48 protein-coding genes, 1 tRNA gene and 1 pseudogene (2 of these 50 only partly in view) are annotated in these 57,429 nt (G+C 63.6%); 23 read left to right on the top strand and 27 right to left on the bottom strand.

Annotation, left to right across the window (positions count from 1 at the left end; all coding sequences use genetic code 11):
- The 3 genes from C7I85_RS11025 to C7I85_RS11035 all read left to right on the top strand — a co-directional run.
- Positions 1-212: the end of a 16S rRNA (uracil(1498)-N(3))-methyltransferase gene (locus C7I85_RS11025; protein ID WP_106724003.1), read on the top strand. The gene continues 523 nt to the left of window position 1, outside the view; the window shows 212 of its 735 coding nt (coding positions 524-735); the start codon falls outside the window, past its left edge; the stop codon is at positions 210-212.
- A gap of 113 nt (positions 213-325) precedes the next feature.
- Positions 326-1,699: a glutamate--cysteine ligase gene (locus tag C7I85_RS11030; protein WP_106724004.1), complete on the top strand. Its 1,374-nt coding sequence runs from the start codon at positions 326-328 to the stop codon at positions 1,697-1,699.
- A gap of 104 nt (positions 1,700-1,803) precedes the next feature.
- On the top strand, positions 1,804-2,712 hold the full coding sequence (locus C7I85_RS11035; protein ID WP_106724005.1) for a DUF937 domain-containing protein: 909 nt from the start codon (positions 1,804-1,806) through the stop codon (positions 2,710-2,712).
- 89 nt (positions 2,713-2,801) lie between these two features.
- Here C7I85_RS11035 and C7I85_RS11040 read toward each other — a convergent pair whose 3' ends face one another.
- A complete protein-coding gene (locus C7I85_RS11040; protein WP_106724006.1) occupies positions 2,802-3,092 on the bottom strand; it encodes a DUF1127 domain-containing protein in 291 nt (96 codons plus the stop codon).
- 187 nt (positions 3,093-3,279) lie between these two features.
- Here C7I85_RS11040 and C7I85_RS11045 point away from each other — a divergent pair, with 187 nt between their 5' ends.
- Positions 3,280-4,236: a LysR substrate-binding domain-containing protein gene (locus C7I85_RS11045; protein WP_106724111.1), complete on the top strand. Its 957-nt coding sequence runs from the start codon at positions 3,280-3,282 to the stop codon at positions 4,234-4,236.
- A 54-nt stretch (positions 4,237-4,290) separates the two neighbouring features.
- Here the strand turns inward: C7I85_RS11045 and C7I85_RS11050 are convergent, their stop codons facing one another.
- Complete coding sequence (locus tag C7I85_RS11050; RefSeq protein WP_106724007.1) at positions 4,291-5,328, bottom strand: zinc-dependent alcohol dehydrogenase family protein; 1,038 nt, start codon at positions 5,326-5,328, stop codon at positions 4,291-4,293.
- Positions 5,329-5,368: 40 nt separating this feature from the next.
- Positions 5,369-6,313, bottom strand: a complete 945-nt coding sequence (locus C7I85_RS11055; RefSeq protein WP_106724112.1) for a DMT family transporter — start codon at positions 6,311-6,313, stop codon at positions 5,369-5,371.
- Positions 6,314-6,437: 124 nt separating this feature from the next.
- Between C7I85_RS11055 and xseA the strand changes: the two genes are divergently transcribed.
- The 3 genes from xseA (at position 6,438) to C7I85_RS11070 (ending at position 10,195) form a co-directional block, all read left to right on the top strand.
- Positions 6,438-8,015 carry an exodeoxyribonuclease VII large subunit gene (xseA, locus tag C7I85_RS11060; protein WP_106724113.1) on the top strand — a complete coding sequence of 526 codons (1,578 nt, stop codon included), beginning with the start codon at positions 6,438-6,440 and terminating at the stop codon, positions 8,013-8,015.
- Positions 8,016-8,157: 142 nt separating this feature from the next.
- Positions 8,158-9,672 carry an L-piperidine-6-carboxylate dehydrogenase gene (gene amaB / locus C7I85_RS11065; RefSeq protein WP_106724008.1) on the top strand — a complete coding sequence of 505 codons (1,515 nt, stop codon included), beginning with the start codon at positions 8,158-8,160 and terminating at the stop codon, positions 9,670-9,672.
- A 229-nt stretch (positions 9,673-9,901) separates the two neighbouring features.
- A complete protein-coding gene (locus C7I85_RS11070) occupies positions 9,902-10,195 on the top strand; it encodes a hypothetical protein (protein ID WP_106724009.1) in 294 nt (97 codons plus the stop codon).
- A gap of 57 nt (positions 10,196-10,252) precedes the next feature.
- Here C7I85_RS11070 and C7I85_RS11075 read toward each other — a convergent pair whose 3' ends face one another.
- On the bottom strand, positions 10,253-10,963 hold the full coding sequence (locus tag C7I85_RS11075) for an outer membrane protein (RefSeq protein ID WP_106724010.1): 711 nt from the start codon (positions 10,961-10,963) through the stop codon (positions 10,253-10,255).
- A 377-nt stretch (positions 10,964-11,340) separates the two neighbouring features.
- Between C7I85_RS11075 and C7I85_RS11080 the strand changes: the two genes are divergently transcribed.
- Positions 11,341-11,562: a hypothetical protein gene (locus C7I85_RS11080; protein WP_106724011.1), complete on the top strand. Its 222-nt coding sequence runs from the start codon at positions 11,341-11,343 to the stop codon at positions 11,560-11,562.
- Between the two features lie 88 nt (positions 11,563-11,650).
- On the opposite strand, the gene C7I85_RS30535 is transcribed toward C7I85_RS11080, so the two are convergent.
- The 3 genes from C7I85_RS30535 to C7I85_RS11090 form a co-directional block, all read right to left on the bottom strand.
- Entirely contained in the window at positions 11,651-11,974 is a 324-nt protein-coding gene (locus C7I85_RS30535) for a hypothetical protein (protein ID WP_146148855.1), read from the bottom strand.
- A 296-nt stretch (positions 11,975-12,270) separates the two neighbouring features.
- Positions 12,271-12,347, bottom strand: a tRNA-His gene (locus tag C7I85_RS11085).
- 254 nt (positions 12,348-12,601) lie between these two features.
- Entirely contained in the window at positions 12,602-13,066 is a 465-nt protein-coding gene (locus C7I85_RS11090) for a phasin (RefSeq protein ID WP_106724012.1), read from the bottom strand.
- A 250-nt stretch (positions 13,067-13,316) separates the two neighbouring features.
- Between C7I85_RS11090 and C7I85_RS11095 the strand changes: the two genes are divergently transcribed.
- From C7I85_RS11095 to C7I85_RS11105, 3 genes are all read left to right on the top strand, one after another.
- The gene (locus tag C7I85_RS11095) at positions 13,317-16,943 is read left to right on the top strand and encodes a histidine kinase dimerization/phospho-acceptor domain-containing protein (RefSeq protein ID WP_106724013.1); all 3,627 of its coding nucleotides are present in this window, start codon (positions 13,317-13,319) and stop codon (positions 16,941-16,943) included.
- A gap of 342 nt (positions 16,944-17,285) precedes the next feature.
- Entirely contained in the window at positions 17,286-18,335 is a 1,050-nt protein-coding gene (locus C7I85_RS11100) for a Fe(3+) ABC transporter substrate-binding protein (protein WP_106724014.1), read from the top strand.
- Between the two features lie 370 nt (positions 18,336-18,705).
- Positions 18,706-20,178 (top strand): ABC transporter permease, encoded by a 1,473-nt coding sequence (locus tag C7I85_RS11105; RefSeq protein WP_245444897.1) that lies wholly within the window; start codon positions 18,706-18,708, stop codon positions 20,176-20,178.
- A 261-nt stretch (positions 20,179-20,439) separates the two neighbouring features.
- Here the strand turns inward: C7I85_RS11105 and C7I85_RS11110 are convergent, their stop codons facing one another.
- Positions 20,440-22,398: an acetoacetate--CoA ligase gene (locus tag C7I85_RS11110; protein WP_106724016.1), complete on the bottom strand. Its 1,959-nt coding sequence runs from the start codon at positions 22,396-22,398 to the stop codon at positions 20,440-20,442.
- A gap of 226 nt (positions 22,399-22,624) precedes the next feature.
- Here C7I85_RS11110 and C7I85_RS11115 point away from each other — a divergent pair, with 226 nt between their 5' ends.
- On the top strand, positions 22,625-24,454 hold the full coding sequence (locus C7I85_RS11115; RefSeq protein WP_106724114.1) for an AsmA family protein: 1,830 nt from the start codon (positions 22,625-22,627) through the stop codon (positions 24,452-24,454).
- Between the two features lie 240 nt (positions 24,455-24,694).
- On the opposite strand, the gene C7I85_RS11120 is transcribed toward C7I85_RS11115, so the two are convergent.
- The 9 genes from C7I85_RS11120 to C7I85_RS11160 form a co-directional block, all read right to left on the bottom strand.
- On the bottom strand, positions 24,695-25,513 hold the full coding sequence (locus C7I85_RS11120) for an ABC transporter permease (RefSeq protein ID WP_106724017.1): 819 nt from the start codon (positions 25,511-25,513) through the stop codon (positions 24,695-24,697).
- Between the two features lie 6 nt (positions 25,514-25,519).
- The gene (locus C7I85_RS11125; protein WP_106724018.1) at positions 25,520-26,488 is read right to left on the bottom strand and encodes an ABC transporter permease subunit; all 969 of its coding nucleotides are present in this window, start codon (positions 26,486-26,488) and stop codon (positions 25,520-25,522) included.
- 9 nt (positions 26,489-26,497) lie between these two features.
- Positions 26,498-27,640 (bottom strand): ABC transporter ATP-binding protein, encoded by a 1,143-nt coding sequence (locus C7I85_RS11130; RefSeq protein ID WP_106724019.1) that lies wholly within the window; start codon positions 27,638-27,640, stop codon positions 26,498-26,500.
- Between the two features lie 219 nt (positions 27,641-27,859).
- Complete coding sequence (locus C7I85_RS11135; protein WP_106724020.1) at positions 27,860-28,957, bottom strand: polyamine ABC transporter substrate-binding protein; 1,098 nt, start codon at positions 28,955-28,957, stop codon at positions 27,860-27,862.
- Positions 28,958-29,163: 206 nt separating this feature from the next.
- Positions 29,164-30,549, bottom strand: a complete 1,386-nt coding sequence (locus C7I85_RS11140) for a glutamine synthetase family protein (RefSeq protein WP_106724115.1) — start codon at positions 30,547-30,549, stop codon at positions 29,164-29,166.
- A gap of 159 nt (positions 30,550-30,708) precedes the next feature.
- Positions 30,709-31,656, bottom strand: coding sequence for a DMT family transporter (locus tag C7I85_RS11145; protein ID WP_106724021.1), 948 nt, complete (start codon positions 31,654-31,656; stop codon positions 30,709-30,711).
- A 179-nt stretch (positions 31,657-31,835) separates the two neighbouring features.
- Complete coding sequence (locus C7I85_RS11150) at positions 31,836-32,135, bottom strand: type II toxin-antitoxin system RelE/ParE family toxin (protein WP_106724022.1); 300 nt, start codon at positions 32,133-32,135, stop codon at positions 31,836-31,838.
- The gene (locus tag C7I85_RS11155) at positions 32,132-32,392 is read right to left on the bottom strand and encodes a type II toxin-antitoxin system ParD family antitoxin (RefSeq protein WP_106724023.1); all 261 of its coding nucleotides are present in this window, start codon (positions 32,390-32,392) and stop codon (positions 32,132-32,134) included. Before C7I85_RS11155 ends, C7I85_RS11150 begins: the two co-directional genes overlap by 4 nt.
- A 54-nt stretch (positions 32,393-32,446) precedes the next feature.
- Complete coding sequence (locus C7I85_RS11160) at positions 32,447-33,886, bottom strand: helix-turn-helix domain-containing protein (RefSeq protein WP_106724024.1); 1,440 nt, start codon at positions 33,884-33,886, stop codon at positions 32,447-32,449.
- A gap of 246 nt (positions 33,887-34,132) precedes the next feature.
- Here C7I85_RS11160 and aceA point away from each other — a divergent pair, with 246 nt between their 5' ends.
- The 5 genes from aceA to C7I85_RS11185 all read left to right on the top strand — a co-directional run bounded on the left by aceA (position 34,133) and on the right by C7I85_RS11185 (position 39,268).
- The gene (gene aceA, locus C7I85_RS11165; RefSeq protein WP_106724025.1) at positions 34,133-35,422 is read left to right on the top strand and encodes an isocitrate lyase; all 1,290 of its coding nucleotides are present in this window, start codon (positions 34,133-34,135) and stop codon (positions 35,420-35,422) included.
- Positions 35,423-35,484: 62 nt separating this feature from the next.
- Positions 35,485-35,727 (top strand): hypothetical protein, encoded by a 243-nt coding sequence (locus tag C7I85_RS11170; protein WP_106724026.1) that lies wholly within the window; start codon positions 35,485-35,487, stop codon positions 35,725-35,727.
- A 237-nt stretch (positions 35,728-35,964) separates the two neighbouring features.
- Positions 35,965-36,411, top strand: coding sequence for a response regulator (locus C7I85_RS11175; protein ID WP_106724027.1), 447 nt, complete (start codon positions 35,965-35,967; stop codon positions 36,409-36,411).
- Positions 36,412-36,535: 124 nt separating this feature from the next.
- On the top strand, positions 36,536-37,969 hold the full coding sequence (locus C7I85_RS11180; RefSeq protein ID WP_106724028.1) for a glutamine synthetase family protein: 1,434 nt from the start codon (positions 36,536-36,538) through the stop codon (positions 37,967-37,969).
- Between the two features lie 12 nt (positions 37,970-37,981).
- Positions 37,982-39,268: an NAD(P)/FAD-dependent oxidoreductase gene (locus tag C7I85_RS11185; protein ID WP_106724029.1), complete on the top strand. Its 1,287-nt coding sequence runs from the start codon at positions 37,982-37,984 to the stop codon at positions 39,266-39,268.
- Between the two features lie 106 nt (positions 39,269-39,374).
- Here C7I85_RS11185 and C7I85_RS11190 read toward each other — a convergent pair whose 3' ends face one another.
- The 3 genes and pseudogenes from C7I85_RS11190 to C7I85_RS11200 all read right to left on the bottom strand — a co-directional run bounded on the left by C7I85_RS11190 (position 39,375) and on the right by C7I85_RS11200 (position 42,875).
- Entirely contained in the window at positions 39,375-40,217 is an 843-nt protein-coding gene (locus C7I85_RS11190) for a cell wall hydrolase (RefSeq protein WP_245444888.1), read from the bottom strand.
- 381 nt (positions 40,218-40,598) lie between these two features.
- Positions 40,599-41,348, bottom strand: a complete 750-nt coding sequence (locus C7I85_RS11195; protein ID WP_106724030.1) for an SDR family oxidoreductase — start codon at positions 41,346-41,348, stop codon at positions 40,599-40,601.
- A 50-nt stretch (positions 41,349-41,398) separates the two neighbouring features.
- Positions 41,399-42,875: pseudogene (locus C7I85_RS11200) on the bottom strand (aldehyde dehydrogenase family protein).
- A 203-nt stretch (positions 42,876-43,078) separates the two neighbouring features.
- On the opposite strand from C7I85_RS11200, the gene zwf reads away from it, so the two are divergent.
- The 4 genes from zwf to C7I85_RS11220 all read left to right on the top strand — a co-directional run bounded on the left by zwf (position 43,079) and on the right by C7I85_RS11220 (position 49,198).
- A complete protein-coding gene (gene zwf / locus C7I85_RS11205) occupies positions 43,079-44,548 on the top strand; it encodes a glucose-6-phosphate dehydrogenase (protein WP_106724031.1) in 1,470 nt (489 codons plus the stop codon).
- Between the two features lie 5 nt (positions 44,549-44,553).
- Complete coding sequence (gene pgl, locus C7I85_RS11210; protein ID WP_106724032.1) at positions 44,554-45,255, top strand: 6-phosphogluconolactonase; 702 nt, start codon at positions 44,554-44,556, stop codon at positions 45,253-45,255.
- Between the two features lie 65 nt (positions 45,256-45,320).
- Positions 45,321-47,147: a phosphogluconate dehydratase gene (gene edd / locus C7I85_RS11215; protein ID WP_106724033.1), complete on the top strand. Its 1,827-nt coding sequence runs from the start codon at positions 45,321-45,323 to the stop codon at positions 47,145-47,147.
- Between the two features lie 995 nt (positions 47,148-48,142).
- A complete protein-coding gene (locus C7I85_RS11220; RefSeq protein ID WP_106724034.1) occupies positions 48,143-49,198 on the top strand; it encodes a sensor domain-containing diguanylate cyclase in 1,056 nt (351 codons plus the stop codon).
- Between the two features lie 36 nt (positions 49,199-49,234).
- On the opposite strand, the gene C7I85_RS11225 is transcribed toward C7I85_RS11220, so the two are convergent.
- The 4 genes from C7I85_RS11225 to C7I85_RS11240 all read right to left on the bottom strand — a co-directional run bounded on the left by C7I85_RS11225 (position 49,235) and on the right by C7I85_RS11240 (position 53,554).
- Positions 49,235-50,197: a GlxA family transcriptional regulator gene (locus tag C7I85_RS11225; RefSeq protein ID WP_106724117.1), complete on the bottom strand. Its 963-nt coding sequence runs from the start codon at positions 50,195-50,197 to the stop codon at positions 49,235-49,237.
- A 58-nt stretch (positions 50,198-50,255) separates the two neighbouring features.
- Positions 50,256-51,155 (bottom strand): bifunctional methylenetetrahydrofolate dehydrogenase/methenyltetrahydrofolate cyclohydrolase FolD, encoded by a 900-nt coding sequence (gene folD / locus C7I85_RS11230; RefSeq protein ID WP_106724035.1) that lies wholly within the window; start codon positions 51,153-51,155, stop codon positions 50,256-50,258.
- Between the two features lie 116 nt (positions 51,156-51,271).
- Positions 51,272-52,249 (bottom strand): hypothetical protein, encoded by a 978-nt coding sequence (locus C7I85_RS11235; protein WP_106724036.1) that lies wholly within the window; start codon positions 52,247-52,249, stop codon positions 51,272-51,274.
- A gap of 132 nt (positions 52,250-52,381) precedes the next feature.
- Positions 52,382-53,554, bottom strand: a complete 1,173-nt coding sequence (locus C7I85_RS11240) for a glycosyltransferase (protein WP_106724037.1) — start codon at positions 53,552-53,554, stop codon at positions 52,382-52,384.
- Positions 53,555-53,744: 190 nt separating this feature from the next.
- Here C7I85_RS11240 and C7I85_RS11245 point away from each other — a divergent pair, with 190 nt between their 5' ends.
- Both C7I85_RS11245 and proC read left to right on the top strand, forming a co-directional pair.
- Positions 53,745-54,872, top strand: coding sequence for a metallophosphoesterase (locus C7I85_RS11245; protein ID WP_106724038.1), 1,128 nt, complete (start codon positions 53,745-53,747; stop codon positions 54,870-54,872).
- Between the two features lie 58 nt (positions 54,873-54,930).
- Positions 54,931-55,743, top strand: a complete 813-nt coding sequence (gene proC / locus C7I85_RS11250) for a pyrroline-5-carboxylate reductase (protein WP_106724039.1) — start codon at positions 54,931-54,933, stop codon at positions 55,741-55,743.
- A gap of 7 nt (positions 55,744-55,750) precedes the next feature.
- Here proC and C7I85_RS11255 read toward each other — a convergent pair whose 3' ends face one another.
- From C7I85_RS11255 to C7I85_RS11265, 3 genes are all read right to left on the bottom strand, one after another.
- Entirely contained in the window at positions 55,751-56,143 is a 393-nt protein-coding gene (locus tag C7I85_RS11255; RefSeq protein WP_106724040.1) for a type II toxin-antitoxin system VapC family toxin, read from the bottom strand.
- Positions 56,143-56,385 carry a type II toxin-antitoxin system VapB family antitoxin gene (locus C7I85_RS11260; RefSeq protein WP_106724041.1) on the bottom strand — a complete coding sequence of 81 codons (243 nt, stop codon included), beginning with the start codon at positions 56,383-56,385 and terminating at the stop codon, positions 56,143-56,145. The genes C7I85_RS11255 and C7I85_RS11260 overlap by 1 nt, the downstream gene beginning before the upstream one ends.
- Before the next feature lie 80 nt (positions 56,386-56,465).
- Positions 56,466-57,429, bottom strand: the 3' portion of a protein-coding gene (locus C7I85_RS11265) for an NAD(P)H-dependent oxidoreductase (RefSeq protein ID WP_106724042.1). 371 nt of this gene lie beyond the right edge of the window; only the last 964 of its 1,335 coding nucleotides appear in the window; its start codon lies off the right edge, out of view; its stop codon occupies positions 56,466-56,468.

Consider the following 57,429-nt stretch of genomic DNA (forward strand, 5'->3'; position numbering starts at 1 on the left):
CCAACAATCCGCTGCCCGCCTTGCAGGCTATTGCCGAGCGCAAGCTTGGCCTGATCATCGGCCCTGAAGGCGGTTTTTCCGAAGACGAGCGCAAGCAGCTCTACGCCCTGCCCTTCGTCACCGCCATTCCGCTCGGGCCCCGCATCCTGCGCGCCGACACGGCGGCCGTCGCCGCACTCGCGCTTGTGCAGGCCACAATCGGCGATTGGTAGAAGAACGTCATTCCGCTGATGCAAATTGTCTTGAACATGGTGTCAGGATTTTTTGCTTGATCGCGCGATACAATTCCGTCCATCAAGCGCCAACGTTGGCGAGAGGGTAGATAATGGCGCGCGACACCACCGACTTCCGACCCATCGAGAGCATGGACGAACTCGTCGCGTATCTCGCCGAGGGTAACAAGCCGCGCGAAAAATGGCGCATCGGCACCGAGCACGAAAAGTTCCCGTTCTATGTCGACGGCAATGCGCCCGTCCCCTACGGCGGCGATCGCGGGATTCGCGCATTGCTGGAAGGCATGCAGCGTACGCTCGGCTGGGAACCCATCCTCGATGAGGGCCGCATCATCGGCCTGGTCGAGCCGACCGGCCAGGGCGCGATCTCGCTGGAGCCGGGCGGGCAGTTCGAGCTTTCCGGCGCGCCGGTCGAAACCATCCACCAGACCTGCCGCGAGGGCAACGCGCATCTGGCGCAGTTGCGCGAGATCGCCGAACCGCTCGGCATCCGATTCCTCGGCCTCGGCGGCAGCCCCAAGTGGAAGCTTTCCGAAACGCCGCGCATGCCCAAGTCGCGCTACGACATCATGACCGCCTACATGCCGAAGGTCGGCACCCAGGGCCTCGACATGATGTACCGCACCTGCACGATCCAGGTTAATCTCGACTTCTCGTCCGAGACCGACATGCGTCGCAAGATGCAGGTGTCGCTCAAGCTGCAGCCGCTGGCCACCGCGCTTTTCGCCAACTCGCCCTTCACAGACGGCAAGCCCAATGGGCTGCAGAGCTGGCGCGGCGAGATCTGGAAGGACACCGACAACCAGCGCTCCGGCCTGCTGCCCTTCTGCTTCTCGCCCGATTTCGGCTTTGCCGACTATGTCGAATGGGCGCTGGACGTGCCGATGTATTTCGTCATCCGCGACGGCCGCTACCACGACATGACGCACATGACCTTCCGCCAGTTCATGGCTGGTGCTGCGCGCGACGAGGTCACGGACGGCATGCCCACCATCGGCGACTGGGCCAACCACCTGTCGACGCTGTTTCCCGACGTGCGCCTGAAGCGCTTCCTTGAAATGCGCGGCGCCGATGGCGGTCCGTGGCGGCGCATCTGCGCCCTGCCCGCCTTCTGGGTCGGCCTGCTCTATGACGAGGAGGCGCTCGACGCCGCCGAGGCGCTGACCGCCGACTGGAGCTATGAGGAAGTGCTGGCCATGCGCAATGCGGTGCCGGCCGAGGCCATCGCCACCCTGTTCCGCAACACGACGCTGCGCGACGTTGCGCGCGACGTTCTGGCGATCTCGCGCATGGGCCTGAAGAACCGCAAGCGGCTGAACCGCGACGGCTTCGACGAAACCAATTTCCTGTCCACGCTCGACGAAGTCGTAGCCCGCGGTACCACCAGCGCGCAGGAAATGGTCACGGCCTATCACACGCGCTGGGGCGATTCGATCGAGCCGGTCTTCCTTGAATACGCGTACTGAGGACTTGCGGCTGGACAGACAGCCGCGCCTCTAACAATCCGGTAGGCGGCCATCTGGCTTTGGGCTAGGCTCCCTCGCAGCAATTGCTTCGAGGAGGATCGGCCATGGCTTCACTGTTCGACTTGCTGAACAATTCCCAGAACGGCAGCGGCATGGAGGCGCTGGCGCGGCAGTTCAACCTTTCGATGCAGCAGACGCAGGCAGCCGTCGAAGCGCTGCTGCCGGCCTTCTCGCAAGGCTTGAAGCAGAACACCTCCGATCCCTATGGGATAGGCGCCTTCCTGCAGGCCATGACGAGCGGCCAGCACGCCAAGTATTTCGACGATCCGGCGAACGCCTTCACGGCCGCCGGCATGGCGGAGGGCAACGGCATTTTGGGCCATCTGTTCGGCTCGAAAGACCTCTCGAAAGCCGTCGCCGCCAATGCGGCGGCCGCCAGCGGCGTCAGCCAGGAAATCCTGAAGCAGATGCTGCCGGTCATGGCCTCGATGATCATGGGCGGGCTGTTCCGGCAATCGACCGGCACGACGCAGGGCTCGGCGGCCGAAAATCCCTTTGCCCAGATGTTCGAGCAGATGATGCGCCAGAGCGGCATGATGCCCGGCACCGCGCCTCAGCAGGCGCAGACGACGAGCCATGCCGACAATCCGTTCGGGCAGATTCTGGACAGTTTTTTCGGCGGCGGCGCCGGCCGGCAGGAGCATTCATCTGCGGGTGAGAACCCGTTTGGACAACTCCTCGAAGGCATGTTCGGCGGCGCGGCGAAGCAATCCGGCCCGGCCCAGGCTGCGCCCAGCGACAACCCGTTCGGCAAGATGCTGGAGCAGATGTTCGGCGGCGGCCACACCGCCCAGCCGGAACCCGAACCGCAAGTCAATCCGAGCGGCCGCCCGCGCAATCCTTATGACGATATGTTCGGCAAGATCTTCGAAGCCGGCGCAAAGCAGCGCGACGAATACCAGAAAAGCGTCGAATCGATCTTCGAGCAGTTCACCAAGGGCATGAGCAAGTAGGCGAAAAGAAAAAGCCCGGTCCGCAAGGACCGGGCAGCGTGCAGGCAAGCCGGGGGGATGACCGGCGGGAGTGGGAAGCCTGCAGAAACTCAAGCGACCCGACGGGCCAGTTCCTCGATCGTCTCGGCGCGGGCGCGCGCGATCGATCCAAGGCGCCTGGTGGGGTCGGAGCCGAACGACAGATCCGTTACGCCATATAGATCAGACCGGGTCAGGCCGATATCGGCCAGTTCGGTATCAGTCATTTCTCCAAGGCGATAGAAATCGCGTCGATTTTTCCAGATGCGGTAAGTGTTGGCCACGAGGTTCAGCACGCGTGCGGCGAAAGCCGGCCGCGCGGCAAGCTCAATCGACTGGGGGGCGTGTTCGAACGTGATCATGACACTTCTCCGCGAAAATCAGCGCGCAGAAAAACCGCCCGACGCGACGGCGCATGGTGCGCGTCGCGGCGTCTCGCCGGCGTTCTTCTTTGCTACCTGTAGACGTTTGAGAGTGTGCCTGGGTTGTATTGATTAATCCAACGAATGTTTTTAATCTTTACCATCAAACTCGATGATGGATGTCGCCATGTCCGCGCCGCTCGACCTCGACCAGTTGCAAACCTTCATCATGATAGCCGACACCGGCAGCTTCACCCGGGCCGCCGAGGAGGTACACCGCACGCAATCGGCCGTATCCATGCAGATGCGGCGGCTTGAGGAACGCATCGGCAAGCCGCTGTTCGAAAAGGACGGGCGCAACAACAAGCTGACCGAGGAAGGCGAACGCCTGCTTTCCTATGCGCGGCGGCTGATCCACCTCAACCGCGAGACGCTTGCCGCCTTCGACGACCGGCGGCTCGAAGGCACCATCCGCATCGGCACGCCCGACGACTATGCCGATCGCTTCCTGCCCGAAATCATGGCCCGCTTCGCCCGCTCCAATCCGCGCGTCGAGCTGACGGTGATCTGCGAGCCGACTTTCAACCTCGTCGAGCACATCAAGCGCGGGCATCTCGACCTTGCGCTGGTCACGCATGACGACATGAAAGGCCAGTCGGAAGTGGTGCGGCGCGAGCCGCTGCTGTGGGTCACATCGGCCAACCATGCCGCCCATGAGCAGGAAATCCTGCCCGTGGCTTTCGGCCGCCCGACCTGCATCTGGCGGCGCGCGGCCACCGATGTCCTGGACCGCATGCAGCGCGACTACCGCATTCTCTTTTCAAGCTGGTCGGCGACCGTCATCACCGCTGCGGTCCTGTCCGGGCTGGCGATCTCGGTGCTGCCCGAATGCGCGCTCAGGCCCGGCATGCGCGTGCTTGGCGAGGCCGACGGTTTTGGTGCCCTGCCCGACTGCAAGATCGGTATCATGCGCGGCCACACCGCCAGCGCCGACATCGTCGAAGCGCTGGCGCGTCACATCGCAGAAAGCCTCGACAACATTTCGCGCCCGCCGGTCGAGGAAACGGGCACCTTCGATTTCGCCGGTTTCGCAGCCTCGCGCGGCAAGCGGCTGAAGCCGGGCCACATTCTGCCCGGCTGGTAAGGGCGCGTTCGCCTGAGGGAGGCCGTATAGCCGGCCTCCTCGAGACAAGAACTTTTAGAACCTGTCGATCACGCTGATGCCGGTGCCGTCAAAACGGTCCATCAGCATCAGTGCCGCCGGCGCGTCCTCCAGGCTGAGGCGCTTGCGGATCAGCTTCTGCGGCGCCAGCTTGCCGGTTTCCAGCATGTCCATCAGCGCCTTGTATCGGAAGGCCTGCATGCCGTGGCTGCCCAGGATCACCAGCTCATGGGCGATCACCTTGTCCATCGGGATCTTCGGCGTGGCGTGGTCGCCCAGCATCAGGCCAACCTGCACATGGCGCCCGCGCCGGCGCAGGTTTGCGATGGAGTTGAAGCAGGTCGAAGGATGGCCGAGCGCATCGATCGACACATGCACGCCGCCCTTGGTGAGTTCGCGGACCGCCTGGACGACGTCTTCCCTGGCGCCATTGACCGTGTGAACCGCACCGAGCTCGCGGGCGAAGTCGAGCTTGTCGTTGGTAATGTCGACGGCGATGACATTGGCGCCCATGGCCGTGGCGATCATGATTGCCGACAGGCCGACGCCGCCGCAGCCATGCACGGCAACCCACTCGCCCGGCAGCACCCTGGCCTGGTCGACGATGGCGCGGAACGAGGTGACGAAGCGGCAGCCGAGGCTCGCGGCAGTTGCGAAATCCAGCTCATCGGGCAGGCGCACCAGATTGGTATCGGCATAGTCGATCCCGACATATTCGGCGAACGAGCCCCAGGCGGTGAAGCCCGGCTGGAACTGCTCCTCGCAGACCTGGTGATTGCCGGAATTGCACTCGTGGCAATGGCCGCAGCCGCCGACGAAAGGCACCGTCACGCGGTCGCCCACGCGCCATTGCGTGACCTGGCGGCCCACGGCCTGGATCGTACCGGCCAGTTCATGACCGGGCACATGCGGCAGCACGATATCGGAATCGTGTCCCATCCAGCCGTGCCAGTCGCTGCGGCAAAGGCCGGTCGCCTCGACCTTGATGACCACGCCATCGGTCGATGGCGTCGGGTCGGGAACGTTGCGGATGCTCGGCGGTTCGCGGAAATGTTCGAACAGGACGGCTTTCATCAACGGTACTCCCGGGGGCTAGGAAATTATTTTTCCAGCGCTACCGCTTTCCGCCGCGAATGACCAGCACGTTCCCCAGCGCGACCAGCAAAAGCCCGAGGATGGCATAAAGGGTCCAGACGTAGCCTTCGAACACCGTCGAGACCAGAAGCGCGAAGATCGGGAACATGACCGTGGCATAGCCCGCACGCGCCGCGCCGATGCGGCCAAGCAGCGTCAGATAGGCGGCAAAGGCGATCACGGTCGAGATGACCGCCAGGAACACCAGCGAGGAGAGATAAGGGACCGTCATGGCGATGATGAACGGCTTTCCCATCAGCAAAGCGAGGAACGTCGCCCAGATCGTGCCGTAGAGCATGCCCCAGGCGCTGGTGGAGATGAGCGGCAGTCCGCGCTTCTGGTTTGAGGCCGAAACCAGATTGCCGAGGCAGAAGCTGAAAGTGCCGCAGATGCAAAGCAGAAGCCCGGTCAGCGTGTTGCCGGACAGGCCGTGCGCCGCGATTTCGGGGAAGAACATCAGCGCGATACCGCCAAAACCCATCAAGCCGCCGAGCAAAATCTTCGGCGCCGGCCGCTCGCGCATAACCACTGCGCCAAGCAGCATGTTGATCACCGAAGCCAGCGAAAACACCACCGACAGCAGGCCGCTGACCAGATAGGTCGCGCCATAGTAGAAGAAGAGGAAGTTGGACGAGAAGATCAGCACACCCATCGCCACGAAGCGCAGATGATCGGCAAGCGGAAAGCGCAGCTGACGGCCGCTCAGCACCACCCAGGCAAACATCAGCACGGTGGCGATGGCAAAACGCCAGACGAGGTTGACCTCGGGCGACACGCCCGCCCCAACCTGCAGCGAGATGGCGAACCACGACACGCTCCACGACAGCACGGTCAGCGCATAGAGCCCGTAGTCGATCGGCTGGAAAGGCCGGTCGACAGACACCGGCATGGAGGAGGATGCGATGATTTCAGTCCGTGCGTTCATGCGCATGGCCTACGCCCATGCCCCAAAACGGTCCATCCAATTCTTCTGATCGACCTATGAGCACTTGTGATGTTACGGCCCTACGGGCTTGACCCCCGGCCAGCGGGCGCGCACCAATCGCGCCATGAGCGACTTCTTCTCCGAATCGAATGCGCCCCAGCCGAAGGCCAACGTAGCCGAATATACGGTGAGCGAGATTTCCGGCGCCCTGAAGCGGGCGATCGAGGACCAGTTCGGCCATGTGCGCGTGCGCGGCGAGATCTCTGGCTATCGCGGCCCGCACTCCTCCGGCCATGCCTATTTCAGTCTGAAGGATGACCGCGCCCGCATCGAGGCGGTGGTGTGGAAGACCACGATGAGCCGCCTGAAGTTCCGCCCCGAAGAGGGCATGGAAGTCATCGCCACAGGCAAGCTCACCACCTATCCCGGCTCCTCGAAATACCAGATCGTCATCGACAATCTGGAGCCTGCCGGCGCCGGCGCGCTGATGGCGCTTTTGGAAGAGCGCAAGCGCAGGCTGGCCGCTGAGGGTCTGTTCGAGGCGGCGCGCAAGCGCCCCCTGCCCTATATGCCGCTGGTGCTGGGCGTCATCACCTCGCCGACTGGTGCGGTGATCCGCGATATCATCCACCGCATCACCGACCGTTTCCCGTTGCATGTCGTGCTGTGGCCGGTGCGCGTGCAGGGCGAAACCTCGGGCGCCGAGGTGACGGCCGCCGTGCAAGGTTTTAACGCGCTGCCGCATGACGGTCCGGTGAAGCGGCCGGACCTTCTGATCGTCGCGCGCGGCGGCGGCAGCCTCGAAGACCTTTGGGGCTTCAACGACGAGGCGCTTGCGCGCGCCGTCGCCGCCTCCGACATTCCCGTCATCTCCGCAGTCGGCCACGAGACCGATTGGACGCTGGTGGATTTCGTGGCCGACGTGCGCGCGCCGACCCCGACGGGTGCGGCCGAAATCGCAGTCCCCGTGAAGGCCGACCTCGAAGCCACCCTTGCCAATCTCGGCGCCCGGCTCAAGGGCTGCATGACGCGCCATTTCGATCGCAAGCGGCAATCGCTGCGCGCGGCGTCCCGCGCCTTGCCGACGCCCGACCAGCTGCTTGCCCTGCCGCGCCGCCACTTCGACGAAGTGACCAGCCGCCTCGGCCGCGCGATCATCGTCGGCACCGAGCGCAAGCGCGCGCGCTTCCTCGCGGTCCGCCTGTCGCCGGCCACGCTCGAGTGGCGCATGGCCGAGACGCGGCGCATCACCGACCGCGACATGGCCCGCGCCTTTGCCGCGTTGCGCGCCATATTGCGCGAGCGGCGGCTCAGGCTCGAACGCGCAGCGCAGCGCTTCGGCCCGCAGCCGCTGCTGCGTCGGCAGAAGCAATCCGCTGACGCGCTCACTGCCCTGCAACGCCGCCTCGACCACGCGACGATTTTGCGGCTCGAGCGACTGCGCGGCCGCGTAAACCAGGCCGAGAGGCTGCTTGCGACGCTGTCGCATCAGTCGATCCTCGACCGCGGTTTCGCCCTGGTAACGGACGCCGAGGGCGCGCTGGTGAAGCGCGCGGCCGAAGTGGCGCCGCACGACGCGCTTTCGTTGCGCTTCGCGGACGGAACGGTCGGCGTGATTGCCACCGAAGGCACGCACCGCCCAAAGCCGCAGGCCAAGGCGGCGAAGCCGAAAGACCCCGGGACGCAGGGCTCGCTGTTCTAGGAACGGCTGCTTCATGACTTTCAGGTTGCGGCCGAAAGGCCGGAACGGGTAACACTGCACATCCCATAAGAATGGGGCCGACGACCGCCGAGGGGTCGTCGCCATGCCCCGCAAAACCGGAACACTGGAAAAGAGACTGCACATGGACATCACCAAGGAAACTGCGGCCCTTCTTGGAAGGCTTGGCGTGAACACCGACAGCATCGTGGGCGGCGACCTTCCGGTCCACAGCCCGGTCACCGGCGAGAAAATCGCCGCGCTGAAGTCGATGTCGTCCGCCGAGGCCAACCAGGCCATCGAGCAGGCCCATGAAGCCTTCAAGGCCTGGCGGCTGGTGCCGGCGCCCAAGCGCGGCGAACTGGTGCGCCTGCTCGGCGAGGAACTGCGCGCCGCCAAGGCCGATCTCGGCCGTCTGGTCTCCATCGAGGTCGGCAAGATCCCGTCGGAAGGCCTCGGCGAAGTGCAGGAAATGATCGACATCTGCGACTTCGCGGTCGGCCTTTCGCGCCAGCTCTACGGCCTCACCATCGCGACCGAACGCCCCGGCCACCGCATGATGGAAACCTGGCACCCGCTGGGCGTCGTCGGCGTCATTTCGGCGTTCAACTTCCCGGTTGCCGTGTGGTCCTGGAATGCGGCGCTGGCGCTCGTCTGCGGCGACTCGGTCGTCTGGAAGCCTTCTGAAAAGACCCCGCTGACCGCACTTGCCTGCGAGGCGATCTTTGCCCGTGCGGTAAAACGCTTCGGCGCCGATGCACCCGCCGGCCTGCTCAAGGTGCTCATCGGCGACCGCGCCATCGGCGAAGCGCTCGTCGACAACCCGAAGGTGCCGCTGGTCTCTGCCACCGGCTCGACCCGCATGGGCCGCGAGGTCGGTCCGCGCCTTGCCAGGCGCTTTGCCCGCGCCGTTCTGGAGCTCGGCGGCAACAATGCCGGTATCGTCTGCCCGTCCGCCGATCTCGACATGGCGCTCCGCGCCATCGCCTTCGGCGCCATGGGCACGGCCGGCCAGCGCTGCACCACGCTGCGCCGCCTCTTCGTGCATGAAAGCGTCTACGACGCCATCGTTCCTCGTCTGAAGAAGGCCTATGAGAGCGTCTCGGTTGGCAGCCCGCTGGAAACCAGCGCGCTGGTCGGCCCACTGATCGACAAGCCGGCCTACGACAACATGCAGAAGGCGCTGCAGGCGGCCGGGGCCAATGGCGGCAAGGTGACTGGCGGCGCGCGCGTCGAAAACGGCCATGACGCGGCCTACTACGTCCGTCCGGCGCTGGTCGAGATGCCGGGCCAGGTCGGCCCCGTGCTCGAAGAAACCTTTGCGCCGATCCTCTATGTGATGAAGTACAGCGACTTCGACGAGGTGCTCGCCCAGCACAACGCCGTCGGCGCCGGCCTCTCTTCCTCGATCTTCACCCGCGATATCCAGGAATCCGAGCGCTTCCTCAGCGCCGACGGCTCCGACTGCGGCATCGCCAACGTCAATATCGGCACCTCGGGCGCCGAGATCGGCGGGGCGTTCGGCGGCGAGAAGGAAACCGGCGGCGGCCGCGAATCCGGCTCGGACGCCTGGAAGGCCTATATGCGCCGTGCCACCAACACGGTGAACTATTCCAATGCGCTGCCGCTGGCGCAGGGCGTGTCCTTCGACATCGACTGACGAACGCGTTACCGGCTGCCGCCGGAAATGAAGCATTACAAACAAAGCCCCGCGCCAAGCGCGGGGCTTTTTGCATGTGCCGGCCATCGGCATCGCAGCCCCGGCCTCAACGCAAGGTGAACGCGTTCAGGGTGGACCCTGTGTCTGGATAGGTGCATTCTGCCCGCGCGGCAGCAGAGGGCATTGCCGAGTGTTTTTGGGGGACCAAGAAACCCGAAGGGAGAGCCCAATGTGTTACAGCCAACAATATCTTACGTCGGACGACATGGCCAAGATCGAGCGCGTCCTGACGCAGGCCGGCTTCCACAAATCGGAAACAGCGTCGGGAATGGACAAGGATGCCGCGAGCTTCCTCGCCCGCGAATTTCAGGACGGCGTGACGAATGAAGCCGATCTTACCATGTCGCTCGAAAGATATCTGACGAGACGAGCCATGTGGCGGGCTGCGCCCGGCAGCGACGCCGGTTCGAGCCATAAGGCAGAGGCGAAACCCGCCTCCAAAACGCCCGCGCAACAAGCCTGATTTTTGAGCCTTGGAAAGGTCCCAGCTGACGCCGGGGCCAACATGACTCGTTGCAGATCAGAATTTGTAGGCGATGCCCAAACGGACATCGTTTGTCTTCAGACTAACGTGGGTCGTAGGAAGATCTTTCTCATAGTCTAACGGAATAGTCCTCTTGCCGAAGTCGGTATAGCGATACTCGAGGCGGCCGATCAGGTTTTCGGTGAACGCATATTCAAGGCCGCCGCCGATCGTCCAGCCTGTGTGAGTCTCGGATCTGTCCCAGCCGTCTTCCCAATTTGCCGATGTATCCATGTGCCCGAATTTAAGCTGACCGAACGCCACGCCGCCAGCGACGTATGGCAGGAAGCGATCGACCGCATAACCAAGTCTTGCCCGAACGCTGCCGGCCCATCGCAGCTTGGCGTCGCCCCAAACTTCGCCAACACCTATCGGCACATGATCTATGTAATAGTCGCTTCTGCCCTTGATGTCGCCGCCGTAGAAGTCAGCTTCGCCACCAAGCACTAAATTGTTTTCGAACTGCCAATTATAGCCGAAATAGATCCCGCCAAATCCCCCTTTTGGATCATAGTACATGTTGTATGCAGTGCTAAAGTCTGGCTCATCGTAGGTTGATTTCCCCCACGCATATCCAGCCTCTGCGCCGACATACAAGCCAGACCAGTTGTATTTTGGCACTGGCTCTTGAACGACCACATCAGCGGCCTGAACTCCACTGATGCCAGACAAAAAAAGTGCCGGTGCAATGATGAATTTTCCCATCATCTTCGTCCCCTGAGCTGGAACGATACTTAGTTCATCGGCCCGGCAGGGCGCAAATGAGATTTCAATTCTCTAATATAATGTGCATCTAATGTTGTATTTCTGGTACATCCAGAAGTGCCTTGCTCTTCCTGCCATTCCGCCCCACACCTCCGCCGACGATATTTTTGCATTTTCTAATGGAACCGAAAGCAGCGCGTCGCGTTTGGTATGCTCCAACTAGGCGCATTGGTGGCGGGGGCCACCGCAACAAGCCCGTCGTTTCAGCCGAGACGGCGGGCTTTTGCTATCGGAAGCAAGGGCTCCCCCGCTCGGCGGATTGAAGAAAATCATGGCCGCTCTAGCTGATCTAGCGCGAGGGGCATCCCAAGGAGGAAATCATGATTGGCAAAATTGTGCTTGCGGCTTCACTCGTCGCCGCCTTCAGCATGCCCGCATTTGCAGCGAATGAATATTGGGTTGCAAAGGATGCATCGACAAAGAAATGCTCGGTCGTCAGTTCCAAGCCCGACGGCAAGAAGATGATGGACGCCGGAAACAAGATGTATGCAAACCAGGCAAATGCGGAGAGGGCAATGAAGGAACTCTCTGCCTGCAAGTGAATTGCGACAGGCCCAAAGAAAGCCCGCCCCGGTCAACCGAGGCGGGCCTTATTTTGAGGTGCCAGTTACGGAAGCCAGCTATGGCCGCTCAACAGTTGCCGTTTTCTGCTGAGTTCGAGTTACCGTAGGTGCCATTGTTGGACCGCATGGTCCCTTGGGCATTAGGGCCGCAAGGGCTGGTCTTTCCGTTATTGGTGTTGTCCTGATTTCCATTGATGCTGCCGGTGCTGTTCGGATCGACGCCGGGGCTGCCATTGTCTTCACCGGAGGTTCCACCGGGACTTGATGACGATGGTCCGCCCATCCCGCCGCCCGCGCCCGTGCCGTGGCCACCACCGCCGGCTCCAGCGGCAAATGCCGACGTCATCAGCGCGACTGTCAGCGCCGAAGCTGCCAAGACTCTCATGAACATTTGAGAGCTCCTTCTTCTGTCCGTCGCAAAAGCGCGACCGGCGCCAACAGGTGATCCACACTGTGGTTCCGGGCGGACAGTTCACAATCGCCTGTGACGGCGCCCACGGGGTAACTCGAAAATGAACCGGACCACCGGACCGGTACGCGCCTCTGCAGTCAGATTCGCTGACCTGTCGGACTGGCCATGATTCGCAGCTGCCGATGCGTTTCAAGAAGAGCGGCGAAGAGCATGATGTAACGGACCCGCCGGCACAGGCAGTCGTCACGATGTCGATCTTGTTGGAAAAAGGGGGGTGGTACCGTTGGCTGGGATCGAACCAGCGACCTCCGGATCCACAATCCGGCGCTCTAACCATCTGAGCTACAACGGCACGCCATCTGGTGACGCGTCCAATAAGGACAAACGGCGGACATTTCAAGACGTTTAAACGCTGTTTGCCGGGTCATTTTGACCACATATCCCCAAAAGCCTGCAAACCCGGGGAAAACGCCCGCAAAAAAAGAAAAAGACCGGCGGGAGGAGGAGCCGGTCTTTTCCTATGTATCGCCAGCGGGAGGAGGCTGGCTTTGGCCCGAAAGCGGAGGGAGGAGGTTCCGCAATCGGGTATTCGGTCGATCGGGCCGATCAGGCGACCTTGAGGTCCTTCAGCGTCTTCTGGAAGACGTCCTTGAACGGCTTGGTCACGTCCTCGGCGGCCTTGGTCGAAACGGCCTGGAAATCCTTGGCCTGCTCGACGGCGATTTCGAAGCGCTGACGCAGAAAGGCGGTCTGCAGCTCGAACAGCTCCGACAGCGACTTGGCGCCGACCAGGGCTTCGAGATGCGCAAAGCCGGCCTCGGCATTGCCGCGCAGGGTGGCAATCGTCTTCAGCGACAGGTCGCCGCCGGCGGTGCGGGCGGTTTCGAACGTCGTCTCGAGGGCCTTCTGGGCTTCCTCGGCGCCGGTCTTCAGCTTGGCATAGGCTTCCTTCGACTGCTCGACGCCCTTTTCGGCAAAGGCGCGGAACTGGTCGGTGGCCTTCGAGGCGTCGAAGGTCGGGAATTCGGCATTCTCTGTAAATTCTGCAGTCTTGGTAGCAGTCTTGGACATATTTTGATCCTTTACAGCGGACAGTCCTTAAAGAGGAAATGTCTGTTCATGCATGTCCTCCATATAGGTCAGCCCATTGTGCATTGCAACATAAATATTGCACTGCAACATGAGCCTCATGGCGCGTTAACCAAAAGCCGAGTTTCCGCTCGCCACACGCGTTGATTTCTGGACGTTTGAGCCGGCCGCTTGATATTAACGAAGGGTTAACTGCGGGGAATCCGTCTCCGCGGGGAAGGTCTAGCAACGCATGCCGTCAGCCTCGTATTCGTTCATCGATGTCGCGATCCTCGACGACGTAAGACAGCGTTTCGCCGCCGGCGATGCGCTGGTCATTCTTGCGACGGATCTCGGCCAGGTGATCTGGGCGAACGGGCCGGGTGCCGCCCTGCTCGGCTATCCGGACATCGAGGTGGCACTTGGCGAGGAGCCGGGCCTTTCCATTGCCGCGCGCCGGCAGATCATGGCGACGAGCGGCTTTCCGCATATCGGCCGCGACCGCAGCCTTATGGTCCGCCTGGCCTCCGGCATCACCAGCCTTGCGGTCAATTGCCTGGCGAGCGCGCTTGTCCTGCCCGACGGCGAAGACGCGATCCTGCTTGCCGTGCCGGCCGCTCAGGGCGGCGGCCGTAGCGAAAGCGACATTGCCGGGCGCGCCATTGGCGGGCTCGACGGGCACGGCCAGTTCGCCGCCTTCGTCGGCAAGGACGGCGTGATCGAAGCCGCCGCCGAAGGGTTCGAGGCGCTGGGCATCGCGCCGCAGACGCTGTCGGAACTCACCGCCGAAGTGGGCATGGCGCGCGACCGCGTGGTCAAGCGCATGATTCGCAGCGGCAAGGGTCTGCTGCCCGCCGGCATCGCACGGCTGGCCGATTCGCCGGCGCGGCACCTGTTGATCGTCGTGGACGAGGACCAGCTTACAGCGGAAGAGGCAAAGCCCGCCGAGCCTGTCGAGGCCGAGCCCGTGGTCGAAGTTTCGCCAACCGTAGACGACACTCCGCCAACGGCCGTCGAATCGACTGAGGCCGCTGGCGAAGCGACGGAGCCTAAACTCGAGGCGGAAGTGCCGCAGATCGAGCTGGCAGAATCACGGGTCGAGTCCGGAGAACCGGAGATCGAGCCGGCGGAGCCAGCCGCGACGACGGTTGAGCCCGCACAGCCTATCACGACGACAGTCGAGCATGCAGAGTTTGTCGCCACATCGGCCGAGGAGGCGGAGTCAGCCACGCCAGTCGAGCCTGCCGAGATGGTCGCGACGCCGGTCGAGGAGCCGGCATCCGACGAAGACAAAACCACTGCCGAATCGGCCAGCGAGCCGGACGCCGTCGCGGCTGCGCCCAAGCCGCCCGCCGATTCCACGCCGGGTCATCACGACCGCTGGTATTTCAGCGCCGAGGAAGAAGCTCCGAACACAACTGCTCCCAGGGCGCCTGCCCCCTCGACGGCATCAACTGCTGCGCCGGCACCCACCTTCAAGCCGGACCGGAGCCTGCCCGCCGTGCGCTTCGTGTGGCGCACCGATGCCGAGGGGCGCTTCAGCGAGATTTCCAGGGAGTTTGCCGACGCGGTGGGCACGCACGCCGCCGACGTCGTCGGCCGGCGTTTTCGCGATGTCGCGATGGCCTTCGGGCTCGATCCGTCGGGCGAGATTTCCGACCTGCTCGAACGCCGCGACACCTGGTCGGGGCGGTCCGTGCTGTGGCCGCTCGCGGGCACGGAGCTAAAAGTCCCGGTCGACCTCGCCGCCCTGCCCGTCTATGGCCGCGACCGCAATTTCGAAGGTTTTCGTGGCTTCGGCGTCGCCCGACGGGCGGAAGCCGTGCCGGACCCGGAAAAGCTCGGGCTGGTGCTGGTGCCGGGCAGCGCGATGCCGAAGGTCGAAAGGCACTCCACCCTTCCGGTCGAGGTCGATGCGGACAAGCCTGCGGCCGACCCGTTCCAGGGCGAGGTTCCGGCACTTGCCATCGAGCCCAGACCTGACCGCCGCTTCAGTGACAAGGTGATCCGCCTGGCCGAGCATCGCCCGGCGGGTGAAAAGGGTCTCTCTCCGGTCGAACGCAGCGCCTTCCGCGAGATCGGCGAGCGCCTGAAGAAGAACGGCGACAAGAACAAGACCAATGGCCAGCAGACCGCCGAGGCGGACACCTCGGCCAAGTCGCCGGAAGCTGCGCCGTCGTCGGGCGAGCAAGCGCCTTCCGCCACCGAGTCCATCGAGGCCTCGCAGGCGTCTGAAGAGAAGGCTGTCGAGCCCATCGCGGCGGCCGATGAAAAGCCGGTCGAGGAAGCAGTTCCCACCGCCGCAGCTGAATTGGATGCCGCCGAAGCCAAGCCAACCGTCCAGCCGGCTCCCGAACTGAAGCGCGAAGGCTTTCTGCCGTCGGCCTTTGCGCCCGGCGACCATAGATTGCCGAGCGACACGTCGATCCTCGAAAAGCTGCCGGTGCCGGTGCTGATCCACTCGGGCGATGTGCTGCATTACGCCAACGAGGAATTCCTGACGCTCACCGGCTATGGCTCGGTCCAGCAGCTTGCCGCGGCCGGAGGGCTCGATGCGCTGTTTGCCGACAGCTACGCCGACGACACCGAGGCGCCTCACCACGATCTCAGGCTGCGCACCGGCGACGGGCTGGAATTCCCCATCGAAGCGCTGCTGCGCTCGGTGCCGTGGCAGGGTCGCAAGGCGCTGATGCTGGTGGTTCGCCGCACCGGCGAGGAGGAAGCACCCGCGTCCGCCCTCCAGGCGCCCAGCGAAGCGGAGCTTCACGCCCGCATCGCCGAGATGCGCACCATCATCGACACCGCGACCGACGGCGTGGTGCTGATCGACAAGGAAGCCACCATCCGGTCGATCAGCCGGCCGGCGGAGGCACTCTTTGCCATCGACAGTGACGATGCGGCGGGAAAGCCTTTCGTGTCGCTGTTTGCCATGGAAAGCCAGCGTGCCGTGCGCGACTATCTGAACGGCCTTGCCGAGCACGGCGTGGCCAGCGTGCTCAATGACGGCCGCGAGGTGATCGGCCGCGAAGCCGAAGGACGCTTCATCCCGCTGTTCATGACAATCGGCCGCCTGCCCAACGACAGCGGCTATTGCGCCGTTGTGCGCGACATCACCCAGTGGAAGCGCGCCGAGGAAGAACTTACCCAGGCACGCGCACTGGCCGAGCGCGCCTCCTCGCAGAAGACCGATTTCCTGGCCCGCGTGAGCCACGAGATCCGCACGCCGCTCAACGCCATCATCGGCTTTTCCGAGCTGATGGTGGACGAGAAGTTCGGCCCTATCGCCAACGATCGCTATCGCGACTACCTGCGCGACATCAAGCGCTCGGGCAACCATGTGCTCGACCTGGTTAACGACCTGCTCGACATTTCCAAGATCGAGGCCGGCCAGCAGGAAATGGCCTATGAGGCGGTGTCGCTCAACGACACGCTCGCCGAAACGGTGGCCATGATGCAGCCGCAGGCCAATCGCGAGCGGGTCATCATCCGCTCCAGCTTCGCTTCAAAGCTGCCCGATGTGGTGGCCGATCTGCGCAGCGTGCGCCAGATCGCGCTCAACATCCTGTCGAATGCCGTGCGCTACACGCAAGCCGGTGGCCAGGTCATCGTCTCCACGGCCTATGAGCCGAGCGGCGACATCGTCATGCGGGTGCGCGATACCGGCATCGGGATGACGCAGGGCGAGATCGAGCAGGCCCTGAAGCCATTCAAGCAGATCAATTCGCTGAAGCGTCCGCGCGGCGACGGCACCGGGCTCGGCCTGCCGCTGACGAAGGCGATGGTGGAAGCTAACCGCGCCCGCTTCATCATCACCTCGACGCCGGGCGAAGGCACGCTTGTCGAGGTTGCGTTCCCGTCGACGAGGGTGTTGGCCGACTGACCGTCGCAAGTCGGAAGCATCTGTCTCGCAGGCGCTTGCCGCGCCTGCTCAATCGTCTGTCCAACTGAATCTGATGGCCTGCCGGAAAATTCTCCGGCCGGCGACTGGTGCTTATCAACGGACAAAATGTCGCTCGCCAAACATCACTTGGAGCGGCTGGCCCTTCAAACCCTTGAAAAGCTGCCTCCTTTTGTCCACTTTAGAACAATTCTAAACTATTGAAATCATTGGCGTTTGGATTGATCTGATCCGTTATCTGGTCCAAAAGTTGATCGGCTCCCTAAGGCGCCGAGCAAAAAATTGTCCCCTGGGGCCTTGAACCCCTCTGGTCAGGAGAGTGACATGACGACTGGAAACGCCCGGCCCAAGCTGGCCGGATACGCCGCATTTGCCTTCGCCACCCTGTTCGCAGGCACCGCGCTGGCGGATGGTACGGTCAACATCTACACCTATCGCCAGCCCGAGCTGATCCAGCCGGTGCTCGACGCGTTCACGGCTGAGACCGGCATCAAGACCGAGGTGTTGTTCCTCGACAAGGGCCTGGAAGAACGCATCCTCGCCGAAGGCCAGAATTCGCCCGCCGACGTGATCATGACCGTCGACATCGCGCGCCTCACCACGGCCAAGGACAAGGGCATCACCCAGCCGCTCGACGACGCCACCGTCAACGCCAACATCCGGCCGGAATATCGTGATCCCGAAGGCCATTGGTTCGGCCTCACCAAGCGCGCCCGCGTCGTCTATGCCTCCAAGGAGCGCGTGAAGGACACCGCCATCACCTATGCCGATCTGGCCGACCCGAAGTGGAAGGGCAAGATCTGCATCCGCTCCGGCCAGCATGACTACAACCTCGCACTGTTCGGCGCGGCCGTCGCCCATTGGGGTCCGGAAAAGGCCGAGGAATGGATGAAGGGCCTCAAGGCAAATCTCGCCCGCAAGCCGGAAGGCGGCGACCGTCCGCAGGCCAAGGCGATCGCGGCCGGCGAATGCGACATCGCCATCGGCAACACCTACTATGTCGGCCTGATGCGGACCAACGAGAAGGAGCCGGAGGAGAAGGAGTGGGGCAACGCCATCAACGTCATCTTCCCGACCTGGGAGAATGGCCTGACCCACGTCAACATCTCCGGTGCCGCGCTCGCCAAATACGCACCGAACCGCGACAATGGCGTCAAGCTCATCGAGTTCCTGTCGAGCCACAAGGCGCAGCAGGTCTACGCCGAGAAGAACTTTGAATATCCGGTCGAGCCGGGCCTCGAGCCCTCGCCGGTGGTGAAGGAGTTCGGCGAGCTCAAGGCCGACACGCTGCCGCTGATCGAAATCGCCCAGAACCGCAAGGCGGCTTCCGAGATGGTGGACCGCGTCGGGCTCGACGACGGCCCGTCGAACTGAAGCTTTGATGGAGCATGATCTTTTCCGAAAACCGGTTCCCACTTTTCGGGACCATGCTCTGAAATAACTGTCGGGAAAGCCGGGCCGGACACTGTCCGGCTTTTCCGTTTTCGAACGTGAGCAAGAATTGACAGCTCTTGAGCGCAACAACGACGCAATCCCGGACCAGGCTCCACGCCCGGCCCCGCTTCGCGTGAGGCGCAACCGGCATCCTGGCGCGCATCTTCTGGCGCTCGCCGTTTCGGCCTGCGTTCTGCTGCCGATCCTGTCGCTCGCCTATGTGGCGCTGAGCGGCACCGGCGAGGACTGGCCGCATCTGGCGAGGAACGTGCTGCCCGGCTCCGCCCTCACCACGCTCTACCTCATGGCGATGGTCGCAGCCGCCACCTCCATCATCGGCGTCGCCGGCGCCTGGCTGGTGGTGGGCTTTGACTTCCCTCTGCGCCGGACGCTCTCCTGGGCGCTGGTGTTGCCGCTTGCGGTGCCCACCTATCTGGCGGCCTATGCCTTCGGCGAGTTCTTCCACTACACGGGTCCGGTGCAAAGCCTGGTGCGCAGCATCTTCGGTTTCCAGACCATCCGCGACTACTGGTTTCCCGACATACGCACGACGCCCGGGGCCGCCTTCGTGCTGTCGTCGGTGCTCTACCCTTACGTCTATCTCACCACGCGCGTGATCTTCCTCATGCAGGGCCGCAACATTGCCGACGCCGCACGCACGCTGGGCGCCGGGCCGGCCAAGGTGTTCTGGCGCGTGCTGCTGCCGGTAGCGCGGCCGGCAATCGTCGCCGGCGTGGCGCTGATACTGATGGAGACGGTCAACGACATCGGCGCAGCCGAATATCTCGGCGTGCGCACGCTGACCTTTTCCATCTACGCCACCTGGCTGAACCGCGGCAGCCTCGAAGGCGGCGCGCAGATCGCGCTGGTAATGCTGATGTTGGTCTTCGCGCTGCTGGGCGCCGAGCAATGGGCAAGGCGCCGCCAGCGCTTCCACACCGGCCGCGCCACGCATATGCAGGCGCGCCCGCCCCGCACCCGCCTGCGCGGCAGGCGCGCAGTTGCCGCCCTTCTGGCCACCGGGCTGCCGGTGCTTGCCGGCTTCGGCATCCCGCTTTTCGTCTTCGGCCAATATGCCGCCCGGCGGCTGGAGCAGTTCGCGTCGCCGGCTCTCGGCCGCGCCTTCCTGCACAGCCTCGCCACGGCGACCGCAACCGCTATCATCACCGTTCTGCTGGCGCTTTTCCTCATCAACGCCGTGCGTCTTTGCCGCTCGCGCGGCATCACCATCGCGGTGCGGCTGGCCTCGATCGGCTACGCCCTGCCCGGCGGCATTTTGGGCCTAGGCCTTTTGTTCGCGCTGGCCCGCTTCGACAACACTCTGGACGGTTTTATGCGCGCGGAACTCGGCTTCAGCACCGGGCTGCTGCTCACTGGCTCGGCGGCAGCGGTGGTCATCGCCTGCTCGATCCGCTTCCTGGCGCTGGCCGAAAGCGCCATCCGCTCGGGCATGGAAAAGCTGCCGCCCAATCTCGACGAGGCCGCCCGCAGCCTCGGCCACACGCCGGCGCGCAGTGCGACCAAGGTGCTGCTGCCCCTTCTGAAACCGGCGATCTTCACAGCCGCCGTGCTGGTTTTCGTCGACACCATCAAGGAACTATCGGCGACGATCCTGCTGCGCCCCTTCGGCTTCAACACGCTCGCCACCCATGTCTACGAGAATGCGTCGCGCGGCGTGCCGGAAGAAGGCGCGGTGGCGGCCATCCTCATCATTCTCACGGCACTGGTGCCGGTGATGCTGCTTTCAGGCGCATTGGCGCGCGACCGCGAAGCGACGATGTGACCGGCGTCACGCCGGCAATCGCCCCTATCCCGTAGGACAAAGAAAAGGCGCTCCAAGAGGAACGCCTGAAAAGAGAATTGCTGTCAAAACGGGACTTGAGCCTCCGAGGCGAGGACGGGATTTCTCCCTCAAGTTGAGACCGAATATCGCGGCCAACCCTTAACAAGTCCTTACCTAGGTCGGGAAATGTTTACGAATCTGTACCACTCGTGAAATCTCGGTAAATTTCCAAGTCACCTTTTGTTAGGCATATTTCGGCCCTCAGCTTTGCAATGCCGGGATGTCCCTGAACAGGTCGAGCGCCTCCGGGTTGGCGAGCGCTTCCTTGTTCTTGACCGGGCGACCGTGGACGATGTCGCGCACGGCGAGCTCGGTGATCTTGCCCGACTTGGTGCGCGGAATGTCGGCCACAGCGATGATCTTCGCCGGCACGTGGCGCGGGCTGGCCCCGGTGCGGATTTTCGTCCGGATGCGCTTTTCGAGGTCCTCGTTGAGGCTGACGCCGGCGGCAAGGCGCACGAACAGCACCACGCGCACGTCATCCTGCCAATCCTGGCCGATGCAGATGGCCTCGGCGATCTCCGGCATCTGCTCGACCTGGTTGTAAATCTCGGCCGTGCCGATGCGCACGCCCCCGGGATTCAGCGTGGCGTCCGAGCGGCCATGGATGACGATGCCGCCATGCTCGGTCCATTCGGCGAAATCGCCGTGGCACCAGATATTGTCGAAGCGCTCGAAATAGGCGCCGTGATACTTCTTGCCGTCCGGGTCGTTCCAGAAGCCGACCGGCATTGATGGGAACGCCTTGGTGCAGACGAGTTCGCCCTTCTCGCCGCGGATCGGCTTGCCGTCGTCATCCCAAACGTCCACCGCCATGCCGAGGCCGGCAGCCTGGATCTCGCCGATCCAGACCGGTTCGGTCGGCACGCCGAGCACGAAGCAGGAGACGATGTCGGTGCCGCCCGAGATCGAGGCGAGATGGATGTCCTTCTTGATGCCGTCATAGACGAAGGCAAAGCCCTCGGGCGACAGCGGCGAACCGGTCGACGACAGCGTGCGAACCGTCGACAGGTCATGCGTGTCGATGGGCCTCAGATCCGCCTTGCGCACGGAATCTATGAATTTCGCCGAGGTGCCGAAATAGGTCATCTTTTCGGCGTCCGCGAAATCGAACAGCACGTTGCCGTTCGGATGGAAGGGCGAGCCGTCGAAGAGCAGCAGCGTAGCACCCGATGCGAGGCCCGAAACCAGCCAGTTCCACATCATCCAGCCGCAGGTGGTGAAGTAGAAGAAGCGGTCGCCTTCCTCGAGGCCCGCATGCAGCCGCTGTTCCTTGACGTGCTGGATCAGCGTGCCGCCGGCCGAATGGACGATGCATTTGGGGATTCCGGTGGTGCCGGAGGAGAACAGGATATAGAGCGGATGCGAGAACGGAAGCCGTTCGAAGGTCACTTTGGCCGGAGCGAACGGCGCCGCCGTATCGTCCAGCGCCTGCGCGCCGGCAATGCCTGCCGCAACCTCGCGCGCCTTGCCGAGATAGTCAACGACCAGCACCTTGCGCACGGTCGGCAGCTTCTGCGCCACTGCGGCGATCTTGGCCGCGACGTCGATTTCCTTGCCGTTGTAGTAGTAGCCATCGGGCGCGATGAACACGACCGGCTCGATCTGGCCAAAACGGTCGAGCACGCCCTGTTCGCCGAAATCGGGCGAGCAGGACGACCACACCGCACCGATCGAGCTTGCGGCCAGCATAGCCGCCACCGTCTCGGGCATGTTCGGCATCATGGCGGCGACGCGGTCGCCGCTCTTCACGCCGAGCGAGAGGAAGAGCTGCTGCAGCTTCGACACCAGCGCATGGAGCTCGTCCCAGGAGAGGCGGCGCGTCACCTTGTCTTCGCCCTTGAAGACGATGGCGTCGGCCGCGCCGGTTTTCTTCAGCAGGTTTTCGGCAAAGCTGATCCGCGCATCGGGAAAGAACTGCGCGCCGGGCATCTTGTCGCCATCGGCCAGGACGCGGCCGCCCTTGTCGCCCACGATGCCGCAGAAATCCCAGACCAGGTTCCAGAAACCTTCCCGATCCTCGATCGACCAGGCATGCAGCTCGGCGTAGCGCGAGAATTCACGCCCTGTCTGACGGGATGCCTCCGCCATGAAGGCGGTCAGCGGGGCAGCTGCGACCCGTTCTTTGGACGGTGTCCACAGCAGCGCGGTATTCGACATTGCACTCTCCTCCAAAAGCCTTGCCGTTATGCATTGTGCGGTGCGGCGGAGCAAGACGATGTGCGCGGAACGGCAAGAATGTGCGCAAATGTCGTTACAGACTGTGCGCAAACGTCATCGCATGGCCACAAAGGCTTGAAAAGCCGTGCATGTCCGCTACACCGGTTGCGACGCAAACCGGCTGAACGCAGGCGGTCGACAGTTCGATCAGCATGAACGAGGCACAATGCCGTCACCTTTGGTCAGGCGCAGCATATGGTTGGTCGGTATGGCCGCGCTGGCCGTCGCCCTTATCATTGCGCTGGTGCCGTTCCTGGCGTCCACGCGCATCGTGCGCGACCGCATCGCCTATGAGCTGAGTTCGTGGAGCGGCTATCGCGTCACCATCGGCTCTGCCCCTGAAATCCGCGTCTGGCCGACTTTCAGCGCCATCGTAACCGATGTCGCCATGACGCCGTGGGATGCGCTCGACCACGCGCCGGTGATCGAGGCCGATCGCATCGAGATTAAGCTTTCCGCGCTTGCCGCACTGCGCGGCGATGCCGTCTTTTCGGCGGCGGAGCTGGTCAGGCCCACTCTGCGCCTCGAGCGAATGCCGGACGGCCGCTATCTGCCCGAATTGGCCGATGGCGGCCGCATCGCAACCGCAATCCACGACGTACGCGAGGCGGTTGCCGCACATCTCGAAAGCACCGAAATCGAGCGGAGCCTTTCTACGCGGGAACTCGGCACGATCAGCATGCGCGACGGCCGCGTGACGCAATTCGCCGACGGCAAGGACGAGGAGATCCTGACCGGGCTCACCGGCAAGCTGAACTGGCCGGCGCTCAACAAGGCCGCTTCCTTCAGCCTGAGCGCCATCTGGCACGGCGAGACGGTCAACCTGGAAGCGTCGCTGCCCAAGCCGCTGGTGCTGCTTGCGGGAGGCGAAGCACCCCTGACCGCCACCCTCACCTCCGCACCGGCAACTGCCTCCTTTGACGGCGTCGTCAAGGCCGCGGAGAACGCCTATGTCGACGGCAAGATGAAGGCCGCAGCACCCTCGCTGAAGCGGTTGACCGAATGGACGGGCACCGAAATGGCCTCCACCGCCAGCGCCATCGGGTCCGTCTCCATCGCCGGCCGTCTCGTTGGCGACACCCAGCGCATGAAGCTGGAAGGCGCCGAGGTTGCCCTCGACAAGAACCCTGGCACCGGCGCGCTCGACCTGAGCTTCAGCGAGCGCGTTCCGGTCGTTTCCGGCACGCTGGCCTTCGATACGCTCGACCTCAGCCCCATCCTCACCGCCTTCACCCCGGCGACGTCGGAGAAGGCCGCGGCGGAGATCGACCCGGTATTTGCAAACCTCATCAGCCTCGACCTGCGCCTGTCCGCCGCCCATGCCCTCTTCGGTACGGTGACGCTGGCCGATGTCGCGGCAACCGCGCAGATCAAGAACAGTATCGTCGCCTTCGACATTTCCGATGCCTCGGCCTTCGGCGGCAATTTGCAGGCCAGCGTGCGGTTCGACCGCAAACCGGAGGGCACGCAGGCGGAAATGCGCTTCCTGGCCTCCGACATCGAGGGCGGCGCCTTCGGCGCGGCCGCCGGCATGACCCGGCTGGTGCCGATCGGCCGCGGCAACATCTCGCTCATCCTGAAGGGGCCGGGCCGCGTCTGGGAATCCATCCTCGAAAACGGCGAAGGCACCATCTCGGCGAGTTTTGGACCGGGCGCCCTGCCCGACTTCGATCTCCAGGGCTTTCAGAAGCGCTGCGACGACGGCGGCTTCTTTGCCCTCGACGAGGTGTCGAAGGGCACTCTGCCCATCGATGGCGCGGAGCTCAAGGCGACAATCGCCCATGGCGTGATCCGGCTGGAGAAGGCGGAAGCCCGCTCGGCCCAGGGCAGGCTCTGGCTCACCGGCATCATCCCCTATGTCAGCCGCGGCCTGGCACTGTCGGGCGGCATCGTGCCGCCGGACGCGCCGACGATGGAAGACGCGCCGCCAACCGCCAGCTTCTTCGTCGGCGGCTCGTGGAAGGCTCCGTTCATCTCGCCGGTTAACAGCGACTGACAGAAGGCCTTGCCGGCCACTTCAGATGTGACAGTGCGTCCTTCGAAGCCCGCTGCGCTCGCACCTCAGGATGAGGCGGTCTGTGCGTTTCAAGCCAAGTCCTGAAAGGCTCTGCCCGTCAGGCCTTGGGTGAGATGAGTTCCGACGGTCCTCATCCTGAGTTGCTCGCCCGCAGGGCGAGCCTCGAAGGACGCACCAAAAAAATCAGACCCCACGCCGTCGGCGCAGGGTCTTTTACGTTCAGCCGCGCTGGGCGGCCTGCTCGTCGCGCAAGCGCTGGACTTCGCGCTGCTTGTTGACCACGGAGGCGGCAATCACGCCGATGGCGACGACCGCGATCAGGATCGTACAGGCCGCGTTGATCTCCGGCGTCACGCCAAGGCGCACCTGGCTGTAGATCTTCATCGGCAGCGTGGTGGCGCCCGGACCCGAGGTGAAGCTGGCGATGACCAAATCGTCCAGCGACAGGGTGAAGGCCAGCATCCAGCCCGAAATGATCGCGGGCAGGATCACCGGGAAGGTGATCTGGAAGAAGGTCTTCACCGGCGGCGCGCCAAGATCCATCGCCGCTTCCTCCAGCGAACGGTCGAAGGTCAGCAGGCGCGACTGCACCACCACCGCCACGAAGCACATGGTCAGCGTGATATGCGCCAGCGTCACGGTCAGGAAGCCGCGATCGAGCCCGACGGCCACGAAGAGCAGCAGCAGCGACAGGCCGGTGATGACTTCCGGCATGACCAGCGGCGCAAACACCATGCCCGAGAACAGCACGCGTCCGCGGAAGCGCGTGTAGCGCGTCAGCGTCAGCGCCGCGAGCGTGCCGAGCACGGTCGCGACGGTGGCCGAGATGAGCGCGACGCGAGCGGTGACCCAGGCCGCGTCCATCAGGCCCTTGTTCTGGAACAGCGACCCGTACCACTTGGTCGAGAAGCCACCCCAGACGGTGACGAGCTTGGACTCGTTGAAGGAAAAGACCACGAGAAGGACGATCGGCAGGTAGAGGAAGGCAAAGCCCAGCACGATCGAGGTGACGTTGAAACGGCTCCAGCTGCTATTCATGACACCTCACCTGCCCTGTTCCTGGGAGCGGGCCTGCACATGCTGGAAGAACATGATCGGAACGACCAGCACCATGAGCAGGATGATGGCCACCGCGGACGCAACCGGCCAGTCTCGATTGTTGAAGAATTCGTTCCACAGCGTGCGACCGATCATCAGTGTCTGCGATCCGCCGAGCAGGTCGGGAATGACGAACTCGCCCACGACCGGGATGAACACGAGCAGGCAGCCCGCGACGACGCCGGGGATGGAGAGCGGGAACGTGACCTTCCAGAAGGCGCCGATGGGCCTGCAGCCCAGGTCCTGCGCCGCCTCGATCAGCGAATAATCCATCTTCTCCAGCGCCGAATAGAGCGGCAGGATCATGAACGGCAGGTAGGAATAGACGATACCGATGAAGATCGCGGTGTGGGTATTGAGGATGATCAGCGGCTCGTTGATCAGCCCCAAGCCCTGCAGGAGCTGGTTGAGCAGCCCTTCCGGCTTGAGGATGCCGATCCAGGCATAGACGCGGATCAGGAACGAGGTCCAGAACGGCAGGATCACCAGCATCAGCAAGGTGGGCCGCAGCGTGGCCGGGGCGCGCGCCATGCCATAGGCGATCGGATAGCCGACGATGAGCGTCAGCACCGTCGAGATGGCGGCAATAGTAAGGCTCGAGACATAAGCGTTGAAGTAGAGCGCGTCCTGCGTCAGCCAGACATAGTTGTCGAAGCTGAGCTGCTTGATCAGCGTCCAGAACCCGCCGATCCCCCCGGACAGATCCAAAGCCGGCGTATAGGGCGGCATCGAGATCGCCGACTGCGACAGCGAGATCTTGAAGACGATGATGAAGGGGACGAGGAAGAAGACTAGAAGCCAGAGATACGGGACGATGATGACCAGCCGGTTCTTCACCGCGCTGGCAGCCCGGACAAGGGCCGAGCTGCTCTCGTAGGGCGAGCTTCCGGAGGCGACGATTGCGGTATCGGACATGACCGCCTCCTATTTCGCCAGCACCACGCCCGCATCCGGGCTGAAGGAAATCCAGGCCCTGTCGTTCCAGCTCAGGGGGTCGTCCGATATGCGCGAGGCGTTGAGCGAACTGGTCTTCACCACATGACCGTCAGCAAGCTTGACGTGATAGACGGTCATGTCGCCGAGATAGGCGATGTCGTAGATCTCGCCCTCGGCGACGTTGACATCGTCATTGGCCGGCTTGCGCGAGGAGACCTTGATCTTCTCGGGACGGATCGCGAAAACCACCGGGCTGCCCGCGGACGCGGCACCGGCGTTCTTGGTCATGATGGTGAGGCCGTTGCTGCTGGCGATCCTGGCGCCGCTGTCGTCGCGGCTCGCAACGGTTCCCTCGAACATGTTGACGTTGCCGACGAAGCCGGCGACGAAGCGCGAGCTTGGCGCCTCGTAGACTTCGGCTGGCGTTGCCACCTGCATCACCTCGCCCTTGTCGAGAATGGCGATGCGGTCGGCCATGGTCATGGCCTCTTCCTGGTCGTGCGTGACGACGATGAAGGTGAGGCCCAGGCTCTGCTGCAGGTCCATCAGCTCGAACTGGGTTTCTTCGCGCAGCTTCTTGTCGAGCGCGCCGAGCGGCTCGTCGAGCAGCAGCACCTTAGGCCGCTTGGCGACAGAACGCGCCAGGGCGACACGCTGGCGCTGGCCGCCGGAAAGCTGGTGCGGCTTGCGCTTGGCAAACTGCTCGAGCTTGACCAGCCGCAGCATCTCGGCCACGCGCGTTCCGATCTCGGCCTTGGGCATGCCTTCCTGCTTGAGGCCGAAGGCGATGTTGGCTTCCACGGTCATATGCGGAAACAGCGCATAGGACTGGAACATCATGTTGACCGGCCGGCGGTAGGGCGGAATGCCGCGCAGGTCCTGTCCGTCGAGCAGAATCCGGCCGGCGGTCGGCTCGTCGAAGCCGGCCAGCATGCGCAGCAAGGTCGACTTGCCGCAACCCGACGCGCCGAGCAGCGCGAAGAACTCGCGCTCGAACACGGTCAGCGACAGGTTGTTGACGGCGGTGAAATCACCAAACCGCTTGGTGACATTCTCGAAGGCGATATAGGGCTTGGCTGCCGGATCGTTCCACGGCGTAAAGCTTCTGCGGATGCTTCCGAGCGATTTCATTTACTTCTCCACCTAATTCGGTCCCCGTTGCGGCCGTTCCGTCAAAGCGGAAGCGCATGCCGCCATTTCGTGACAGCTTCGCGACCCTTCCGAATATTCTTCCGGTTCCGGATCGCGGCTTTGCGGAAACCCGTCTGTGGACTCGGGGGGTGCCTGAGTTCACAAAGAGGCTTCCGGAGAAAGGCCCCGCGCTTCTGGCGGGGCCCTTCCGGATGATCGTTACTGGCCGGTCACCACCTTGGTCCACAGGCGCGTCACCTGACGCTGCGACTTGGTGTCGTAAGGCGAGACGGTGAACAGCTTGTCCAGGACTTCCGGGGTCGGGTAGACGGCCGGGTCCTCGAGGATCTCCTTGTTCACGAAGGCCTGCGCGGCCTTGTTGCCGCTCGGGAAGTAGACGAAGTTGGTCGACTTGGCGATGACTTCGGGCTTCATCATGTAGTTGAGGAAGGCATGCGCTTCCTCGACATGCGGCGCGTCGGCGGGAATGGCCATCTGGTCGAACCACATTTCCGCGCCTTCCTTCGGGATCACGTAACCGACCTCGACGCCCTGCTTGGCTTCCTCGGCGCGGTCGCGGGCCTGGAACACGTCGCCCGACCAGCCGATGGCCATGCAGATGTCGCCATTGGCCAGCGCGTTGATGTATTCGGACGAGTGGAACTTGCGCACATAGGGGCGCACCTTCAGCAGAACCTCTTCGACCTTGGCGAGGTCTTCAGCCTTGGTCGATTCCGGATCGAGGCCGAGATACCTCAGCACCGACGGGATGACGTCGGTCGGCGAGTCGAGGAAATAGACGCCGCAATCGGAGAGCTTTGCCAGCTTCTCGGGATTGAAGACGATGTCCCAGCTGTCGATCTGGTCGGTGCCGAGCGCTTCTTCGACCTTCTTCTTGTTGAAGCCGAGGCCGACCGTGCCCCACATGTAGTTGATCGAGTATTCGTTACCCGGATCGTATTTCGCGGTGCGCTCCGAAACCACGTCCCACATGTTGGAGAGGTTGGGCAGCTTGGACTTGTCGAGCTTCTGGAACACGCCGGCGGAAATCTGGCGCGAAAGGAAGTTTGCCGTCGGCACGACCACGTCATAGCCGCTGCCGCCCGCCAAAAGCTTGGTCTCAAGGATTTCGTTGGAATCGAAGACGTCGTAGACGACCTTGATGCCGGTTTCCTTGGTGAAGTCGGTGATGATCGAACTGTCGATGTAGTCGGACCAATTGTAGACGTTGACGACACGTTCCTGCGCGTAAGCACTGACGCTGATCAACGTCGCCAAAGCCGATGTGGCGGTGAGCCAAAACGCTTTGCTAACCATCTCAATCTCCCTTTCAGTGTTCCGTTCCCGGCGCGCGACAGGCCTTCGCGACCAGGTTTTTGAGGTTCAGCCTATTGGCCTTCAGAAAAGGCGACAAGCACGAAAGTGCCCGCCACCGGGGCAAGGACCGCCCCGGAAATTCCGGGGCAGCCCAAATTCTTGTTACCGCATCGCATATGTCGGCAGGCCGGTCGGCCTGCCCTCGGTCAGAGGTAGGTCGTGCGCTCCAGCTGCGTGATCTCCGCCCAGAAGGCGAGAATCTCGGCGCGCTTCAGGTCCTGATAGACCTTCGCCATCAACGGGCCAAGCGCACGCTCGATGAAAGTGCTCTTGGCCATCAGCTGCAAGGCTTCGTCCATGTCGTCCGGCAGGAACAACCCACCCTCGTCATAGGCGTTGCCCACGACCGGAGGCGGCGGAACTTCTTCGTTCTCGATACCTTCGATCATGCCCTGGATCAGCGCCGCCATCACCAGATACGGGTTGGCGTCGGCGCCCGCGATGCGGTGTTCGAGACGCTTGTTCTCGTCCGACGCGACCGGGATGCGCAGCGCCACGGAGCGGTTGTTCTCGCCCCAGACGGCACGGGTCGGTGCATAGGAGCCGGGCGTGATGCGGCGGAAGCCGTTCCACGTGTTGATGAACAACAGCAGCGATTCCGGCATCGTGCGGAGCAGGCCGGCGACGGCCGCTTCGAGCTTCTTGCGTCCGGCCTCTCCGCCGAAGATGTTGTGCCCCTCGCGGTCCAGCATGGAGGCATGCACATGCATGCCGTTGCCGGCATATTCGAGGAACGGCTTGGCCATGAAGGTGGCGGTCAAGCCATGCGCGCGGGCGCAGCCGATGACCAGGCGCTGCAGCATGATCACGTCGTCGGCGGCCCGGAGCGGGTCGGCGCGGTGCTTGAGGTTGACCTCGAACTGGCCGGGGGCCGCTTCCTTGATGATCGTGTCGATCGGCAGGCCTTGTTCCTGCGCGGCATCGCGGATCATGTCGAACAGCTCGGCATGCTCGGACAGGTCGTCGAGCCCGTACATGCGCAAGCGATCCGGGCCGGCCGTGGCGCCCACGGGAGCCGGCATGCCGTCATCCCACTCCACTTCCGGGTCGAGCAAGTAGAACTCGAGCTCGAAGGCAACGACCGGGAAGTAACCCTTGGCGTTGACCTCGGCCACCTTGCGCTTCAGCACCTGGCGCGAGTCCGCCATGAAGGGCTCACCTTCCGGCGAGAAGGTCTGGAGCATCACCTGCGCGGTCTTGCGCTTGGCCCACGGCACGATCGACAGCGACCCACGCGTGGCGCGGCAATAGCCGTCCTGGTCGCCGGTCTCGATGTGCAGGCCCGTTTCGGTGACTTCGCGGCCCCAAACGTCCAGCCCGTGCAGCGACATGGGGAAGTTGACGCCTTCCTGGAAGGCTTTCTTCAACGCGTCGCCAGGGGCCCACTTGCCGCGCATGACGCCGTTGGGATCGACCAGAAGGAATTCCACGGCCTCGAGGTCGGGATGCTTCTCGACAAAGGCCCGGTACTCGGCCTCGTGGTCGGGTGAAATGAATGCGGATTTTTTCTTCGCCGCAGCGGCCGGAGGGATTTCCGGGGGGCGGCCTTTTTCGGCAGCAAGGCGAGGATTGTAGGAATTCTCACCGATCGAAGAATTGGTTCCGGTTTGCGTGTTGCCGGCTAGTTCACCCAAGATATACCTGTTTAATTGTTTCAGACAACATAACCTGCCCTTGCCTTCGCAGTTCTGTCAATGGGGAGAAGGCATGCCAGTGGTGCCGGGACGGCTCGGACGCGACTGGCGCCGGAACTCCAGCCCGAGATGGACGAGCAGCGCCGTGAACACCACCGTGCCGCCCAGAATGGTGCGCGCCGACGGTATCTCGCCATGAATCAGCCAGACCCAGATCGGCCCGAGTATCGGTTCGAAGGTGCCGATCAAGGCGGCCACGGCGGCCGGAATCAGCCGGGCGCCGGTGGCAAAGCAGGCAAGCCCGAGGCCAAGATTGATAGCGCCGAAGACGAACAAAAAGCTCATGTCGCGCGGCGTCACGGCAAAGCCGCCGATCTGGGTTGCTGCGAAGGACGCCGCGAAGATCGTGCCCAGGCAAGTCGCCGGCGTCATCCGCACATGCGCAAAGCGGCGCGTGATCACCGTGGCGATCGAGAACATCACCGCGATCAGCAGCGCGAGCCCATCGCCGACCGGGGACACTTCGCCGTTGAAGGATTCGGAGACCATGATGGCGACGCCGCAGATCACGGCGGCGATCGCCGCCCAGGTCGGCGCAGAAACTCGTTCGCGGAACAGCGCCCAGGCAATCAGCGCGGCCAGCAGCGGCACGCCCGCCTGCATCAACAGGATGTTGGCGACGGTGGTGTAGGCAAGCGCGACCACGAAAGAGGTCGAGGCGGTGGCAAAGCAGACGGCGACCGCCAGACCGGGCAGGCCCATGCTGCCGAACAGTTTCAGCGTGCCGCGCACGCCGTCGCGCCAGACCATGTAACCGATGAGGAACGCTGCCGCCCAGGACGAGCGCCAGAACACGACGGCCCAACTGTCGGGATTTTCGATGAAGCGGCCGAGGGTGCCGCCAAAGCTCCACATCAGCGCGGACAGGAAAACAAGCAGGATGCCAACGCGCTCGTCGCGTCCGGAGGCTTTGGAGCCAGCATGTGAAACGGCGGCTTCTGTCATGACTGGACCATCGTCGTTTCGGCCAAGATGCGCATGCCGCAAAGCGACAGGCGCGATCTGAATTGCGTAACGCAAAGCCCCGCATCACGCGTGATCCAGCGCACGCGAGCGGTTGTGGCACCCGATTGATCAAGAGAATCGCGGGTAGCGCACCAGATTATGGACACCGGAAACCGGACTCATGTTCGCCCGTCGAGCACCTCCCGCCAAAGACGATGCCCTTCCGAGACAAGCAGGACGTAAACGGCCTTCGACGTCTCATCGATATCGTAGGCGACCACATAGTTCCCGAATACGGTATACCGAAACGAGCCGTAGCTGCGTCCGCTCTTGGGAAAAGCCGCCAGCAGTTCGACGACGCGCCTTTGCAGATCGTCGACGAATGAGAATGCCCGCGCCGGATTGTCCGCGGCAATGAAATCGATGATGGAGAGAAAATCTTCTTCTGCGGACCTAGAGAAGAAGACCCGATAGCTCATCGATCAGGCTTCGATCCGGGTGCCTGACGAATGCGATCTCGCGCACGCTCAAAGAATTCCGGCGTGGCTTCGGTTACCGCATCAGCTGCCACTTCGGCGCGAGCCTGTTCGACACGCGCCTGCAAATCACGCGCCATATTCTCACGCAAATGGGCGCGCAAAGCCTCACGCACGACCTCGCTGGCCGACGAATAATGGCCCGAGCGCACCTGGGAGGAGACGTACTCCTCAAGTTCCTTGGTGAGTGAAACGTTCATGCCAAGAAGCTAAGGTTGATAACAGGCTTTGTCAATTTTCGCTATTTCCTGTTATCACTGAAAATCAAACGCACTTAGCCCCGTCACCATCTCGTCCAGCCCCAGAGGGCGCGTTACCGGCGGCTCGGCGCGCGACAGGCAGCCGGTGCGCTCGCAGAGCCGGCAGGCCGGGCCGACCGGGGTGGCTGTGCCCTGCCCTGCCTTGCCCTGCACACCACCCGGCAATGCCGCGCCATAGACGATCTCGTCCTTGAAGCCGATGTCGCAGCCCAGAAGCAGAGCGGTGCGGCGCGGCCGCTCGGTGAAGGCGCCCTGCGGCCCCTCCAGCGTGCGCGCCACGCAGAGAAATTCGGCCCCATCCGGCATTTCCACCGCCTCGACCAGGATCTGGCCGGGCTGCGCGAAGGCGGCATGCACCGGCAGCTTGGGGCACCCGCCGCCGAAGCGGCTCTGTGGAAACCCTTGCGCGCCCGCCTTGCGGAAGCGATTCCCCGCATTGTCCACCTCCAGCATGAAGAAGGGCACGCCCACCGCGCCCGGCCGCTGCAGCATGGTCAGCCGGTTGGCTGCCTGTTCGAAGGACACGCCGAAGCGCGATTTCAGCACGTCTATGTCATAGCGCGCCCGCAGCGCTGCCGACTGGAACGCCTGATAGGGCATCATCAGCGCATGCGCCGCATAGCGCCCGAGCTCGAAGCGCGCCAGCCGCCGCGCCTCGTCCGACGACAGTTTTAGGGACTGGATTTCGGCCGCGATGGCCACCGACATGCGGATCAGGCAGGCCTCCATCGCCACTTCACGCAGCTGGTCAAAGGGCGACAGCCGCTCCGAGATGAACAGCCGCTGCGAATGCCTGTCATAGCGGCGGCGCCAGTTGGGCATGGTGGCGACCGGCAACACCTTCACCACGATGCCGAACTCCCGCTTCAGCCAGGCCTTCAGCGCGCCATAGAGGTCGTCGCCCGGGTCGAGCACCGCGATGAATGCCTCGGCTTCTTCCTCCAGCGCGGCAAAATGGTTCGGGCGGCGCTCGAACATTTCGCGCACTTCGTCAATGGGCAGGCGCGCACCCGACAGCGCCGTCGCACGCCCCTCATGCGCCAGCATTTCGGACAGATCCGACAGGCGCCCCGCCTGCTCGCGATAGGCGCGAAACAGTTTTATCACTGCCGCCGCCGCATTCGGCGCGCCTTCGGCCAGCTCGACCAGCTCCTGGTCGCCCGGCAGCTCACCGGCCAGCAGCGGGTCCGAAAAAACCTCCCTGAGCGCCGCGATCGAACCGCGCGCCTCGCCATGCAGTTCCTCCGGCTCCACCTTGTAGACCGAGGCGAGTTTCAGGATCAGCTGCACGGTCAGCGGCCGCTGGTTGCGTTCGATGAGGTTGAGATAGGACGGCGAAATGCCGAGTCCCTCGGCCATCGCAGTCTGGGTCAGGCCCTTGGCGTTGCGAATGCGACGAATGCGCGGCCCGGCGAAAATCTTCTGCTCGGCCATGGCAGCCCTTTACACTCATTTACAGATCGACGGCGATATCTCGCCACGACCGCATTTGACATCTTTTACAATTTTACATCGCCGCCCTGTCAAACACAACACAGGTTTTCCCTATTATCCGGCTGAAAGTCCTGTTTCTTCTCGCCTTCTTCGCAGCGCAATGTAAATTTCGTCACACATCGGCGGCGCAAACGCCATTCAACGATGCCGTCGAGATCAGTTCTTTTCCATAAGCCGGAGAGCGTTATGACCGTTTTTTACAACCTCGTCCCGTCCGCCCCCGAAGGCCGTTTCGACGGCATCGAGCGTCCCTATGACGCCGAGACGGTAAAGCGGCTGCGCGGCTCCGTTCAGATCAAGTACACCCTGGCCGAAATGGGCGCGAACCGGCTGTGGAAGCTCATCCACGAGGAAGATTTCGTCAACGCGCTCGGCGCCCTTTCCGGCAACCAGGCGATGCAGATGGTCCGCGCCGGCCTGAAGGCGATCTACCTCTCTGGCTGGCAGGTGGCGGCCGACGCCAACACCGCGTCCGCCATGTATCCGGACCAGTCGCTCTATCCGGCCAATGCCGCGCCCGAGCTTGCCAAGCGTATCAACCGCACGCTGCAGCGCGCCGACCAGATCGAGGTTTCCGAAGGCAAGGGCCTGTCGGTCGACACCTGGTTCGCGCCGATCGTGGCCGATGCGGAAGCCGGCTTCGGCGGCCCGCTCAACGCCTTCGAGATCATGAAGGCCTTCATCGAGGCGGGTGCCGCGGGCGTCCACTTCGAGGACCAGCTGGCGTCCGAAAAGAAGTGCGGACATCTCGGCGGCAAGGTGCTGATCCCCACCGCAGCCCACATCCGCAACCTCAACGCCGCGCGCCTTGCCGCCGACGTGATGGGCGTGCCGACGCTGATCGTCGCCCGCACCGACGCCGAAGCCGCCAAGCTTTTGACCTCCGACATCGACGAGCGCGACCGACCCTTCGTCGACCACGACGCCGGCCGCACGACCGAGGGCTTCTATCATGTGAGGAACGGCATCGAGCCCTGCATCGCCCGCGCCATCGCCTATGCGCCGCATGCCGACCTGATCTGGATGGAGACCTCCAAGCCGGATCTTGGCCAGGCCCGGAAATTCGCCGAGGCCGTGCACAAGGCGCATCCGGGCAAGATGCTCGCCTACAATTGCTCGCCCTCGTTCAACTGGAAGAAGAATCTCGACGACGCCACCATCGCCAAGTTCCAGCGCGAGCTGGGCGCCATGGGCTACAAGTTCCAGTTCATCACGCTGGCCGGCTTCCACCAGCTCAACTTCGGCATGTTCGAGCTGGCGCGCGGCTACAAGGATCGCCAGATGGCGGCCTATTCGGAGCTGCAGGAAGCGGAATTCGCGGCCGAGGCCAACGGCTACACGGCCACCAAGCATCAGCGCGAAGTCGGCACCGGCTATTTCGACGCCGTGTCGCTGGCCATCACTGGCGGCCAGTCGTCGACCACTGCGATGAAGGAATCCACCGAACACGACCAGTTCCGTCCGGCGGCGGAATAACAAGAACCATATCGCGTCCTGCGCCTGGAGCGGCGCAGGCGCGAACCAGGAGGAAACGAGAAATGACACCCAGAACACGTGTCAAGGAACGTGCCGAGGAGCAGGCCTCGACCATGAGCGCAGACCAGCAGGCCGCAATCCGCATCGTCGCCAACGACCTGCATCGCCTCAACCAGTCCATCATGAAGGCGGTGGAGGCCGGCGTCTCGGTCGAGCTCGTCCGCTCGGCGCGCCATCACGACGCCAACGGCAATTGGGGCGACCTGCTCATTCCGGTGATCGTCACCCAAACCGCGCACGGTTGACCTGCACGGTCTGTCTTCAGCAAAAGATATCTTTGATCACCCGCATCGAACCATGCGGGTGATTTTTCTTTCTGCAAGCGGCGCTTATACGACTTTCGTCGTAGTAATGACCAAGAATAGCTGCCGGTTTTTGACTCGCGATTGCCGCGGCATGCATTTATGCTTGACATACCAACGTGCTGCGGGATTAGTGGCGCCATTCAACCGTAAATTGAATGCGAGGGGAGCGGGCACTGCATGTCCAAGTCAAGCGTTGACCCTGCACGCGGCCTTGAAATTGACCTGGATCCCGAGATTTCCGAACCACAGTTGGTAGATTCCACCAAGGCCTTTGTCGTCGGACGGTCGCAGATCAACCGCGTGGTTGTGTCGAAGATCCTCGAGAAAACCGGCCTGCGTCCGGTCTCGCTGGATCCGGAGGCGGCGTTGAAGGCGCTGCACTCGCCAATTCCTTCCACGATCATTCTCGACGGCGGCCCCGAGAACGACGACTGCAATGCGCTGATGGCGCCTCTCGTCGCCTTGCGGAACGAGTTCGGCAAAAACGCAGTCTGCGTCCTTCTGCTTTTAACCAAGGCATTGGGACAAGACGACCTCGCGCTGCTGCCGGCCGTGGATGCGGGGGTTGCCAAGCCGATAACGCCCGAGGGACTTATGTCGGTGCTGGAAAGAATGCGCGGCTGACGCACCGGGCCGCGAAACGGATAGCCAAGTATCCGAATTCAGTTGCGGCAGAACCCGCACCCCCCTTTTCTTATGTCGCGACGCACGACTATATTGGTGTATCCGAAACAAATCTTGGTGATTGATGCCAGCCCCTAAAAAGGAAGTCCGCCCCTCGAAAGCCGGGGGACGAACCCGTGTGCCTACCTTCGTGAAAAGCCTCCGCGGCGTGAAGAACTGGAAGGAAGCCGCAGAATGGCTCGAATGGCGCGGAATTGAAGACATCGAGTGCATTACCCCCGACCAGGCCGGCGTCGCGCGCGGCAAGATGATGCCCTCCAGCAAATTCACGTCCAACACGTCGCTTGCGCTGCCTTCGGCCGTGTTCATGATGACGATCTCGGGCGACTACCCGGAGGACGGCAACGGCTTTGCCTATCCGGAAGATGACGGCGACCTGAAACTGGTTCCGGACCTGTCGACGCTGACCGCGGTTCCCTGGGAAGAGGACCCGACGGCGCAGGTCATCTGCGACCTGGTCCATCAGGACGGCCGCTCGGTCGAATTCACGCCGCGCAATGTGCTGAAGCGCGTGGTGGAGGCCTATGAGGCGAAGGGCCTGAAGCCCGTCGTGGCGCCCGAAATCGAATTCTATCTGGTCCGCAAGAACCCCGACCCCGACTATCCGCTGACCCCGCCCGTGGGGCGCTCGGGCCGGCCGATCGGCGGCGGTGCCGGCTATTCCATCGCCGGCGTCAACGAGTTCGACGAGCTGATCGACGACATCTATCATTTCTCAGAGAACCAGGGCCTGGAGATCGACACGCTGATCCATGAGGAGGGCGCCGGCCAGCTGGAAATCAACCTGCGCCATGGCGACCCCATCGAGCTCGCCGACCAAGTGTTCCTGTTCAAGCGTACGATCCGCGAGGCGGCGCTCAAGCACGATACCTATGCGACCTTCATGGCCAAGCCGATCCAGGGCCAGCCGGGCTCGGCGATGCACATCCACCAGTCGATCATCGACCGCAAGACGGGCAAGAACGTGTTCTCGAGCCCGAACGGCGACGAGACCGAAACGTTCTTCAACTTCATCGGCGGCATGCAGCGCCATGTGCCGAACGCGCTGGTGATGTTCGCACCCTATGTGAACTCCTATCGCCGGTTGACCCAGGCGGCCTCGGCCCCGGTCAACAACAAGTGGGGCTATGACAACCGCACCACCGCCTTCCGCGTGCCGCGGTCCGACCCGGCGGCGCGGCGTGTGGAAAACCGCATCCCGTCTTCCGACGCGAACCCCTATCTGGCGCTGGCGGCCTCGCTGGCCTGCGGCCTGATCGGCATCACGAAGGGCATCAAGCCCGACGCGCCGATCCTGACCACGGCAAATGAGGCCGAGATCGACTTGCCGCGCGGCCTGCTCGAAGCGGTCGACCTGTTCGAGCATGACGAGGAACTGCGGACGATATTGGGCGAGCCCTTCGTCACCACCTACGCGGCCATCAAGCGGGCCGAGTTCGAGACCTTCATGGAAGTGATCAGCCCGTGGGAGCGGGAGTATCTGCTTCTCAACGTGTAAGGCCCGCTCCTCATGACCTATAGCAGTCCGATTTCGCCAGGTTACTCCTGGTACGAAGCCACTGTCGGCGAACGGCAGGTCTACCCTGCGCTCGACGGCGACCGCTCGGTCGACGTCGTCATCGTCGGCGGCGGCTTCACCGGCTTGTCGGCCGCGGCGCATCTGGCCAAGGCCGGCACGAATGTCGCGCTGATCGAGGCGCATCGCTTCGGCGATGGCGCCTCGGGACGCAATGGCGGCCAGCTCGGCACGGGCCAGCGCGCCTGGGCCGAGGACCTCGAAGCCGAACTCGGCTTCACCCGCGCCAAGGCGCTGTTCGACCTTGCCGAGGAGGCCAAGGCGCATCTGCTCGATTTCGCAACGGCCAACGCGATCGACATCGAGTTCATGCCCGGCCAATTGTCGGTCGCGCACAAGCCGCGCTATGTCGACGCCTACAAGGCGCATGCCGACATCATGGCAACGCGCTTCGGCTACGATCACATCAGCTTCATGGATGCGAAGGAAACGGCCGAGCGCCTGGGCACGACCGCCTATTTCGGCGGCACGCGCGACGGCGGCACCGGCCATATCCATCCGCTGAAGCTCGCGGTCGGCACAGCGCGCGTGGCGGCGGCCGCTGGAGCGCAGCTCTTCGAGACGACGCCGGCTACCGGCATCACCTCGTCCGGCGGCAAGGTGCGGGTGACCACGCCTTTCGGCACCATCACCGCCGACAAGGCGCTGATTGCGGTCAACGCCTATGGCGGCATGCTGGAGCCGATGAGCGCCTCGCATGTCATGCCCATCGGCTCCTTCATCGGCGCGACAGTGCCGCTCGGATCCGACAGCCCGGTCATACCGGGAGGTGAATCGGTGGACGATTCACGCTTCGTCGTGCGCTATTTCCGCAAGTCCAAGGACGGTCGTCTGCTCTTCGGCGGCCGCGAGGCCTATACGGTCAGCGATCCCAAGGACATCCAGACCCAGATCCGCAAGCAGATCACCGAGCTCTATCCATCGCTGAAGGATGTGGAGATCACCCATGGCTGGGGCGGCTATGTCGGCATTACTGTGCCGAGAAAGCCCTTCGTCCGCGAAGTGATGCCCAATGTCATCTACGCCGGCGGCTATTCGGGCCACGGCGTGATGCTGTCCAACTTCGTGGGCAAGCTCTATGCGGAAACGGTCGCCGGCAACCGCGACCGGCTAAAGCTCTTCGAAGAACTGAAGATACCGCCCTTCCCCGGCGGCCGGCGCCTGCGCACGCCGCTGCTGTTCCTGGCGCTCAACTGGTTCGCCCTACGCGACCGGATTTGACGCCACGAACAAAAAAACCCGGCGCAGGCGCCGGGTTTTTTGTTGTGCGCCTTGGTGAAAAGGCAAAGGCTTTTTGCCTATCCGACCAAGACGTCCCCCGCCCTTCCTATTTCACCCTCGGAATTGGCCGGTTCTGGGTTGCGATCAGCAGGCCGATGGCGTCGACCGCCTTCGGGTCGGCCTCGTAGGACATCGCGGTCTGCGAAACCATCGAGGCTTTGGTGGCCGAGGTCGTCTTCTGCGCCGGCACGAACGAAGCCTTGGTCACAGGGAGTGCTGCGTTCGCTGCCGACATATTCTGGGGAGCAACCCCGTCCCGGGACTGCGGCATCGCTGCCGCGGTTCTGATGAGCCTGGGCCCCTTGCCCGACAGCTGAGCGGCGCCGTTGGCCGACGCAATGGCCTGGCCGGCAACCTCATCCCTGGACTGCGGCACCACTGCCGCGACCCTGGCGAGCCTCGGCTCCTTGCCGGGCAATTGCGCTGCCGCGATCTGGCTTGCCGTCTCAGCCTGCGGCGCGGCGGCCTCAGCGACCTGCGTCTGCCGCTCCATCATGCGATGGCGGTCGCGTTTTTCGTAGAAGGCGTTGCCGCCGGCCTGCAGAACGTAATGCATGTTCTTGTAGGGAAAGCGCAGTCCGGCAGTGTGGAAGAACATCGCGCTCTTGACCGCCGGGTGGCGTTCGCCCTTCAGCACGGAATCGGCCGCCGCGACCACATCGGGAAGCGCCTTGGAATCCATCTTCCGCGACAGCACGCCGGGCGCAAACTGGCCCCTCTGGCCAACGACCTTGCAGACCGTGTCGCCATATTCGCCGGACTGCAGCCGGTTCATCACCACCGTGCCGACCGCCACGAGACCCTCGCGGCTCGACCGGTTCGATTCAAAGAACATTGCTCGGGCAAGACATTCCCTGTCCTTGGTCGTGTAGCCATAGGACGTTTTCACGGAAGATGTCCTGCTGATGGACGAGGTTTTCATGCCGTCGACACCTTGGGTGGTGCAACCGGCAAGAAAACAGGTAGAAACCACGGCGCCGAGCGCCAGACTCGTCCCCCACTTCTCCAATTTTATCAAACGGGCCCCTTACTCCTTGAACGCCCCGGCCCGCGTTTAAGAAGAAGAAATTTCCCGGCTGAAAAGTGGCTAAAACCGCAACATTTTGCGGCACGGCGCTAACATTGTGACACATGCCGCAAGAATCTGAGAGCCCGAACGGGCGTCTCACTTCAAGTATCCAATAGCTTGATCATGCGCATGAGCAACATGGTAACATGCTGAATCCACAGATGATCTTCCAAAGCCTCGGTAGACTTTGGAAGTCACATCTCAGATGCAGCGGCCGCCATCGACCTCCAGCGCAACGCCCGTAATAAAGGCAGCTTCGTCGGAAGCGAGCCACAACGCGGCGTTGGCGATGTCGAGCGGCGTCGACAGCCGTCCAAGCGGAATTGAGGCCCGGAACTTGGCCCGCATCTCAGGCGTATCCTCGCCCATGAACTGGGCCAGCATGCCGGTTTCGCCGGCCACCGGGCACAGGCAATTGACACGGATGTTCTTCGGCGCCAGCTCCACGGCCATCGACTTGGTGGCGGTGATCGCCCAGCCCTTGGAGGCGTTGTACCAGGTCAGGCCCGGCCGCGGGCGCAGGCCGGCGGTGGAAGCGGTGGTGATGAAGGAGCCGCCGCCCTGGGCCTCCATGATCGGCACCACGGTGCGCGCGGCATGGTAGATCGCCTTCATGTTGACGGCGGTGATGAGGTCGAACACCTCCTCGTCGACGCCAAGCATGTCGCCGTTGCGGTGGGTGTAGCCGGCATTGTTGACCATCACGTCGATGCGGCCGAAATTGCCCATGGCCGCCCCGACCAGCTCATCGAACTCGGCGCGCTGCGACACGTCGGTCTGCACGGCAATCGCCGCCTCGCCGATCTCGCTCGCCACGCGCTCGGCGCCTTTCGCATTGAGATCCGCCACGACGACCCTGGCGCCCTCCTCGGCAAAGCGCTTGGCCATGCCTTCGCCAAAACCCGATGCCGCCCCGGTGATGACTGCGACCTTGTCCTTCAGACGTGCCATGAGATTTCCTGCTTTCGAACTGCGGAGCGAAGATGATCGCTCAAGACTGGTTAGCCATGATTGAAGACGATCGTCTTGGTCGCCGACATGTCGTAGAGCGCCTCAAAACCCTTTTTCGCGCCCATGGCCGGATTTCTTGAAGCCGCCGAAGGGCAGCTCGATGCCGCCGCCCGCGCCATAGCCATTGACGAAGACCTGGCCGGCGCGCACCCGCTTGGCGACACGGTGCTGGCGGGCGCCGTCCCTGGTCCAGACGCCGGCCACGAGACCGAAGTCCGTGCCGTTGGCGAGCTTGATCGCCTGCTCCTCGCCCTCGAACGGGAACAGCGACAGCACGGGCCCGAAAATCTCCTCCTGCGCGATCGTCGCCGTAGGGTCGACCGAGCCGAACAGGACCGGCTCCTGATAGTAGCCGCCGGCCGGCGCATCGGGATGGATCGAGCCGCGCGCCAGCACCGGAATATCGGCCTCTTCGGCGGCGGCGATCATGCCGGCGACCTTTTCCTTCTGCCTGGGGTTGATCAGCGGGCCCAGATCGAGATCAGCGTCATGCGGGCCGGCGACGAGCTTTGAGAAGCGCTCGGCCAGTGCGGCGGCGACGCGCTCATAGACAGGCTTTTCGATCAGCACGCGACTGCCGGCCGAGCAGGTCTGGCCGCCATTCTGGATGATGGCGTTGACCAGCACCGGCAGCGCGGCCTCGATGTCGGCGTCGGCAAACACGATCTGGGGCGACTTGCCGCCCAGTTCCATCGTCACGCCGCGATTGTTGACCGCCGCCGCCTGCTGGATCGCGGTGCCGGTGACCGGCGAGCCGGTGAAGGTCACGTAATCGACCAGCGGATGGGCCGAAAGTGCGGCACCCGCATCGCGGCCATAGCCGGTGATGACGTTGAACACGCCGGCCGGGATGCCGGCCTCCAGCGCCAGTTCGGCGATGCGGATGGTGGTGAGCGAAGCGTCCTCGGCCGGCTTGACCACCAGCGTGTTGCCCATGGCAAGTGCTGCGCCCACCACACGGGCGAGGATCTGCAGCGGATAGTTCCACGGAATGATGCCGGCCACCACGCCATGCGGCTCGCGCAAGGTCAGCGCCGTGTAGCCATCGAGGAACGGGATGGTATCGCCATGGATCTTGTCGCACGCGCCACCGTAGAATTCGTAGTAGCGCATGGCGCCGGTGACATCGGCCTTGCCCTGTCGGATCGGCTTGCCGGTGTCGCGCGATTCAAGTGCTGCAAGCTCGTCGCCGTTCTTTTCCACGAGCTGGAAAAGCCGGGTCAGGCGGCGTCCGCGCTCGACGGCAGGCATGCGGCTCCAGGGCCCTTCATTGAAGGCGCGGCTCGCAGATTGCACCGCGCGATCCACGTCACCCTTGCCGGCGGCCGGAATGGAAGCAAATACCTTGCCATCGGATGGGCTCAGCACGTCGATGCGTTCGCCTGACAGCGCGTCGACCTGACGGCCGTCCACCAGCTGCATGAAGGCGCGGCCTTCCGCCACGGTTCTGGAAAGATGCGTACCCATGGCCAAGCTCCCTTTTTGGATTCCGCCGGTTTTCGTCCTATGCTGGCGGCGCGAACGTCATCGGGCAACTATCGCCCGTGCAGAGAAACCCGGGTTGGACCAGTGTCAAGGTCGAAGCTGTGACAGTCTGGCTCTGGAAATTTTAAATCGATTAGATTAATAGGGATGGCGAACCGCCCCCGTCGCGACTCCGGAATACCGCTATGACCAGTCAGATCATCCCCGTCGAAGCTTTCGATCTCGTCGTTTTCGGGGGCACGGGCGACCTCGCCGAGCGCAAGCTGCTGCCCGCCCTCTATCAGCGCCAGCGCGCCGGCCAGTTTTCCGAGCCGACGCGAATCATCGGCGCCTCGCGCGCCAAGCTGTCGGACGACGACTACCGCGCCTTCGCCCGCAAGGCGATCTCCGAGCATGTGAAGGCCGAAGAGATCGACGATGCGCAGCTGGAGACGTTCCTGAAGCGGCTCAGCTATGTCGTGGTCAACGCCGTGTCGGGCGACGGCTTCGACGACCTGAAGAAGAAGGTCGGCGACAGCAAGGCCGTTCGCGCCTTCTATCTCGCGGTCGCGCCGGCGCTGTTCGGCGACATTTCCCAGCACCTGCAGGAGGTGGGGCTGGTGACGCCGACCTCGCGCATCGTCATGGAAAAGCCCATCGGCCGCGATCTTGCCTCGGCGCGTGCGCTGAACGACCAGCTCGCCAAGGTCTTTTCCGAACAGCAGATCTTCCGCATCGACCACTATCTCGGCAAGGAGACGGTGCAGAACCTGATGGCGCTGCGCTTTGCCAATGCGCTTTACGAGCCGCTGTGGAACTCGGCGCATATCGATCACGTCCAGATCACCGTCGCCGAAACGGTCGGCCTCGAGGACCGCATCACCTATTACGACAAGGCGGGCGCGCTGCGCGACATGGTGCAGAACCACATCCTGCAGCTTCTGTGCCTGGTCGCCATGGAGGCGCCGTCATCCACGGAAGCCGATGCATTGCGCGACGAGAAGCTGAAAGTGCTGCGCTCGCTCAAGCGCATCAACGGCCAGGAAGCGCCCAAGTCCACCGTGCGCGGCCAATACCGTGCCGGCGCATCGGCCAACGGACCGGTCAAGGGCTATCTCGAGGAGCTCGGCAACAGCCAGAGCAACACCGAGACCTTCGTCGCCATCAAGGCCGAGATCGCCAACTGGCGCTGGGCCGGCGTGCCCTTCTATCTGCGCACGGGAAAACGCATGGCCACGCGCGTTTCCGAGATCGTCATCGAGTTCAAGCCCATCCCGCACTCCATCTTCGAGGAAAGCGCGGGCAACATCACCGCCAACCAGCTGGTGATCCGCCTGCAGCCGGACGAGGGCGTCAAGCAGTGGATCATGATCAAGGATCCGGGCCCGGGCGGCATGCGCCTGCGCCTCGTGTCGCTCGACATGAGCTTTGCCGAGAGCTTCCAGGAGCGTAATCCCGACGCCTATGAGCGGCTGATCATGGACATGATCCGGGGCAACCAGTCGCTGTTCATGAGCCGCGACGAGGTCGAGGCGGCGTGGAAGTGGATAGACCCGATCCGTGGCGCCTGGGAAGACAGCCAGCAGGAAGTGCAAGGCTACACCGCCGGCACCTGGGGCCCGTCGGCCTCGATCGCGCTCATCGAGCGCGACGGCCGCACCTGGCACGAGAGCTGAGCGGCATGGACGCGCCTGCCCGTAACTGGCACGAATTCGCTTCCTCCGAAACGCTGGCGTCCGGCTTTGCGAAGACCGTCGCCAAAATTCTGAGCGAGGCGATCGGCGCGCGCGGCAAAGCCACGCTCGCCGTGTCCGGCGGCACCACGCCGGGCCTGTTCTTCCGCGCCCTGTCGCACGAGAAGATCGACTGGGCGAAGGTGATCGTCTCGCTGGTGGACGAGCGCTTCGTGCCGGAGAATTCGCCGCGCTCCAATGCCGGGCTGGTGGCAGCCAACCTTCTGCAGAACGAGGCGGCAGCGGCCAGTTTCGTCGGCCTTTATTCGACGGCCGCGGACGTGGAGAGTGCTGCCAAGCATGCCAATGACGTGGTCGGCCAGCGCGTGCTGCCGCTCGATGCCGTCATCCTCGGCATGGGCGGGGACGGGCACACCGCCTCCTTCTTTCCCGATGCCGACAACCTCGCAACCCTTCTCGACCCGGATGCCGAGGCCAATGTGCTGCCGGTCCACGCGCCGAGCGGCATAGAACCGCGCCTGACGCTGACGCTGCCGCGCATCGCGTCCGCCGGCTTCATCGCGCTCCATATCGAGGGCGCGCAAAAGCGCCGCGTCGTGGAAGCCGCGCTCGACGACGAGCCGCATCTGCCGGTTCGCGCCGTCTTCGACCACGCCAAAGTGCCCGTACAGATCTTCTGGGCGCCGTAATCTTCTCAGGTTCGGCGAACCGGCCCTCCCCCGCGTTCCTGGACCGCTGATCAAGGAACGACCATATGACCGCGAGAAGCGATATCGAAGCCATCACCGAGCGGATCCGCGAGCGCTCGCGGGCGTCGCGCGAAATCTATCTGGAACGGATAGAGCGCGCCGCCGGCCAGAGCGCCAACCGCGCGGTGCTGTCCTGCGGCAACCTCGCCCACGGCTTTGCGGTGTGCAGCCCTTCGGAAAAGTCGGCTCTCGGCGGCGACAAGGTGCCCAATCTCGGCATCATCACCTCCTACAACGACATGCTGTCGGCGCATCAGCCCTTCGAGACCTACCCGCAGCTGATCAAGCAGGCGGCGCGCGAGGCGGGCGGCATCGCACAGGTGGCAGGCGGCGTGCCGGCCATGTGCGACGGCGTCACCCAGGGCCAGCCGGGCATGGAGCTTTCGCTGTTCTCGCGCGACATCATCGCCATGGCAGCGGCGGTCGGCCTCAGCCACAACATGTTCGACGCCGCCGTCTTCCTCGGCGTCTGCGACAAGATCGTGCCGGGTCTGGCGATCGCCGCCCTCACCTTCGGCCATCTGCCCGCCGTCTTCATCCCCGCCGGGCCGATGCCCTCGGGCCTGGCCAATGACGAGAAGGCGAAGGTTCGCCAGCTTTATGCCGAAGGCAAGATCGGCCGCCCCGAGCTGCTCGAGGCCGAGTCGAAATCTTATCACGGCCCGGGCACCTGCACCTTCTACGGCACCGCCAACTCCAACCAGATGCTGATGGAGATCATGGGCCTGCACACGCCGGGCGCCTCCTTCGTCAATCCCGGCACGCCACTGCGCGATGCGCTGACGAAGGAAGCCGCCAAGCAGGCGCTGGCAATCACCGCGCTGGGCAATGCCTATATGCCCGTCGGCCGCATGATCGACGAGCGCTCCATCGTCAACGGCGTGGTCGGTCTGCATGCCACGGGCGGCTCGACCAACCACACCATCCACCTCATCGCCATGGCTGCCGCGGCAGGCATCCGCCTGACCTGGCAGGACATTTCCGACCTTTCCGACGCAACGCCGCTTCTGGCACGCGTCTACCCGAACGGCCTTGCCGACGTGAACCACTTCCACGCCGCGGGCGGCCTCGGCTTCCTCATCCGCGAACTACTCGATGCCGGCCTGCTGCATGAGGACGTGCGCACCATCTGGGGCGAAGGCCTGCGCCCCTATGCTGTCGAGGCCAAGCTTGGCGCCGACGGCTCGGTTCAGCGCGAAGCCGCACCTGAGCAGAGCGGCGACGAGAAGGTGCTGGTGCCGGCAACAAAGGCCTTCCAGCACACCGGCGGCCTGAAAGTGCTTAGCGGCAATGTTGGCCACGCCGTTATCAAGACCTCCGCTGTGAAGCCGGAGCGCCGCGTCATCGAGGCGCCGGCTGTGGTGCTCGACAGCCAGCAGGCGTTGAACGACGCCTTCAAGGCCGGCGAGCTCGACCGCGATTTCGTCGCCGTCATCCGCTTCCAGGGCCCGCGCGCCAATGGCATGCCGGAACTGCACAAGCTCACCACCATCCTCGGCATTCTGCAGGATCGCGGCCACAAGGTCGCGCTGGTTACCGACGGGCGCATGTCGGGCGCGTCGGGCAAGGTGCCGGCGGCGATCCATGTCACGCCCGAAGCGCTGGAGGGCGGCGTCATCGGCAAGATCCTCGACGGCGACATGATCCGCCTCGACGGGGAAAACGGCACGCTCGAAGTGTTCGTCCCCGAAGCCGAATTGAAGACGCGCAAAGTCCCGCTGATCGATCTCACCGAAAACGAATATGGGTTCGGACGCGAACTGTTTGCCGGCTTCCGCCAGATGGCCGGCCGCGCGGACGAGGGCGCGAGCTCGTTCGGGATAGTGGCATAGCCGCGCGTCTACTTCGGGCTTGAGTCGGGGATGACGCACGACGTCACCCCCTCTCCGTCTCGGGCTTCGCCCGAGCCACCTCTCCCCGCAAGCGGGGCGAGGAACCGGCACCCGCCAAGGTCGCAGCCTCTCAGAACCTGGGTTCCTCGCCCCCATGAAATGGGGGAGAGGTGGCGAGGGCGCAGCCCGAGACGGAGAGGGGGACGCCGGTTCAAGCTGAGGCAGCGGTCCAGTCCAGCAATTGCGCTATTGGAAACGGGGATGAATTCAGCGACCGGCTGCCGACAAGCCATTGAAATTGTTGCCCCCAAGAGAAAATCTCAGTTTCTTTTATCCCCCACATTTCCGCCTCCCGCATAATCGCCTGCATCGGCCTCACCGGGAACACGGGTCATGAACCGGATGAGCGTGGAGGGCGACGATGTCCGGGCTGGTGGTGCTACGGTCGCACTGCTGGGTGATGAACCCCCAAGTCCGGGCCCAGGGTGTGGCTGGCCGCGCGAATGCGGAGGCGAACAAACCCAGGCAAGAGCATCGAACGGGCGGTCGCGGAGACCGCAGATATTACTTAGATGAGCGCGTTTCCCGACCGCCCGTCTTCCCAGTTCTTTGAAATGGCCAGACGGTGAGAACCGGGCGTGGCAATGAATAGGTGCGTTCTTCGAGGCTCGCCCTGCGGGCGAGCACCTCAGAATGAGGGAGGTTGACGCCGACATCAGCCTCGGGAAACGGAGGTGGCGCCGACGGTAGCCCTCATGGTGAGGTGTGAGCCCGCAGGGCGAGCCTCGAACCACGAGGGCGGGACGAAGCGCACCGGCGCCCCCCGCTGCCCCAACATTATGGGCTAGCCTTTGCCAGCGCCAGCGGCTAACTCGAACAGCATCAATGCCTTGCATTGATTCAAACGGTCCGCTCGGGGGTGCGGGGGCGCGCTGGACCTTGCTTTTTTGTCGCCAGGAAGCTGGTGACACGACGCGAGGAAAGGAGGCCACGCAATGGCGACAGCCAACCACTATTACGACGTTCCCGCAAACGAGATCGATCGCTTGGCGGCGGTCAGATCGTTGATGCCCTCCCAGGTGCAATCCACGCCCGAACTGGACGCGCTGGCCACCCTGGCCAAGATGGTTTTCCAGACGCCCATGGCCGCGGTGACCATCGTCGACGAAGACTGGCAGCATATCGCGGCGAGTGCCGGGCTCGAGGTGGTGGCGTGCTCGCGCGAGCAGTCGATGTGCACGCAAGTGGTGCGGACCGGACATTGCTTCGTGGTCCCCGATCTTGCGGACGACGAAGTTTTCCGGAACCTGCCCTGCGTGGCAGGCGACCCGCCGGTGCGCTTTTATGCCGGAACGCCCATCGAGCTCGAACCGGGACTGACCGTCGGCGCGCTTTGCGTGCTGGATAGCGTGCCGAGGCAGTTGGACGCGGCGGAGCTTGAGACGCTTCGCAATTTCGGCATTGTCGCGGGAGGGCTCATGCGTCTCGAGCGCTCCAACGTCCTGCACGGTCTCGAGGAGACCGCGCTGAAGACCGCGGCGATGACCGATCCGCTGACCGGATTCTACAATCGCAAGGCGCTCACCACCATCGTGGATGGCGTCATCGACGCGGCGATCGCGGAAAACAAGGAAATCGGCGTCCTCTACATGGACCTCGACGGCTTCAAGAAGATCAACGACCGATACGGCCATGCCGTCGGAGATGCGGTGCTGGTCGAGGCGGCGCGGCGTATCCGGTCGGTCATCCGCGCCGACGACACGCCGATCCGCATCGGCGGCGACGAGTTCGGGCTGTTCCTGCATGCGCCCTCGGGCGTCCGCGTCCTGGAATCGGTGGCCGAGCGGCTTCTCCAGGTTTTCCGGGAGCCGTTCGAAATCGAAGGCCATACGATCCAGGCGCGCGCGAGCATCGGGGTTGCGGTCGCTCCCCGCGACGCCGCCTCACGCGAGGAACTGACGCGGAACGTGGACGCCGCCCTCTACGTGGCGAAGGCTCGCGGACGCGACCGCTACGTGTTCTTCGACAAGACGATGTCGAACGTCGCCTGAGGGAGGCCAAGCGTAATCATTGGGCTTGGAAAACATTCAATAAGTCGTGCGCCGCTCCTCGGACGGCGGGCGACCGAATTGCAGCCGGTAGCTCTGGGCGAAATAGGAGTGCGAGGTGAAGCCGGTGGCGATCGCCACGTCGAGGATGGGCATGTTGGTCTGCCGCAACAGCTCCCGCGCACGCTCCAGCCTGAGCCGCATGTAATAGCGGCCGGGCGTGACATTGAGGTGGCGCAGGAACAGCCGCTCGACCTGGCGGACGGACAGCCCGGCCATCTTGGCCAGCTGCACCGCCGAGAACGGCTCGTCGAGATTGTCGGCCATCAGCTCGACGATCTTGCGCAGCTTCTCGGACTTTCCGGTGAGGTCGCGCTCCGGCCCGACACGCTGGCGGTCGCCGGCCGAGCGGATGCGCTCGTGCTGGAACTGGTTCGCCACCGCATTGGCAAGGTTCGCGCCGAAATCGCCGCGCACGATTTCCAGCATGAGGTCGATCGACGTGGTGCCGCCGGCACTGGTGTAGCGCTTGCGGTCGATCTCGTAGACATTGCCGGTGCACTGGATTTCAGGGAAACGCTCGCTGAAGCCGGCGCGGTTTTCCCAATGGATCGTGCATCGATAGCCGTCCAGCTGCCCCGCCTCGGCAAGAATATACGAACCGACCGAAAGCCCGCCCAGAGCGCCGCCGCGCCTGCCCCAGCTGCGCAGCGCCGCAAGCACCTTCGACTTGCCGGGAAAGTCGAGATTGAGCGCCACGCAGACGAACAGGATGTCGGCCTGCGGCAGATCGGCGATGGAGTAGTCGACCTTCAGCGGCAATCCGTTGGAAGCGGCCACCGACTCGCCGTCAGGCGACACGGTGATCCAGCTGTAGAAGTCGTATCCGAGCAGCCGGTTGGCCGAGCGGCAGACGTCGATTGCCGCCACCAGCGAAAACATCGGAAACCTGTCGGCCAACAGGAAGGCAAATTGCTTTCCACCGCTCGCGCCATCGGGCATCAGCGATGGATCGCTCTTGGCACTTCGTGGCTGCGCGGGCGGCATATGCGCCGTTCGCTCAGAAGGCCGGCGGTTCGACGCCGGCGGTGCGGCTCGCCGAAACCAGCGTGTTGGCCATGAGCATGGCGATGGTCATCGGGCCGACGCCGCCGGGCACCGGCGTGATGGCGCCTGCGGCCTGCGAGGCGCCCGCGAAATCGACATCGCCCACCAGCCGCGACTTGCCGTCGCCCTTTTCCGGCGCCGGGATGCGATTGATGCCAACGTCGATGACCGTGGCGCCGGGCTTGACCCAGTCGCCCTTGATCATTTCCGGGCGGCCGACGGCGGCCACCAGAATGTCGGCGGTGCGGGCGAGCGCCGGCAGATCCTTGGTGCGGCTGTGCGCGATGGTGACGGTGCAGTTGGCGGCAAGCAGCAGATTGGCCATCGGCTTGCCGACGATGTTGGAGCGGCCGACTACCACCGCGTTGAGGCCCGAAAGATCCTTGCCGCGCACGCGCTCGATGAGCAGCATGGAGCCGGCCGGCGTACAGGGCACGAAGGCGCTGTCGACCTCACCGGTGCCGAGCTTGCCGACATTGATGAAGCTGAAGCCGTCGACGTCCTTCTCGGGCGCGATGGCCTGGATGATCTTGCCGGAATCGATATGGTCGGGCAGCGGCAGCTGCACCAGTATCCCGTGGATGGTCTTGTCGGCGTTCAGCTCGCCGATGAGCTTGAGCAAATCCGCCTCGCTCGTTTCCGCCGGCAGCGTGTGCTGCACCGACAGGAAGCCGCATTCCTTGGCTTTCTTGCTCTTGGAGGAGACATAGACCTGGCTTGCCGGGTCTTCGCCGACGATGACCACAGCCAGGCCGGGCTGAACGCCATGCTTGCCGGTGAGTTCGGCCGTGAAACGCTTCACCGTCTCGACGACGTTTTCGGCTACGATCTTTCCATCAATGATTTCGGTCATGTCTCTTCCCTGGCGTCATCACCTGCGGCCAAGGCATAGTCATGAAAAAAACGCGGCGCAATCCCGTCTTTACGCCGTCATATGCCGCTAACTCGCAACCGACCTATTTTTGCCCCTCAGAAATAACGGCGGCGGGTGCGTGATCGGGTCAGTTCTTCGACGGCCTCCCGGAAGTCCTGGAGGTTCGCGCGGATCTCATCGATCGAGCTGGCGGCGGAAATTTCTTCCGGATCGTGCGGGGGCTCGGCAGGGCTCCGCGATACAGCCGGTGCGGGAGCCGTCGGAGCGGATGCCCGCGGGGGATTGGCCGACACGGATGGATCTTCGGGCGACACCTGCCAGCACTCGACGTGAGACGCCGCGCGGGGCTGGTCGCTGCCTTCGGTCACGGCAGGCCCACGATTCCACTCAGCATCGGGGCGCCAGTCGCCGAACAACGGCTTGCGCCGCTTGCGGGCGCGGCGACCACGGCGGTCGTCGGCGGCGTCGCGCTGGCCCTCATTGATGACGACGACGAAGGTATTGTCGCCGCGTTCCGGCGACTTGCTTTCAGCAAAAGCGCGCCGCCGGCCCGGACCGTCGACATTAACGCCGTCTCTGCCGAACAATGAGCGCACGTCCGAAAGCAGGCGCTGCTTGTCCCGTTCATTGAACTCCGGGGCTCGACGGAATTGCTCTGCCACCTTGTTGAGCGCCGTACCTGAGGCCATGGCCACAGGTTTTTCTGCTGCGCCCGGCAAGGAGCGATCCGAAAGGTCGGGCTCAGATGCGGTCCCGGCGAGCGACTTCTTCCTCGGGCGTCGCAGTAGAGAGGAGATTCGGCCGGCGATCCTGCCAAAGACGCTCACTCGTACCGAAGCGGGCGCGGGCACCGAGGGCTGCGGCATCGAGCTTGCTGCGATATTTTCGAAACTGTCCTGCCGAGGATCGACGTCCGACTGGCGGGGCGGTGTCGGATCGCCACGCGCATTGTCACCTGGCTTTGCCATCGCCAGCAGCGGGCCGGAACGCAATGCAACATCCCTGCCCTGCTCGTCGCGCGCATACGCGAGAAGCGAGCGCTTCCGGTCGTCGCGATTTTCAGGCTGAGACATGCAGGCAGCGAGCTTTCCGCAAAAGTGTGTTCGCAGGTGATCGGTTCGTTAAGCGAAGTTAAACACCCGCGGGAAACAAAGCGTTAATCGAGGCTGCGTCGGGCTGGCACAGCGATGCGTTTACTTGGCGTTTCATGCCGGCACCGCCTGTTTCGCATGGCCGAGCGCGGCAAGGCCGCGCCGGATCCGATCGTCGAGAACCGCACGCTGATATCGATGGAATGCAGACCCGTCGGTGTCGTGCAGCGCGCCGGCGGCCGCAAGTTGCAGCGCCATGGCGAAAGCTTCCGGGTCGTCGGTGACTGTGCAGTTTTCCGGCCGGTAGTCGATACTGCGCAAGGCGTCGGTCGTGGCGACCGAAGGCAAGCCGAGCTCAAAGGTTTCGATGGTCTTGATCTGCACGCCAGTTCCGGTGCGGCTGACCAGCGGGATGATTGACGCACCAAGCACGAAGGCATCAGCGTCCGGTACGTGGCCGACGAATTTCACGCCTGGATGGCTTGAGCCGATGCCGGCAGGCACGTGCCCGGCGATCCTGATGGAAAAATCGTTGGGCAGGTTCGGCACCACCTCGTTGAGAAACCATTCGAGGCCGATGCGGTTGGGTTGCCAGGTCCAGGTGCCGATCAGCGCGGCGTCATATTCGATTGCGCGCTCGCCCGGCGACGGCGCTTTGCGATGCACGACCAGCGGCAGCGCGAGCGACCTGTCGTCCGACGCGACGCCGAGGATCGCTCGATCTTCCTCGGCAAGCGTGAAAACGAAACGCGCCTTGCGGCAAAGCCGCGCCTCGAGCGCCTTCAACAGTCGCGCTTCCCTCCGATAGAGGTAGCGCTGGAAGTTGCCGCCGGCTGCGCGCGCATTTTCCTGGGCCGAGGCGTGCTCCACATTGTGGTCGATGAAGATGCAGGGGCGGTCGTCGAACAGACCGTCGAATGCGCCGGCGAATTGCACCGAATTCAGGATGTAGGCATCGAAGGGCCCGGCATCCGCGATAGCCCGACGGACGGTATCGGGCGAAACCACGCGCAACTTGACCGACGAGTATGTCAGCCCGCTGAACATCGCCTTTACCAGCCACGCCACCTTGCGAAAGCTAGATGCGCCCTCGGTGCGAACATCGACCTCGCCGAGCACGATGGTGTTTTCCGGATCGTCGGGCGGCTGGCCCGGCCAGGCGAAGCCGAGCACCGTGACACGCACGCCGGCGCGGCGCAAAGCGTCAATGATCGTGGCGTTGGCAATCTCGTAGCCAGATCCCAGTGTGCCATCAGGCACGATCGACGTTGCAAACAGCAGATGCATCCGACACCTCTATCAGGCCCCGGATAGCAGAACGTGGTGAAGCGTTGATTAAACAATCGCCCGGCGAATCCGGTGCTTCCGATGAGGAAGAAAGATCGATGATGGCGGGACGCCTTCGCCGCGTTGTCCGCTTGCCAAGGGGCGCCAGGCACCGCATCCTGCCGCCAAAGCTCGAAGCAGAGGACCAGTCATGAGCGCCGGCAAGCCGTCTCTTCCCACCAGGCGCGAGTTGCTCGTCGGCGGGCTCGGCATGGCCGTACTGCCGCTGCTTGGCGGCACGGACAGAGCACGCGCCGGGACGCCCAAAATCGATGCCACCTTCGTCTTCACCAACGATGTGCACGCCTGCCGTATGGCAAGTGGTCTGAGCCCCAATTGCGAGCAGGAAGGCAAGACCGACGCAAACCTGTTGCGGCACATCGCGGCGCTCAATCGCCTGCCTGGTCGCAAATGGCCTGCGAAGGTCGGCGGCAAGCCAAGCGGACTTGCCGGCACGGGGCGCAAGATCGCAACGCCGCTCGGCGTGATCGTAGGCGGAGACATGACCGATGACGGCGGCGGCCAGGTGACGGCACCGAGCGAGGGCACGCAGCTTTTGCAGTTCAGCCATCGCTACCAGCAGGGCATGGGCCCCGACCGTGTGCATTTTCCGGTCTATGCCGGGCTCGGCAACCACGACCTCGACCAGGACGGACCGCCGCAGCATGTCGACTGGTATCGCCGCGAAATGCGCGACTACATCCAGATCAACCATCGCCCGAGCGTAATCTTCAAGCCACCGGTGCCGGCGACGAATTACGATCTGGATTCCGACAACTATTCGTGGGACTGGGGCGGGCTGCACCTCGTCCAGACGCACCGCTTCGCGGGCGACACGGCCAAGGGTGCTGTCAGTAGCCTGCCATGGCTGAAGAACGATCTGGCCACCTATGCCGGCGACGGGCGACCAGTTATCCTTTTTCAGCATTATGGCTGGGATCCGTTCTCGATCGAAAAGTGGGATCCGGCTGCACAGCGTTTCGACGATGACGGCCCGGGCCAGCCGCACTGGTGGAGCGAGGCGGACCGGCAGGCACTGCTCGCGGTGCTTTCGGGCTACAATGTCATCGGCGTCTTTCACGGCCATCAGCACGAGACGGCCATGATCTACCATCGCGACGGGCTCGACATATTCAAGCCGAAAGCAGCCTTCATGGGCGGTTTCGGGCTTGTTCACGTGACCGATCGCTACATGGATGTCGTGCTGGGCCAAGCCGTTGGCAACGAGGGCGAGGTGATGTTCACCGACGCCTTCAGCAAGCCGCTAAAGGCCGGCTGAGGCCCTTTTCCCTCACAGCAAGACCCTCTAATGAGGGAAAACTTTTCAGGAGGAATGAATGACCGTGAAAGTTGTGCTCGTCGGTTGCGGCAACATGGGACATGCGATGTTGGCCGGTTGGCTGAAGTCGGGGCAGCTGATCCCGTCGGAGACTTTCGTGGCGGAGCCCAATACCGAGTTGCGCGCACGGGCGGAGAAGCTTGGCGTAACGACCGGCGCCAGCGCCGCTGACCTCCCCGCTGGCACGCCCGAACTGGTGGTTCTGGCGGTGAAGCCGCAGGTCATCCGAGACGTCACGGCCGGCTACAAGCACCTCGGCAACGGCCAGACCAGCTTCGTGAGCGTGGCTGCTGGCACGCCCATCGCCACCTTCGAGGAAGTGCTCGGGGACAAAACCCCGATCATCCGCGTGATGCCCAACACGCCGGCTGCCATCGGCAAGGGCATGATGGTGGTCTACGCCAATGCTCATGTCCGGCCCGAAACCAAAAAATTCGTCGACGAGCTTCTCGCCGCCAGCGGCGCGGTGGCGACTGTCGACGACGAGAAGCTGATGGACGCGGTGACGGCGGTTTCCGGCTCGGGCCCGGCCTACATCTTCCATTTCATCGAGGCCTTGACAGCCGCGGCCGAGCACGCCGGCCTGCCGACTGAGACGGCAAAACTTCTTGCCATGCAGACGGTCTATGGCGCGGCCAGCCTTGCCGCCGAGAGCGGCGAGGAGCCGGGCCTGCTACGCCAGCAGGTGACCAGCCCCAACGGCACCACCGCGGCCGCACTCAACGTCCTGATGGGCGATGACCGGCTGAAGACGCTGCTGACGGAAGCCGTAGAAGCGGCCCGCCTGCGCTCGATCGAGCTGGGGAAGTGACGCGGCCCTAACCGAGGTCAGTGTGGGAAAAGTCGTTGCCCTTATAGAGCAGCGAAATCCCCCTGGACTTCGCACATGCGTATGAAAGACAGTCGGCAAGGTTGAGTTGCGCGGGATGGCCGCGCCCCTTGCCGTAGTCAGAGAAGGCCTGGATTGCGATCCCAGCTTCGACATCGGCTATTGGCGCAATCTCGATCTCTGCTTCCTGCAGGAAAGCCTCAATCGCCACACCAACCGCCACCGGCTCAATGGCAAGCAATGTGGACAGCCGCATTGCTGCCTCCAGAATGACCAACGCAGAGGTTACTTTTCCTGATGCTTGTTCAAGCCGATTGCTCCAACGCGTCGCGTCCACTTCCCCGGCCAGGATCGCAACGATGACGGAGGTATCGACGAACATCAGGAATGACCCCACATTTCGTCGATTTCTTCCTTGCTCATGCTGCGGCCGCCCTGGCCTGCTTTCGCCTTGAGCTCCTCAGCGATATGCGCAAGCCGATCGGGCAGAGGCGTACGGTCGCTCTCGCGCCGGAGCTCGGCCTCAAGCGCCTCGATAACCGCTTCCGTCATTGAGACCTTGCGCTTTTCCGCCAGTTTGCGTGCCAGCTCATGGGCTCGCGGGTCTCTGATCTGCAGATTCATGGCCTACACCTCAAACGCGCCGTCAATACAATATAGCGCGTCTGTCATGACATTGCCATGGCGCGAGGTTTGGGCTCCGGTTATTCTCCTGCCGCCAGTTCCTTGACGCCATAAAGCATCTCGTCCTGCCTGCGGCGCAGGTCGAAGAGGCGCGTGGTGGAGTCGGGCGCGGCGTTTTCGGTGGTGAGCAGTTCGCCCTTCTTGACCGGCTTCAGCACCTTGCCGCCTTCGAGCAGGCCGACGGGAACCGCACGGCTGGCGCGGGCTTCCTCCACCGTCATGGTCCAGGAGCGGTAGCAGGTTTCGCCGATGGCGTCGAAGGTCTCGCCGGTTGCGAGATCGCGCTTGGCAACCGCACAGACCTCGGCCACCGGGCGCGGCAGCGGCACCATATCGGGCCGGCCGTAGAGCATGATGCGCGCGGCGGTCAGCGGCACTTCCAGCGACGTCAGGTGGTAGGGCCGGAAGAAGGCATAGTAGGGCCCGTGGCCGATGTGCAGATCGTCCATGCGCTCGATGATGCGCGGGTGCGTTGCTTCGACCACCACGAAGACGCCCGGCGCCACGCCCTTGCCGATGGTGTAGTCCACCACGCCCTTACGGCTCAGGACGCCACCGGCCTCCTGCGGGATCAGCACTTTCGCTAGATTGTCGCGGTCGACTTTGGGACCGTGCATCCCCGGCCTGTCGGGCACGAGGCCGGTGGCATTGGCGATTGCAGCCATCTCGACCATGGTTTTTGAGCCGTCGATGAACTCCACCAGCATGCGCGGGTTCATGTTCCGGCGTTCCGCCTCCTCGCGGTAGTCGTCCGGCACGGCATCGTGGTTGAGCGGATTGTTCTTGCCCTTGCCGGCCGAGACGATGGTGTAGCCGAGCGCGGTGGCGAACTCGATGAGTTCCATGCAGCTTGACGGCTCATCGCCCGCGCCGACCGAATAGACGACCCCGAGCTTGTCCGCCTGCTTCTTCAGATAGGCGCCGATGGTGACGTCGGCCTCGACATTCATCATGACGAGGTGCTTGCCGTGCTCCATGGCCATC

The organism is Pseudaminobacter soli (ex Li et al. 2025), from assembly GCF_003012705.1.
GTDB lineage: Bacteria > Pseudomonadota > Alphaproteobacteria > Rhizobiales > Rhizobiaceae > Pseudaminobacter > Pseudaminobacter soli.

Bases quoted from the DNA above. Each gene is read 5' to 3' on its own strand.
- C7I85_RS11030 (WP_106724004.1), top strand. From the start codon at position 326: ATGGCGCGCGACACCACCGACTTCCGACCCATCGAGAGCATGGACGAA.
- C7I85_RS11035 (WP_106724005.1), top strand. From the start codon at position 1,804: ATGGCTTCACTGTTCGACTTGCTGAACAATTCCCAGAACGGCAGCGGC.
- C7I85_RS11040 (WP_106724006.1), bottom strand. From the start codon at position 3,092: ATGATCACGTTCGAACACGCCCCCCAGTCGATTGAGCTTGCCGCGCGG.
- C7I85_RS11045 (WP_106724111.1), top strand. From the start codon at position 3,280: ATGTCCGCGCCGCTCGACCTCGACCAGTTGCAAACCTTCATCATGATA.
- C7I85_RS11050 (WP_106724007.1), bottom strand. From the start codon at position 5,328: ATGAAAGCCGTCCTGTTCGAACATTTCCGCGAACCGCCGAGCATCCGC.
- C7I85_RS11055 (WP_106724112.1), bottom strand. From the start codon at position 6,313: ATGAACGCACGGACTGAAATCATCGCATCCTCCTCCATGCCGGTGTCT.
- xseA (WP_106724113.1), top strand. From the start codon at position 6,438: ATGAGCGACTTCTTCTCCGAATCGAATGCGCCCCAGCCGAAGGCCAAC.
- amaB (WP_106724008.1), top strand. From the start codon at position 8,158: ATGGACATCACCAAGGAAACTGCGGCCCTTCTTGGAAGGCTTGGCGTG.
- C7I85_RS11070 (WP_106724009.1), top strand. From the start codon at position 9,902: ATGTGTTACAGCCAACAATATCTTACGTCGGACGACATGGCCAAGATC.
- C7I85_RS11075 (WP_106724010.1), bottom strand. From the start codon at position 10,963: ATGATGGGAAAATTCATCATTGCACCGGCACTTTTTTTGTCTGGCATC.
- C7I85_RS11080 (WP_106724011.1), top strand. From the start codon at position 11,341: ATGATTGGCAAAATTGTGCTTGCGGCTTCACTCGTCGCCGCCTTCAGC.
- C7I85_RS30535 (WP_146148855.1), bottom strand. From the start codon at position 11,974: ATGTTCATGAGAGTCTTGGCAGCTTCGGCGCTGACAGTCGCGCTGATG.
- C7I85_RS11090 (WP_106724012.1), bottom strand. From the start codon at position 13,066: ATGTCCAAGACTGCTACCAAGACTGCAGAATTTACAGAGAATGCCGAA.
- C7I85_RS11095 (WP_106724013.1), top strand. From the start codon at position 13,317: ATGCCGTCAGCCTCGTATTCGTTCATCGATGTCGCGATCCTCGACGAC.
- C7I85_RS11100 (WP_106724014.1), top strand. From the start codon at position 17,286: ATGACGACTGGAAACGCCCGGCCCAAGCTGGCCGGATACGCCGCATTT.
- C7I85_RS11105 (WP_245444897.1), top strand. From the start codon at position 18,706: ATGGTCGCAGCCGCCACCTCCATCATCGGCGTCGCCGGCGCCTGGCTG.
- C7I85_RS11110 (WP_106724016.1), bottom strand. From the start codon at position 22,398: ATGTCGAATACCGCGCTGCTGTGGACACCGTCCAAAGAACGGGTCGCA.
- C7I85_RS11115 (WP_106724114.1), top strand. From the start codon at position 22,625: ATGCCGTCACCTTTGGTCAGGCGCAGCATATGGTTGGTCGGTATGGCC.
- C7I85_RS11120 (WP_106724017.1), bottom strand. From the start codon at position 25,513: ATGAATAGCAGCTGGAGCCGTTTCAACGTCACCTCGATCGTGCTGGGC.
- C7I85_RS11125 (WP_106724018.1), bottom strand. From the start codon at position 26,488: ATGTCCGATACCGCAATCGTCGCCTCCGGAAGCTCGCCCTACGAGAGC.
- C7I85_RS11130 (WP_106724019.1), bottom strand. From the start codon at position 27,640: ATGAAATCGCTCGGAAGCATCCGCAGAAGCTTTACGCCGTGGAACGAT.
- C7I85_RS11135 (WP_106724020.1), bottom strand. From the start codon at position 28,957: ATGGTTAGCAAAGCGTTTTGGCTCACCGCCACATCGGCTTTGGCGACG.
- C7I85_RS11145 (WP_106724021.1), bottom strand. From the start codon at position 31,656: ATGACAGAAGCCGCCGTTTCACATGCTGGCTCCAAAGCCTCCGGACGC.
- C7I85_RS11150 (WP_106724022.1), bottom strand. From the start codon at position 32,135: ATGAGCTATCGGGTCTTCTTCTCTAGGTCCGCAGAAGAAGATTTTCTC.
- C7I85_RS11155 (WP_106724023.1), bottom strand. From the start codon at position 32,392: ATGAACGTTTCACTCACCAAGGAACTTGAGGAGTACGTCTCCTCCCAG.
- C7I85_RS11160 (WP_106724024.1), bottom strand. From the start codon at position 33,886: ATGGCCGAGCAGAAGATTTTCGCCGGGCCGCGCATTCGTCGCATTCGC.
- aceA (WP_106724025.1), top strand. From the start codon at position 34,133: ATGACCGTTTTTTACAACCTCGTCCCGTCCGCCCCCGAAGGCCGTTTC.
- C7I85_RS11170 (WP_106724026.1), top strand. From the start codon at position 35,485: ATGACACCCAGAACACGTGTCAAGGAACGTGCCGAGGAGCAGGCCTCG.
- C7I85_RS11175 (WP_106724027.1), top strand. From the start codon at position 35,965: ATGTCCAAGTCAAGCGTTGACCCTGCACGCGGCCTTGAAATTGACCTG.
- C7I85_RS11180 (WP_106724028.1), top strand. From the start codon at position 36,536: ATGCCAGCCCCTAAAAAGGAAGTCCGCCCCTCGAAAGCCGGGGGACGA.
- C7I85_RS11185 (WP_106724029.1), top strand. From the start codon at position 37,982: ATGACCTATAGCAGTCCGATTTCGCCAGGTTACTCCTGGTACGAAGCC.
- C7I85_RS11195 (WP_106724030.1), bottom strand. From the start codon at position 41,348: ATGGCACGTCTGAAGGACAAGGTCGCAGTCATCACCGGGGCGGCATCG.
- zwf (WP_106724031.1), top strand. From the start codon at position 43,079: ATGACCAGTCAGATCATCCCCGTCGAAGCTTTCGATCTCGTCGTTTTC.
- pgl (WP_106724032.1), top strand. From the start codon at position 44,554: ATGGACGCGCCTGCCCGTAACTGGCACGAATTCGCTTCCTCCGAAACG.
- edd (WP_106724033.1), top strand. From the start codon at position 45,321: ATGACCGCGAGAAGCGATATCGAAGCCATCACCGAGCGGATCCGCGAG.
- C7I85_RS11220 (WP_106724034.1), top strand. From the start codon at position 48,143: ATGGCGACAGCCAACCACTATTACGACGTTCCCGCAAACGAGATCGAT.
- C7I85_RS11225 (WP_106724117.1), bottom strand. From the start codon at position 50,197: ATGCCCGATGGCGCGAGCGGTGGAAAGCAATTTGCCTTCCTGTTGGCC.
- folD (WP_106724035.1), bottom strand. From the start codon at position 51,155: ATGACCGAAATCATTGATGGAAAGATCGTAGCCGAAAACGTCGTCGAG.
- C7I85_RS11235 (WP_106724036.1), bottom strand. From the start codon at position 52,249: ATGTCTCAGCCTGAAAATCGCGACGACCGGAAGCGCTCGCTTCTCGCG.
- C7I85_RS11240 (WP_106724037.1), bottom strand. From the start codon at position 53,554: ATGCATCTGCTGTTTGCAACGTCGATCGTGCCTGATGGCACACTGGGA.
- C7I85_RS11245 (WP_106724038.1), top strand. From the start codon at position 53,745: ATGAGCGCCGGCAAGCCGTCTCTTCCCACCAGGCGCGAGTTGCTCGTC.
- proC (WP_106724039.1), top strand. From the start codon at position 54,931: ATGACCGTGAAAGTTGTGCTCGTCGGTTGCGGCAACATGGGACATGCG.
- C7I85_RS11255 (WP_106724040.1), bottom strand. From the start codon at position 56,143: ATGTTCGTCGATACCTCCGTCATCGTTGCGATCCTGGCCGGGGAAGTG.
- C7I85_RS11260 (WP_106724041.1), bottom strand. From the start codon at position 56,385: ATGAATCTGCAGATCAGAGACCCGCGAGCCCATGAGCTGGCACGCAAA.